The organism is Staphylococcus sp. HMSC061G12 (assembly GCF_001838465.1).
In the GTDB taxonomy this organism is placed as follows: Bacteria; Bacillota; Bacilli; order Staphylococcales; family Staphylococcaceae; genus Staphylococcus; species Staphylococcus simulans.
Window position 1 is genome coordinate 1 of the sequence record NZ_KV837065.1, and the last position, 51,144, is coordinate 51,144.

Annotated in this window: 54 protein-coding genes and 1 pseudogene; 17 read left to right on the forward strand and 38 right to left on the reverse strand. The window is 34.7% G+C overall.

Features of this window, described 5'->3' with window-relative positions; genetic code table 11:
- The first annotated feature begins 279 nt into the window (after positions 1 to 279).
- A pseudogene (locus HMPREF2937_RS13680) lies at positions 280 to 374 on the forward strand.
- Positions 375 to 495: 121 nt separating this feature from the next.
- A complete protein-coding gene (gene lif / locus HMPREF2937_RS06050) occupies positions 496 to 1,737 on the forward strand; it encodes a lysostaphin resistance FemAB family serine transferase Lif (RefSeq protein WP_142351409.1) in 1,242 nt (413 codons plus the stop codon).
- Between the two features lie 107 nt (positions 1,738 to 1,844).
- On the opposite strand, the gene HMPREF2937_RS06055 is transcribed toward lif, so the two are convergent.
- Positions 1,845 to 3,893, reverse strand: a complete 2,049-nt coding sequence (locus tag HMPREF2937_RS06055) for a cation:proton antiporter (RefSeq protein ID WP_070864216.1) — start codon at positions 3,891 to 3,893, stop codon at positions 1,845 to 1,847.
- A gap of 305 nt (positions 3,894 to 4,198) precedes the next feature.
- Here HMPREF2937_RS06055 and HMPREF2937_RS06060 point away from each other — a divergent pair, with 305 nt between their 5' ends.
- Complete coding sequence (locus HMPREF2937_RS06060) at positions 4,199 to 4,402, forward strand: DUF1659 domain-containing protein (RefSeq protein ID WP_002481404.1); 204 nt, start codon at positions 4,199 to 4,201, stop codon at positions 4,400 to 4,402.
- A 15-nt stretch (positions 4,403 to 4,417) separates the two neighbouring features.
- A complete protein-coding gene (locus HMPREF2937_RS06065) occupies positions 4,418 to 4,630 on the forward strand; it encodes a DUF2922 domain-containing protein (RefSeq protein WP_002481403.1) in 213 nt (70 codons plus the stop codon).
- 52 nt (positions 4,631 to 4,682) lie between these two features.
- Here HMPREF2937_RS06065 and HMPREF2937_RS06070 read toward each other — a convergent pair whose 3' ends face one another.
- The gene (locus tag HMPREF2937_RS06070) at positions 4,683 to 4,907 is read right to left on the reverse strand and encodes a hypothetical protein (RefSeq protein ID WP_002481402.1); all 225 of its coding nucleotides are present in this window, start codon (positions 4,905 to 4,907) and stop codon (positions 4,683 to 4,685) included.
- Between the two features lie 320 nt (positions 4,908 to 5,227).
- On the opposite strand from HMPREF2937_RS06070, the gene HMPREF2937_RS06075 reads away from it, so the two are divergent.
- Entirely contained in the window at positions 5,228 to 6,151 is a 924-nt protein-coding gene (locus HMPREF2937_RS06075) for an efflux RND transporter periplasmic adaptor subunit (protein ID WP_070864217.1), read from the forward strand.
- A 326-nt stretch (positions 6,152 to 6,477) separates the two neighbouring features.
- Positions 6,478 to 6,852 carry a global transcriptional regulator SarA gene (gene sarA, locus HMPREF2937_RS06080; protein ID WP_002481400.1) on the forward strand — a complete coding sequence of 125 codons (375 nt, stop codon included), beginning with the start codon at positions 6,478 to 6,480 and terminating at the stop codon, positions 6,850 to 6,852.
- A 138-nt stretch (positions 6,853 to 6,990) separates the two neighbouring features.
- Here the strand turns inward: sarA and HMPREF2937_RS06085 are convergent, their stop codons facing one another.
- The 12 genes from HMPREF2937_RS06085 to HMPREF2937_RS06140 form a co-directional block, all read right to left on the reverse strand.
- A complete protein-coding gene (locus HMPREF2937_RS06085) occupies positions 6,991 to 7,704 on the reverse strand; it encodes a hypothetical protein (RefSeq protein WP_070864218.1) in 714 nt (237 codons plus the stop codon).
- A gap of 116 nt (positions 7,705 to 7,820) precedes the next feature.
- The gene (locus HMPREF2937_RS06090; RefSeq protein WP_002481398.1) at positions 7,821 to 8,327 is read right to left on the reverse strand and encodes an SA0570 family protein; all 507 of its coding nucleotides are present in this window, start codon (positions 8,325 to 8,327) and stop codon (positions 7,821 to 7,823) included.
- Between the two features lie 166 nt (positions 8,328 to 8,493).
- The gene (locus HMPREF2937_RS06095) at positions 8,494 to 9,318 is read right to left on the reverse strand and encodes an alpha/beta fold hydrolase (RefSeq protein ID WP_070864219.1); all 825 of its coding nucleotides are present in this window, start codon (positions 9,316 to 9,318) and stop codon (positions 8,494 to 8,496) included.
- The gene (locus HMPREF2937_RS06100) at positions 9,293 to 10,036 is read right to left on the reverse strand and encodes an HAD family hydrolase (RefSeq protein WP_070864220.1); all 744 of its coding nucleotides are present in this window, start codon (positions 10,034 to 10,036) and stop codon (positions 9,293 to 9,295) included. The genes HMPREF2937_RS06095 and HMPREF2937_RS06100 overlap by 26 nt, the downstream gene beginning before the upstream one ends.
- Before the next feature lie 58 nt (positions 10,037 to 10,094).
- The gene (locus HMPREF2937_RS06105) at positions 10,095 to 11,042 is read right to left on the reverse strand and encodes a FecCD family ABC transporter permease (RefSeq protein WP_070864232.1); all 948 of its coding nucleotides are present in this window, start codon (positions 11,040 to 11,042) and stop codon (positions 10,095 to 10,097) included.
- A 1-nt stretch (position 11,043) separates the two neighbouring features.
- Complete coding sequence (locus tag HMPREF2937_RS06110; RefSeq protein WP_060803726.1) at positions 11,044 to 11,949, reverse strand: ABC transporter substrate-binding protein; 906 nt, start codon at positions 11,947 to 11,949, stop codon at positions 11,044 to 11,046.
- Positions 11,950 to 12,085: 136 nt separating this feature from the next.
- Entirely contained in the window at positions 12,086 to 13,750 is a 1,665-nt protein-coding gene (gene argS / locus HMPREF2937_RS06115) for an arginine--tRNA ligase (protein WP_057510148.1), read from the reverse strand.
- Complete coding sequence (locus HMPREF2937_RS06120; RefSeq protein ID WP_002481392.1) at positions 13,751 to 14,167, reverse strand: YwiB family protein; 417 nt, start codon at positions 14,165 to 14,167, stop codon at positions 13,751 to 13,753. It lies immediately after the preceding gene.
- Between the two features lie 130 nt (positions 14,168 to 14,297).
- Positions 14,298 to 15,482, reverse strand: coding sequence for an amidohydrolase (locus HMPREF2937_RS06125; RefSeq protein WP_070864221.1), 1,185 nt, complete (start codon positions 15,480 to 15,482; stop codon positions 14,298 to 14,300).
- 156 nt (positions 15,483 to 15,638) lie between these two features.
- A complete protein-coding gene (locus tag HMPREF2937_RS06130) occupies positions 15,639 to 16,166 on the reverse strand; it encodes a YwhD family protein (RefSeq protein ID WP_096754501.1) in 528 nt (175 codons plus the stop codon).
- Positions 16,167 to 16,230: 64 nt separating this feature from the next.
- Positions 16,231 to 17,529, reverse strand: coding sequence for an HD domain-containing protein (locus tag HMPREF2937_RS06135; RefSeq protein WP_002481389.1), 1,299 nt, complete (start codon positions 17,527 to 17,529; stop codon positions 16,231 to 16,233).
- A gap of 33 nt (positions 17,530 to 17,562) precedes the next feature.
- Positions 17,563 to 18,039: a GNAT family N-acetyltransferase gene (locus HMPREF2937_RS06140; protein WP_023015467.1), complete on the reverse strand. Its 477-nt coding sequence runs from the start codon at positions 18,037 to 18,039 to the stop codon at positions 17,563 to 17,565.
- A 424-nt stretch (positions 18,040 to 18,463) separates the two neighbouring features.
- Here HMPREF2937_RS06140 and HMPREF2937_RS06145 point away from each other — a divergent pair, with 424 nt between their 5' ends.
- Entirely contained in the window at positions 18,464 to 18,697 is a 234-nt protein-coding gene (locus HMPREF2937_RS06145) for a hypothetical protein (RefSeq protein WP_002481387.1), read from the forward strand.
- A 152-nt stretch (positions 18,698 to 18,849) separates the two neighbouring features.
- Here HMPREF2937_RS06145 and HMPREF2937_RS06150 read toward each other — a convergent pair whose 3' ends face one another.
- The 6 genes from HMPREF2937_RS06150 to pta form a co-directional block, all read right to left on the reverse strand.
- Entirely contained in the window at positions 18,850 to 19,191 is a 342-nt protein-coding gene (locus HMPREF2937_RS06150; RefSeq protein WP_002481386.1) for a YuzB family protein, read from the reverse strand.
- Between the two features lie 162 nt (positions 19,192 to 19,353).
- Positions 19,354 to 20,430 carry a phosphomevalonate kinase gene (locus HMPREF2937_RS06155; RefSeq protein ID WP_070864222.1) on the reverse strand — a complete coding sequence of 359 codons (1,077 nt, stop codon included), beginning with the start codon at positions 20,428 to 20,430 and terminating at the stop codon, positions 19,354 to 19,356.
- Positions 20,427 to 21,422, reverse strand: coding sequence for a diphosphomevalonate decarboxylase (gene mvaD, locus HMPREF2937_RS06160; protein WP_070864223.1), 996 nt, complete (start codon positions 21,420 to 21,422; stop codon positions 20,427 to 20,429). The genes HMPREF2937_RS06155 and mvaD overlap by 4 nt, the downstream gene beginning before the upstream one ends.
- 5 nt (positions 21,423 to 21,427) lie before the next feature.
- Complete coding sequence (mvk, locus tag HMPREF2937_RS06165) at positions 21,428 to 22,351, reverse strand: mevalonate kinase (RefSeq protein WP_002481383.1); 924 nt, start codon at positions 22,349 to 22,351, stop codon at positions 21,428 to 21,430.
- Positions 22,352 to 22,811: 460 nt separating this feature from the next.
- The gene (locus HMPREF2937_RS06170) at positions 22,812 to 23,651 is read right to left on the reverse strand and encodes a lipoate--protein ligase family protein (protein WP_002481382.1); all 840 of its coding nucleotides are present in this window, start codon (positions 23,649 to 23,651) and stop codon (positions 22,812 to 22,814) included.
- Positions 23,651 to 24,640, reverse strand: coding sequence for a phosphate acetyltransferase (pta, locus tag HMPREF2937_RS06175; protein WP_002481381.1), 990 nt, complete (start codon positions 24,638 to 24,640; stop codon positions 23,651 to 23,653). Before pta ends, HMPREF2937_RS06170 begins: the two co-directional genes overlap by 1 nt.
- 168 nt (positions 24,641 to 24,808) lie before the next feature.
- Between pta and hemQ the strand changes: the two genes are divergently transcribed.
- The 3 genes from hemQ to HMPREF2937_RS06190 all read left to right on the forward strand — a co-directional run bounded on the left by hemQ (position 24,809) and on the right by HMPREF2937_RS06190 (position 27,627).
- Positions 24,809 to 25,558 (forward strand): hydrogen peroxide-dependent heme synthase, encoded by a 750-nt coding sequence (gene hemQ / locus HMPREF2937_RS06180; RefSeq protein ID WP_023015472.1) that lies wholly within the window; start codon positions 24,809 to 24,811, stop codon positions 25,556 to 25,558.
- Positions 25,559 to 26,367: 809 nt separating this feature from the next.
- Entirely contained in the window at positions 26,368 to 27,150 is a 783-nt protein-coding gene (locus HMPREF2937_RS06185) for a threonine/serine exporter family protein (protein WP_070848336.1), read from the forward strand.
- A 15-nt stretch (positions 27,151 to 27,165) separates the two neighbouring features.
- Positions 27,166 to 27,627 carry a threonine/serine exporter family protein gene (locus HMPREF2937_RS06190; RefSeq protein WP_070848337.1) on the forward strand — a complete coding sequence of 154 codons (462 nt, stop codon included), beginning with the start codon at positions 27,166 to 27,168 and terminating at the stop codon, positions 27,625 to 27,627.
- A gap of 464 nt (positions 27,628 to 28,091) precedes the next feature.
- On the opposite strand, the gene HMPREF2937_RS13685 is transcribed toward HMPREF2937_RS06190, so the two are convergent.
- From HMPREF2937_RS13685 to HMPREF2937_RS06220, 7 genes are all read right to left on the reverse strand, one after another.
- Positions 28,092 to 28,253 (reverse strand): hypothetical protein, encoded by a 162-nt coding sequence (locus tag HMPREF2937_RS13685; protein ID WP_176746705.1) that lies wholly within the window; start codon positions 28,251 to 28,253, stop codon positions 28,092 to 28,094.
- A gap of 497 nt (positions 28,254 to 28,750) precedes the next feature.
- Complete coding sequence (locus HMPREF2937_RS06195) at positions 28,751 to 29,896, reverse strand: lanthionine synthetase LanC family protein (RefSeq protein ID WP_070864224.1); 1,146 nt, start codon at positions 29,894 to 29,896, stop codon at positions 28,751 to 28,753.
- Positions 29,893 to 32,820, reverse strand: coding sequence for a thiopeptide-type bacteriocin biosynthesis protein (locus HMPREF2937_RS06200; protein WP_180364623.1), 2,928 nt, complete (start codon positions 32,818 to 32,820; stop codon positions 29,893 to 29,895). The genes HMPREF2937_RS06195 and HMPREF2937_RS06200 overlap by 4 nt, the downstream gene beginning before the upstream one ends.
- Before the next feature lie 25 nt (positions 32,821 to 32,845).
- On the reverse strand, positions 32,846 to 34,972 hold the full coding sequence (locus HMPREF2937_RS06205; RefSeq protein ID WP_070864226.1) for a peptidase domain-containing ABC transporter: 2,127 nt from the start codon (positions 34,970 to 34,972) through the stop codon (positions 32,846 to 32,848).
- Positions 34,969 to 35,484 (reverse strand): glycosyltransferase, encoded by a 516-nt coding sequence (locus HMPREF2937_RS06210; protein WP_070864227.1) that lies wholly within the window; start codon positions 35,482 to 35,484, stop codon positions 34,969 to 34,971. The genes HMPREF2937_RS06205 and HMPREF2937_RS06210 overlap by 4 nt, the downstream gene beginning before the upstream one ends.
- Before the next feature lie 13 nt (positions 35,485 to 35,497).
- A complete protein-coding gene (locus tag HMPREF2937_RS06215) occupies positions 35,498 to 36,247 on the reverse strand; it encodes a glycosyltransferase family protein (RefSeq protein ID WP_070864228.1) in 750 nt (249 codons plus the stop codon).
- Positions 36,248 to 36,317: 70 nt separating this feature from the next.
- Positions 36,318 to 36,536 carry a hypothetical protein gene (locus HMPREF2937_RS06220; RefSeq protein ID WP_070848343.1) on the reverse strand — a complete coding sequence of 73 codons (219 nt, stop codon included), beginning with the start codon at positions 36,534 to 36,536 and terminating at the stop codon, positions 36,318 to 36,320.
- Positions 36,537 to 36,706: 170 nt separating this feature from the next.
- Here HMPREF2937_RS06220 and HMPREF2937_RS06225 point away from each other — a divergent pair, with 170 nt between their 5' ends.
- Positions 36,707 to 37,498 carry a DUF2812 domain-containing protein gene (locus HMPREF2937_RS06225; RefSeq protein ID WP_070848344.1) on the forward strand — a complete coding sequence of 264 codons (792 nt, stop codon included), beginning with the start codon at positions 36,707 to 36,709 and terminating at the stop codon, positions 37,496 to 37,498.
- Between the two features lie 162 nt (positions 37,499 to 37,660).
- Here the strand turns inward: HMPREF2937_RS06225 and HMPREF2937_RS06230 are convergent, their stop codons facing one another.
- The 5 genes from HMPREF2937_RS06230 to HMPREF2937_RS06250 form a co-directional block, all read right to left on the reverse strand.
- Complete coding sequence (locus HMPREF2937_RS06230; RefSeq protein ID WP_070848345.1) at positions 37,661 to 38,287, reverse strand: DedA family protein; 627 nt, start codon at positions 38,285 to 38,287, stop codon at positions 37,661 to 37,663.
- Positions 38,288 to 38,482: 195 nt separating this feature from the next.
- Positions 38,483 to 39,985 carry an APC family permease gene (locus HMPREF2937_RS06235; RefSeq protein ID WP_002481373.1) on the reverse strand — a complete coding sequence of 501 codons (1,503 nt, stop codon included), beginning with the start codon at positions 39,983 to 39,985 and terminating at the stop codon, positions 38,483 to 38,485.
- Positions 39,986 to 40,050: 65 nt separating this feature from the next.
- Positions 40,051 to 40,434, reverse strand: coding sequence for a DUF423 domain-containing protein (locus tag HMPREF2937_RS06240; RefSeq protein WP_083326917.1), 384 nt, complete (start codon positions 40,432 to 40,434; stop codon positions 40,051 to 40,053).
- A 20-nt stretch (positions 40,435 to 40,454) separates the two neighbouring features.
- Complete coding sequence (locus HMPREF2937_RS06245; RefSeq protein ID WP_002481371.1) at positions 40,455 to 40,832, reverse strand: DUF5327 family protein; 378 nt, start codon at positions 40,830 to 40,832, stop codon at positions 40,455 to 40,457.
- Positions 40,825 to 41,490, reverse strand: a complete 666-nt coding sequence (locus HMPREF2937_RS06250) for a uracil-DNA glycosylase (protein ID WP_070864229.1) — start codon at positions 41,488 to 41,490, stop codon at positions 40,825 to 40,827. The genes HMPREF2937_RS06245 and HMPREF2937_RS06250 overlap by 8 nt, the downstream gene beginning before the upstream one ends.
- 107 nt (positions 41,491 to 41,597) lie before the next feature.
- On the opposite strand from HMPREF2937_RS06250, the gene thiD reads away from it, so the two are divergent.
- Positions 41,598 to 42,428 carry a bifunctional hydroxymethylpyrimidine kinase/phosphomethylpyrimidine kinase gene (thiD, locus tag HMPREF2937_RS06255; protein WP_023015477.1) on the forward strand — a complete coding sequence of 277 codons (831 nt, stop codon included), beginning with the start codon at positions 41,598 to 41,600 and terminating at the stop codon, positions 42,426 to 42,428.
- A gap of 658 nt (positions 42,429 to 43,086) precedes the next feature.
- On the opposite strand, the gene folE2 is transcribed toward thiD, so the two are convergent.
- From folE2 to HMPREF2937_RS06270, 3 genes are read right to left on the reverse strand one after another with little or no spacing between them, the layout of a single operon-like run.
- On the reverse strand, positions 43,087 to 43,965 hold the full coding sequence (gene folE2, locus HMPREF2937_RS06260; protein ID WP_023015484.1) for a GTP cyclohydrolase FolE2: 879 nt from the start codon (positions 43,963 to 43,965) through the stop codon (positions 43,087 to 43,089).
- A 16-nt stretch (positions 43,966 to 43,981) separates the two neighbouring features.
- Positions 43,982 to 44,647 carry a bacillithiol biosynthesis deacetylase BshB2 gene (gene bshB2, locus HMPREF2937_RS06265; protein ID WP_070864230.1) on the reverse strand — a complete coding sequence of 222 codons (666 nt, stop codon included), beginning with the start codon at positions 44,645 to 44,647 and terminating at the stop codon, positions 43,982 to 43,984.
- 12 nt (positions 44,648 to 44,659) lie between these two features.
- Positions 44,660 to 45,019 carry a YojF family protein gene (locus HMPREF2937_RS06270; RefSeq protein WP_002481360.1) on the reverse strand — a complete coding sequence of 120 codons (360 nt, stop codon included), beginning with the start codon at positions 45,017 to 45,019 and terminating at the stop codon, positions 44,660 to 44,662.
- Positions 45,020 to 45,359: 340 nt separating this feature from the next.
- Here HMPREF2937_RS06270 and nagB point away from each other — a divergent pair, with 340 nt between their 5' ends.
- The 3 genes from nagB to hxlB all read left to right on the forward strand — a co-directional run bounded on the left by nagB (position 45,360) and on the right by hxlB (position 47,361).
- Complete coding sequence (gene nagB / locus HMPREF2937_RS06275; protein WP_070864231.1) at positions 45,360 to 46,088, forward strand: glucosamine-6-phosphate deaminase; 729 nt, start codon at positions 45,360 to 45,362, stop codon at positions 46,086 to 46,088.
- A 91-nt stretch (positions 46,089 to 46,179) separates the two neighbouring features.
- A complete protein-coding gene (hxlA, locus tag HMPREF2937_RS06280; RefSeq protein WP_002481358.1) occupies positions 46,180 to 46,812 on the forward strand; it encodes a 3-hexulose-6-phosphate synthase in 633 nt (210 codons plus the stop codon).
- Positions 46,813 to 46,815: 3 nt separating this feature from the next.
- The gene (gene hxlB / locus HMPREF2937_RS06285; protein WP_002481357.1) at positions 46,816 to 47,361 is read left to right on the forward strand and encodes a 6-phospho-3-hexuloisomerase; all 546 of its coding nucleotides are present in this window, start codon (positions 46,816 to 46,818) and stop codon (positions 47,359 to 47,361) included.
- 215 nt (positions 47,362 to 47,576) lie between these two features.
- On the opposite strand, the gene HMPREF2937_RS06290 is transcribed toward hxlB, so the two are convergent.
- From HMPREF2937_RS06290 to tadA, 3 genes are all read right to left on the reverse strand, one after another.
- The gene (locus HMPREF2937_RS06290; protein WP_002481356.1) at positions 47,577 to 48,143 is read right to left on the reverse strand and encodes an NADPH-dependent FMN reductase; all 567 of its coding nucleotides are present in this window, start codon (positions 48,141 to 48,143) and stop codon (positions 47,577 to 47,579) included.
- 21 nt (positions 48,144 to 48,164) lie between these two features.
- Positions 48,165 to 49,034: a Cof-type HAD-IIB family hydrolase gene (locus HMPREF2937_RS06295; protein ID WP_002481355.1), complete on the reverse strand. Its 870-nt coding sequence runs from the start codon at positions 49,032 to 49,034 to the stop codon at positions 48,165 to 48,167.
- A gap of 237 nt (positions 49,035 to 49,271) precedes the next feature.
- Positions 49,272 to 49,772, reverse strand: a complete 501-nt coding sequence (tadA, locus tag HMPREF2937_RS06300; RefSeq protein WP_002481354.1) for a tRNA adenosine(34) deaminase TadA — start codon at positions 49,770 to 49,772, stop codon at positions 49,272 to 49,274.
- A 64-nt stretch (positions 49,773 to 49,836) separates the two neighbouring features.
- Between tadA and HMPREF2937_RS06305 the strand changes: the two genes are divergently transcribed.
- Both HMPREF2937_RS06305 and HMPREF2937_RS06310 read left to right on the forward strand, forming a co-directional pair.
- Positions 49,837 to 50,454: a deoxynucleoside kinase gene (locus HMPREF2937_RS06305; protein ID WP_023015487.1), complete on the forward strand. Its 618-nt coding sequence runs from the start codon at positions 49,837 to 49,839 to the stop codon at positions 50,452 to 50,454.
- Positions 50,447 to 51,112: a deoxynucleoside kinase gene (locus HMPREF2937_RS06310; RefSeq protein ID WP_002481352.1), complete on the forward strand. Its 666-nt coding sequence runs from the start codon at positions 50,447 to 50,449 to the stop codon at positions 51,110 to 51,112. The genes HMPREF2937_RS06305 and HMPREF2937_RS06310 overlap by 8 nt, the downstream gene beginning before the upstream one ends.
- The last annotated feature ends 32 nt before the right edge of the window (positions 51,113 to 51,144 follow it).

Genomic DNA, 51,144 nt, shown 5'->3' on the forward strand with positions numbered 1-51,144 from the left:
TATCTCATCAACCGAATTTATTATAGAGCCGAAAATCGGTGCTTGCGATGACATCGATTTTCGAAGCGACAGTTCCCCTCAAGAGCTGTCGCTTTTTTTGTGTTTAATTCACTCAATCTTTCATCACAAGATCACATCTTTACCCTTTTAAATATAAACAACAAAAATTTAGTCATTTATTATATTTCTTTAAATATCTTCAATTGTTTATCTACAAAATATTTATAATTTTCCTTTACTTTTAGAAAAACTAAAGTTATGATTAATTTAGTTATTCATGGAGGGATACCCAAGTCTGGTTTAAGGGGGTTAATATTTATTTATTAATTAGGAGCACGTCAGTGCTTGCGTTGGTTCGAATCCTTCTCCCTCCGCTTAGTTTTAAACAATATTGATATCGGTTGATAAGTTAACAATTGCGGTTACTTAATCAATCGATTTTTTTTTGTATATCTAATCAATGTTAAAAAACTCTATATGAAAGTAGGTCTTTTTTTGAATTTTTCTAAGTTAAACATTCAAGAATTTGAAAATTTTGTTAATGAAAACGCATCACATTATACCCAATCATCCTCACATTTCAATTATCAAAATGAGCATCAAAATAATGTACATTTAGTCGGCGTAAAAAATGAAACAGGTGATGTATTAGCTGCTTGTTTACTGACTGAGGCACGTTGTTTAAAGTTCTTTAAATATTTCTATACACATCGCGGTCCAGTCATGAACTTTAAAGACCATGAGTTAGTCAGATTTTTTTATGAAAACTTAACGACATATCTAAAAAAGCATAACTGCTTATATGTTTTAACTGATCCTTACCTGTTAGAAAATATTCGAAGTTGTGACGGAGAAATCCTTGAATCTTATGATAACGAAACTTTTATGAATGTGATGAATTTATTAGGTTACCGTCATCAAGGGTTTACTACAGGTTATTCTCAAACAAGTCAGATCAGATGGTTGTCTGTCTTAAACCTAGAAAACAAAGATGAAAAACAATTGTTAAAAGAAATGGATTATCAAACACGCCGTAATATTAAGAAAACCTATGAAATGCAGGTGAAAGTCCGTGATTTATCAATTGATGAAACAGATCGATTTTTTAAATTATTTAAAATGGCTGAAGAAAAACACGGCTTCAAATTCAGAGATCAAAGTTATTTTGAAAGAATGCAGAAAACATACGTTGATAACAGTATGTTAAAGCTGGCTTACATCGATTTAGAAGAATTATTAGAGGCACAAAATGCGAAAGTCGCTGAGTTAAATACAGATATTGAAAATGTTCAAGCGGCATTAAAAGAAAACCCTAATTCTAAGAAAAACAAAAATAAATATGCGCAATACCAAAAGCAATTAGCAGCACAAGAACGAAAAATTACTGGAACGAAAAAATTGATAGAAACAGATGGACCTGTATTAGACTTAGCTGCAGCTTACTATATCTATAATCCTCATGAAGTTTACTACCTATCCAGCGGTTCAAACCCTAAATACAATGCCTATATGGGTGCGTACAGACTCCAATGGGAAATGATTCAATTTGCGAAAAATAAAGGTATTGATCGCTATAATTTTTACGGTATTACAGGAGATTTCAGTGAAGATGCTGAAGATTTCGGTGTTCAAAAATTCAAAGAAGGCTTTAATGCCCATGTTGAAGAATATGTCGGCGACTTTATTAAACCGATTAAACCTTTCTTTTACAAGATTTATCAATTGTTAAATAGATAAAAGTTAACAATTCTCAACTATCTAACAATTTATAATAGTTCTTTCTTTTATCTTACTATATGAAAAAGCACAGCCTGTTTGTTATGCAGACTGTGCTCTATTTATAATTATGTTAAACGGTCCACTAAGACCATTTCATCATAGTTAATCGCTTCACGTAATTTTAAAGCTGTTTTTTCACTGATTTCTTCATCTTCGACCAATTCATTCAAAATATGTCGTTGTTCACGTAAAGCATTGAGCTTGATTCTAGCTACATTATTACGATGACCCGTTTTATTTGAGAAGATATTAGCCGCTGTCAGATTATCTGAACGCATTAAATAACTATCACAAATTGTGCCGATTTCTAATTTGTTATCAGCATTAGCTTCTTTTGTTAAACGTCTGACCACATTATAGTGGACAATGCGCATGATATTTGAGATTTCTTTTAAGTTCTGTTGCACATCTAATGAGGAAGATGCGTTTGTTTGTACACGCACACGACGTCTTAAAATAGCTACTTTAATGCGCATAATAATTCTGCGAATCAATGAAGCTTGACGATACACTTGTGTACGTTCGGCATAGCGCATATAGTTATCAAAATCACTTTGTGTAATTCTGCCTTCTTTCACGAGCTCGTTTAATGTTTCTGTCTCTGTATCAATCGCAATCCCTTGTAAGCGTTCAAGTTCTCTAGAGTTTTCATCATCATCGTCAATCACTTTCATAAAAGCAATACGATCATGATAAATTTTAATGACATTACCATAATTGAATGAAGTTTCAGGCGTCGCATGTCTTCTTAAGTAGTCAATTGTCTGTTCAAGAATATAGATACGAGCTTCTCTGAAACTCATACCTTCCACTTCGACCTTCTTCATGACTGGTGTAATTAACGGTAATAAAACTTGAGCAATTACCAAACTTAATACCACCATACCTGCAGAAATAAAGAGTAGGTCATTACGATAAACAAATGATGTATGTTCTCCAAGCATATAAGGAAACGTCAAAGCAATGGCTAATGAAATCGTTCCATGTACTCCGCATAAAGTCATAATCATCGCGTATTTACTACGTTTAGGTTTCGTTTCTCCTTGTTCTTTATTCTCACCATCATTCATTGCGCGTTGGAATGGACTGACCGGTAAGTAGAAATACGGATATAAAACATACACCCATAAGAAACGAAATACATATACCGCTAAGGCAATCAAACCTGTAATTCCAAGTAAGAAGACTAGGTTCTGCGGCTCTGTTTTAATAATGTTTTTAACAGTTTCAGGTACAATATAGCCTAAAATTACGAATACAAAGCCATTTAATACATAACTCAATAAGTTCCATGTTTGTGTATAACTCAATTTCAACTGGTTACTGATTTGATTAATCCGATCACGCTCAAAACCATGAACCAGTCCTGAAATCACTGCCGCGATAATACCTGAAGCATGGAAGACTTCTGCCGCAAGATATGACACAAATGGTGTCAATAACTGAATGAATACAAACATATTATTGCTTTCTACACCTTTACGTGCCAATACAATACGTAAACGAACTAAGATAATACCGACAATCAGACCAATAACTAAACCGCCGATTGAAGTAATTAAGAACTGACCAATCGCATCCGTAATAGAAAATGCGCCTGTAATCAGTGCTGCGACAGCAATTTTGAATGAAATGATACCTGCCGCATCATTTAACAATGACTCCCCTTCTAAGATTGTCATAGAACCTTTTGGTAGAATTTTCCCTTTCGTAATTGCCGACACAGCTACCGCATCTGTCGGACATAAAACAGCAGCTAACGCAAAGCCGGCTGGCATGGGTAAGCTTGGCCATACCCAATGAATAAAGAACCCTACCCCTATGACTGTTGTAAATACTAAACCTAACGCCATCATCATTACTGGTTTTATGTAGCGCTTCAAACTCACACGCGATACATTAACACCTTCAATGAATAGTAAAGGTGCGATCAACGCAACCATAAAAACTTCTGTATCAAATCTAAAGTTTACCGGAATTGGTGTTAAAAAGATCAGCGCTCCTAAAATGATTTGGATAAACGCTAGTGGTACTTTAGGGAGAAATAATGAATGGATTAATGAACTTAAAATAATTGCTGCTATAAAGACCAAAAGACCTTCAATAATTTCCACAGCGTCACCTCTTTCTTTGTTGTATATACTTCATATATCTTTCTTCAATATCATTGAAGATTCCGACCATATATCAAGTGTCTATGTTTAATAATACTATAATCAATTGTGTGAAATCTATTCTAAAAACTTCATCATCTTATAGATATTGCGATGATTCATCTACCTTAGAGAAGAAGCTTTATATACCTGTTTAATTACCCCGTCACCCCCTCTTTCAAAAGTTTTTGAAATTAATTTTAAAAAAGGGTGTGCTTTTTTTCTAGAAATTTCGATATATAGAGTGAGCAAGGAGGTGAACAGAAATGAAAACAATCAAAGATCTTGCAGTGACACTTATTCGTGTCGAAGACAAAAAAGAAGCAAAACCAGTTATCAAACGTCGTAGATTTGCCCGTTTAAACCCACAAAGCACTGAAGCACAATTAAACAGCTTCAAATCAGCTATTGAAAAATTAACAGGTGAAACATACGACAACATCGAAGTCACAACAGTAGAAACTTTATAAGAGGAGAATCAGATTATGACAAAATCACTAGAATTGATTTATATCAATGAAGCACACAAACCGGTCAAATTCCAAGTTCCAGATATTAAACAACAAGTATCTGAAGAATCTATCCGTAATGCGATGAGCACTTTGTTAGAAAGCAATGTATTAAATCCTCCATCAGGAAAAATCATTGCGATTAAAGGAGCACAAATCGTAGAAAAAGAAACACATGTTATCTTCTAATTAAATATAGCCGAGTTTGCTCAACATTTGAGTAAACTCGGCTATTTTTTGATTATTGCCTCGGTTGAATTACATCTCCGAAAAACACGCGTTTACTACCTAACTTTCTACATAAAGCATAATCATCATAAACATCCACGACTTGCGCTAAATTTTTATATGAATGCTTAGCGTTCAATACTTCTATAAATTGGTGCTGTTTAATACAAGCACTATGTCCTGCATCTATAAAAAATGTTTCCTCGTCTAACACCCGAATGATAGTCATTTTTGTCATGATGCGCCCCCCTTTTCCCACTTTTCATAAATCGCTTTATGTAAAACATCTCGTTTCAACAAATTATATATTGATATTTCAAAAAAATCTACAACTTTTACAATTTACAAATAAAAAGTGACACAATTTACCTATTACTTAACACAGAGCATAACGAGATTAAGTTGATATTCGTCGTTTTTCAGTGCATTTGTGTTATTTTTCTACTTTTTTATATTTATTAAAAATATGCGACAAGATAATTAATTTAGGCGTTGCACCAACCATTATTTACATTGTATAATAACCAAGAAATTAAATAAGATGAGGTGAGCATAATTTTGTTTAAACACCCCTGGTTGATTGCCTTAATACTCCTTCTCCTTTTAAGCGCAACTGCCGTCGGATTATATGCCGCATTCCGACATTACACACTTCAGGCAACTCAAAACGTTAAAACGTACACCGCAACCTATAACCGACCGATTCAATTTTCTGGTATTCAATCTGCTGAAACAACACAATCCTTTTACTATGATGCTCGTATGGGAAGCATCCATGACTGGTATAGTGCTGAAGGTAAAATGATAAAAAAAGATCAGCCATTGTTCGAATACTACAATAAAACACTTGAACAACAATTAACTGCAGTACGTAAGCATTTGAATACTTTAGATAGTCATCAGCATCGTCAAAACTTCCTAAATATGCATACCTATTTGGAACAAGAATATGATCGTATTCAGCTTGGACTCAGAACACAAGTCTTCAGTATGTCAGAAGGCATTGTCCATATTATTGATAAGCATCCAAGTAAGAAAAATCAATTATTTGCGCAAATTCACAGTTCAAAGCGTATAATTAAAGCTTATATTTCTGAAACTGAACTCAAACAATTGAAACTTAACCAATCTGTTGAAATTAAAACAAAAACAACGGAACAGTTTAAAGGCAAAATTTTGAGTATTAGTCATTATCCTGATGTTACAAAAAGTGAAACAAATAAATCTTATTACGAAGTTCAAATTTCTACTAATGGTGTTATACCTGTAGGAACCCACTTTCAAATTACGATTCCTACGCACTTAATTGTCCTTCCAAAGGACGTACTATATGATAAAAACGCAATATTAATTAAAAGAAATGAACAAATGGTTAAAAGAATTATTAAATACCATGAAAAATCGGGTATGGTTATTATTAGTGAAGGTTTATTACCGGGAGAAAAAGTTATTGCTCAACCCAAAAACTTCACATTAAACTAGAGTTCTTATATAATTAACCCATATCAAAAGGCTAAATAGAAAAAATAGACATTATCTTAATTTATAATGTGTAATTCAAATGATGTTCAATAAATTTTCTGGGTTCATTGGGTAATTTTTTGAAAGTATCATTTGTTTGAAATAGCCATTGTTTTATAATGTTTTTTTGTTTACATTTCATTTTTATTTAGTTATAATTAAATAAATAATAGGGGCAGGAATATTTTGATGCAATAGCATCTAGTCCCAATTATGAAATTAATGTTAATATTAGTCTATTTGCCAATAATACTACGATAATGGGAATGTCAAGGGAGGAAATACAAATGGCAGTATCAAAAATTAAAAATTCATCTGATCTTTTAGCAATGGTGACATATGCTGACAAGATGAAAAGCATTATTAAAAAAGAGTTTACAATCAGCTTCGAAGAGTTTGCAGTGTTAACTTTCCTTAGTCAATCAGATGACGAGGAATATTTCTTAAAAGATATTATTAATCACTTAAACTACAAACAACCACAAGTTGTTAAAGCTGTTAAAAATTTATCACAAGAAGATTACTTCGATAAAAAACGTAACGAACAAGATGAAAGAACTGTTTTAATCTTAGTAAATTCTAAACAACGTGAAAAAATCAATGAATTATTAAATCGTATTAACGAGCGTATCTTAACTGCAAACAAAGAAATCAAAATCTGATCAGCTGACGATAGATTATAAAGGATAATACAAAAAGCGTGATGCTTAGAATGACATACATTCAAAGCACCACGCTTTTTGTTTACAACGAAAATACGTATTTTATTGTCATTTTGTATTTTATTTGGACAACTCTTATTATTTCCCTCGTGTAGATAACTTGATTGAATAAAAGATAATAACCGCCAAGATTAATACCCAAATGATAATCGTACCGATTTGCGCTATATTAGGGTCTAAAATAACTGCGTCAATCGTTTTTTGTGCTAACAATAAACCTACACCTGTAAATTCAAAACGCTTATAATACAGGCCTAAACCAGCCATAATTAAGCCGAAAAAGAACACAAAAATATGCGCATATTTCGTTACGACTATAACACCAAGATCAATATTCAAACCATGCAGTGCCACTAAAATAGCCGCCACAATCACAATGCCTATCCCTATCATCACTTCAGCTTTATTGCTATATAAATAATTCTTTCGCACAATCCTGAAATATACAAAAACAGTAATTGGAAAAATGATTAAACAATAGATGAGTGATAATCCTGTCGCAGCCTGAAATGGCACGAACTGTTTATCGTACAGGTAAGAGATTAATAAGAAATTGATAATGAAAAAGAGAATCGGATTCAGCTGTAAACCAAATAAGTTTCTTTGAATGGTTAAAATAATCTCTGCCGATGCCTTTTTACGATATTCGATATAATCGACGTCATGCGCTTCAGATTTCGGTAAATCTTGACGAAGTTTCTCTTTAATATCGTCAATCATGTTTGGCGCAATCCCTTTATAGTTGAAGTAATCACTGATATTTTCTAATAAAATTTTGTCATTCGGTCGCATGATGTGACTCCTTTAAATTTACTATCCTTACTAATTTATCATGGCACAATTGCTTAGTTCAATCAATATAAAGAAGACAGGAGTGTACAACACCCCTGCCTTTATTTCATGTATACTTATTTACCAATATCAATGCGATAAAGTTTTAAGTTTTTATCTTTTGGTGATTGGCTTGTAAATTGATAAGAAGTATCTTTATCTTTAATGTAACCGAAGTTTCCTGTAACTTCATTATAGTTATATCTCCAAGTGACCGTATTGCCTAACTGTTTACGTACAGTATTAAAGCTTGGGCCATCTGCTTTGTTGTATTTCATTGTAACGTGTGTTACCTTGCCGTGGTCTTTTTGACCATCAGCAGTCACAATCAATAAGCCTTTGTCAGAGTTAAACTCATAATAATGTTTTGTTTTATCAGGTTTATAAGAGTACCCTGTGAGTTTTTGTGATTTCAAAACATCTTGGATGTTTTGACCTAGCTTAACGCCTTCTAGAGAAGTATCTCCGTGGTGGATTTGTTGAACGGTTTGAATCGTATTTCCAGACGCTGCATCTGCTTGAGAGATGCCTAGTCCAGTTACCACTGTTGCAGAAACAATAGCCGCTGAAAGTAATTTTTTCATAAGCAATAACTCCTTTGCTCTCTTTTTGTAAATTTCTTGTAACTTTTTCTGCGCTTATTACACTATACCCCTAATTACCCTTGATGTAATCAGTCTCTAGATGTAATCTTTTGTAATATTGTATAATATATTGGAGTTTAATTGCTAATATTAATGATTAAAAACTTTACTGTTGCGTAGTTACGCGTTTCTGCTCATCTTCTAATACTTCATTCACATTGATAAATGCTGTTACAGTTTCTAAGAAAGCTTTCTTTTCTTCACCCATCGGATACAATCCTGAATGTTCAAACGTTTCAACTTGTGCTTGAGCGATTCCTTTTGTATAAGTATCTAACTCTTGTGGTGTTAAACGTTCATCATATTTTCCGACGATAATTAATGCCGGTACTTTTATTTGATGTAAGTCTAAATCAATTTCAGTTTGTTCAAATGATTTTGTTACCGCTTCTTTTTCAAGTCTTGTCATTAATGTCAACGTATCAGAAAAGTGTTTCAACATTTTTCCTGCTTTTTTCGGTGAACCATACGTATGTTTATCTAAGAATTTTTGTTGTTTGTTTTCTTCTAACGTTCTGATTTGATCTGCATACTTTCTGTATAAACGCGCTTCTGGCAATTCTGCTTGTAATGTTGCTGGGTTGATTAAAATAATACCATCACTATACTCAGCGTATTTAGACGCAAAATCTGCCGCAATCGTCGCACCCAGTTCTTGACCGATAAAGAATGCATGTTTGATATATAAGTAATCTAACAAGTCTTTAATATCTTCTACATAATCTGCAAAATCAATATTTAAAGGTTTATCTGAATAACCATGCCCACGTAAATCTACGCTGACGACTTGGTAATCATATGATAATTGCGTCGCAATATCATCGAAAATCGAATAGTTCTCAAAAGCGGAATGAATCAACACAACAGGTTGTCCGCTTCCCTTTGTTATATAATTTAACGTCGTATTATCCTTCGTCGTAAATAGTTCCATTTGCTTTTTCACTCTCCTTAGAATGTGGGGCTATTTTTGGTAATATCTCTAGCAGTTCTTCCAAAGTTGAAATTTCAAAGTCCATCTCTTCAGGTTCTGGTGCCAATTCTACTTCATCATCTTCATGATTGAACCATACACTGACCATACCCATTGCACGGGCCGGTGCAACATCATTCAAGGCATCATCACCGACGTACATCACTTCTTCAGGCTTAACATCTAATTGATCCATAATATCTTCAAAGATTTTAGGATGCGGCTTTCTAAACCCTACCATTTCAGAAGTAGATAAAAAATGAATATAGGATAAGATACCTAAGTTTTCTAAACGGTATTGTTTAATTTTAGATTTACCATTCGCAATCACACCTGTCAAATAACCTCTTTGGATTAAACGCTCTAGTGTATATTGTGTATCATGGTAAGGGAACACGTAACGATAAAAATGTGTTTCAAAATCGCGGAACAAATCTTTCCATGTTAAACGATCGACATGAAATCGTTTGATAATCGCTTTATACAGTTCAGGCTTATCATGATCTTCGTCATCATCTAATTCAATAAACTGTTTTTTAAAATCACGCGCTTGAACATGAACTAAATAATCATGAAATCGTTCATATTGTTCTTCAATAAACTTCTCTCTTGATTTATTACGATCCAACAGCGTGCCTTCTAAATCGAATACGACTGCCTTAATCCCCTCTAAATTCATAAGCTTCTCTCCTATAAATGCCTATTTGGCATCTGTGATTATTTCTTTATTCATCAGATTATTCATACGAGTGTTTCTGGGTTGCGATTAAATACCCGAGTACAGGTATTCCTAATAAAGCAAGAATGATACTTGCTGGAATTTCAATCGGATTCCATAATTGTGCACCTAACGTGTCCGCAAAGACCATCACTGTACCGCCGACAACGCCGTTCAGCAACATTTGTACACCTAATGTAGTCTGCATCGTTCTTCTAATCAGCTGTGGCACAATCATACCGATAAAACCAATAATGCCGGTATACGAGACAATAATAGCTGTCATGATAGATGATAAAGTTAACACCATAAACATCATTTGTCTGACATTCAAACTTAAAGAACGTGCTTTCAACGTTCCGACTTGCAGTAACTTTACCTTCGGCAGCAGTAAGCCTAGTAGCACGATACATAACATCATAATGGGTGCAATCACGTATACTTCATGCAATTCTGCATTAGAAAAACCGCCGAACATATACATCACAATACTTTTCATTCTGCGTTCATCAAGTAGAATCAATAGATATAAAAACGCATTGAATAATGCACCTATCATGATACCTGATAATATCAACGCGCGCATCATATAACCTTGTGAAATTGCGGCAGTCACCCCTAAAACAATAGCTAAAGTTAACATACTTGCAACAATTGAAGCGAACGGAATCCATAAACTGCTTAAACCGATAAATACAGCTAAACCGCTACCTAAAACAGAACCGCTCGCTAAGCCTAAAGTCAGGCTATCTGCAAGCGGATTATTCAAAACGGTTTGAAACATCTGGCCGGCTATCGATAAACCGATACCAGCCAACAATGCCTCGAACACTCTCGGTAAGCGCACTTCAAACAAAATACTATGATTTAAGGGGTCCGACCAGCTGCCTAAATTCCAAAACAAGCTGATTGCGATACTCGCGATTAACGCGAGACACCATCCTATAATAATAGTGGTTTGTTTCATATTATTTTTCATCGCGGTAAATCGCATCTCTTAATGCTTTAAGGCCTTGGTCGATACGAGGACCTGGTCTTGAAATCGTATCACCATCTACCGCTTCAATTCGGCCTTTCTTCACAGCTTCTAAATTCTCAAAGCCGCCACGTTTACGAATAATTTTCAAGTAATCCGAACGTGTGATACCTTCTGTCGTAATTAAAACATTTGGGTCATGTTTAATAATACTTTCCTTGCTGACTTTCTTCCAGCCTTCTAGATCTGCGAAACTATTTTTCGCATGCAGTTCTTCAATCATATAGTTGAAGAATGTATTTTTTCCGGCTGTATAAATCTCTGGTTCATGTGAGACTTCTAAAAAGACAGTCGGTGCTTTTTCATGCTTCGGCACATCTTTCAACACAGCGTCAACACGATGTTTTGTATCATAAACTAATGTGTCAGCTTGTGATTCACGACCTGTGATTTTACCGATTTGTTTGAACGTACCATAAATTTCGTCAAAGTTATGTGCTTCAGGTATGTAGACGACTTTAATGCCTTTTTTCTCTAAATCGCCTAATACTTTATCACCCATACCTTTTTGTGATTCATGCGCCAAAATCAAATCTGGCTTTGCTTTTAATAACTGCTCTTTATTGAGTTTCATCGCATCAAACTTCTGTTTATGTTTAACACTCTTCGGATAGTCATCCACTGTAGACACTCCTATAACTTCTTTACCTAAACCGAGTTGATAGAGTATTTCAGTGTTACTTGGCATCAACGAGATAATACGATGATATTTTTGCGTTTGTTTTGTCTTTTCTTCTGATTGGTTTTTGTTGTCTGCTTTCTCTTTATTACTCGGTGCAGAACACCCAGCCGCAACTAAGATAATTAAGATTAAAAACACCCATAATTTCTGTTTCATCAATTTCTCCTCATACTTGTATTGTAAATCTCATTTTAGCATATTTACGCGGGCTGAGAAGATGAATCTTACAAAAATTTTACAAGTTTAAAAATAAAAAAAGAAGCACCCGTCAAGAATGCTTCTTTATATAATCTTACATCGTATGAGGAGCAGTTACACCTACTAATGCCAAGGCATTACGTAATGTAATTTGTACTGCCGCAATCATAGAAACGTAAGCTTGTGTTTTAGCTTCATCGTCTGTTAAGACTTTATCAGCGTTATAGAATTTATGGAAAGCTGCTGCTAATTCTTGAATATAGTTGGTTACACGATGTGGTGCACGTTGTTCTGCAGCACTTTCAATCATCGGTTCAAATTCTGCAACTTTCTTCAATAAATCAATCGCTTTATCATTTTTAATAACACTGAAATCTGCATTTTCAGATGGCACTACGCCACGTTCACCCGCTTGTTTTAAGATAGATGAAATACGCGCATGTGCATATTGTGCATAATAAACAGGGTTTTCAGCTGAGTTTTCTTTCGCAAGTTCCATATCAAAATCAAAGTGCGTATCTGGACTACGCATTGTTAAGAAGTAACGTGCCGCGTCAATACCGACTTCATCCATGATTTCACGTAATGTAATCGCGTTACCCGTACGTTTACTCATTTTAACTTCTTCGCCATCTTGCATTAAACGCACCATCTGCATGATTTGAATTTCAAGACGTTCTGCATCAATACCGTATGTTTCAACAGATGCTTTCAGACGGTTAATATAACCATGATGGTCTGCGCCGAATAAGTTGATCAAGATATCTTGGCCGCCGTCACGGTGGAATTTGTCGTAGTGATATGCCACATCTGGTAAGAAGTAAGTGTATGTGCCGTCTTTTTTGATTAATACGCGATCTTTATCATCATTAAAGTCCGTTGTACGTAACCAAGTCGCACCATCCGCTTCATACGTATGACCGTTTTCTTTCATTAACTCTAAGACACGTTTGATTTCGCCTGAATCATATAACGTTGTTTCACTGAACCAATCATCAAAGTGTGTATTGAAATCAGCTAAGTCTTTTTTAAGTTTTTCCATTTCATAATCGACGCCTAATTGTCTGAACACTTTTAAGCGCTCATCATCAGGGAGTTCTTGTAGATCAGGGCGTTTTTCCGCTAAATCTTTACCGATATTCACGATATCTTTACCATGGTAGCCATCTTCAGGTAATTCTGCTTCTTTACCTAAAGCTTGATAGTAACGTGCTTCGATAGAACGTGCTAAATTCGTAATTTGGTTACCGGCATCGTTGATGTAATATTCACGTGTAACATCATAACCAGCCGCATCTAAGATATTACATAACGTATCACCGACTGCCGCATTACGCGCATGTCCGATATGCAAATCACCTGTTGGGTTCGCAGAAACATACTCCACTAAGATTTTTTGGTTCTTTTTCTTTTCAGAGCGACCAAAATCTGTATCTTTTTCTAAAGCTTCAGGGATAATCGCAGTTAAGTATTGGTTATTTAAATAGAAGTTGATAAAACCAGGTCCTGCAATTTCGATGTTCTCAACATTCGCTTTAGATTTATCTAAATTGTCCACGATAGCTTGCGCAATTTCACGTGGATTACGTTTTGCGATTTTTGTTAGCACCATCGCAATGTTTGTAGAGTAATCCCCATTTTTTGGGTCTTTCGGAATTTCCACTTTGACTTCAGGAACTTCTTCTGCAAGTCCAGCGGCTTTAACACTTGCTGTTATTTCTTCAATTAATGTTTGTTTGACTTGATCAATAATATTCACTTACTTCAGCTCCTTATAGGTAATTTGGTAAAGGTATGTGCCCATCTTCTCTTCGTTTTGGAAGAGTTCATAACGAATTTTAAGTTTTGATTGGTCTGGTTGTACGTAATGATGAATGCTTAAAGTACGAATAGTTAAAGGAATTTTGCCTGTCGGTATCTCGTATAAAGATACGGTGTCTTTTCCTTCAACAAAATGCAGGTTCTGTTTAATATTCCCGCTGCGCATTAATCTAACTTCATCTTCTTGAATTTTCAATGTAATATGCACCGTCAAGTCTTCAACTTGTTCATCATAGCGGATAAATTCAGCATTCCGCTTCTCTTGCCAAGTGCCATCTGTTTCAAATTCAAATTCATCAAACTCATCATCGCGTTCAATCGTCTGTAATGTTTGGATACGAATGTTTTGATTCAAAGACGCGCTCACCCTATTCTGAATTATTCATTAATATACCAAATTATAACATAAAGATACAGCACACACAGTGACTAAATTCACACTGTATGCGCTGTACATCATAAAATCAATTAAATTTTTCTGCTTATTAAGATTCATCCTTCAAATAATCTAATACAACCGTACCGACAGCTTCAGCCGCTGTCATCATTGAAGATTCACTGATATTAAATTTAGGATGATGGTGCGGATAAACTTCACCTTCTTCAGGCGCTGCTCCTGCATAAATGAATACACTTGGTACTTCTTTCGCATAGTACGCAAAGTCTTCTGAAGGTGGCCATGGATCACAACGTTCTACTTTTTGAATCGCAGAACGCTCTGCGTTATTTAAGGTCTCAGCTACGTACTCTGTAAAGTCTGGGTCATTGTATACTGCTGGATAATCATCTAGATACTCATAGTCGCAAGTCACACCGAACGTTGTTTCTAAACCATCGACGACACGTTGTAACTCTTGTGCGATTTTATCTTTCGTTTCATCATGCAGGCCACGCACGTCACCTTCGATTTCCACTTTATCTTTAATAATATTAAACTGACCTTTCGCATCGAAAGAACCGATTGAAACGACACCTGTTTCAAATGGGCTGATACGTCTTGAGACTACACTTTGTACCGTTGTCACAAAGTTCGCCCCCGCTACAATCGCATCATTTGCGTCATGTGGAGAAGAACCGTGTCCACCTTTACCGTGAATGACTAATTTAAAGTAACCACGTGCAGTTTGTACGTTGCCTTCACGATAATAAATCGTACCACGTTCACCATTACTCATCACGTGTACACCTAAGACATTGTCTACGCCCTCTAGCACACCATCTTTAATCATACCGATGGCACCACCTGGCGGCATTTCTTCAGCTGGTTGATGAATCACGACCACTTTCCCAGAAAATTGTTCTTTCATTTCAATCAACGTTTCAGCCAAAATCAACATATATGCTGTATGTGCATCATGCCCGCACGCATGCATCACGCCTGGATTCTCTGACGCAAATGGCAGTCCTGTTGCCTCTTCAATCGGTAAAGCATCAAAGTCAGCACGAATCGCAATCGTTTTCCCTGGTTTACCGCTATCTATAGTGACTTTCACCCCATTGTCACCGACGTTTGTTTCTACTAAACAATCCTTATCTTTATAGAAATCCGCAATATACTTTGGCGTTTCTACTTCTTTAAATGATAACTCCGGATGTGCATGTAAATACCGTCTGATTTCGACCATACGTTCTTCTTTCTCTTGTAAACGTTTGATTAATTCTGAACTCATATGCCCTCTCCCCTTTTATTATTTAACTATTGTGATTATTCAAAATATAATACTTACACTCTAACATACTTATCCTTTTTAAGTATAAAAATAACTTAGTATTAAGAAAGAAAAACAGAAACCACATGACGTGATTTCTGCCTTTAATGATTGCTTTTATTTATCGTGTAGTGCTTCTTTTAATTCATCACTTGAGTTATCCCACATGTCTTTATCATGATTTTTTAAGAAATCACGGATAATCTCAATATTTTCATCACCAATATGATCAATGACAATTTTATGTTTCATAGATTTATCCATCATGTTGACATGTTCAGGCATACTCTTATAACCTCTACGGATTTTCTTGTTCACTAATAAATAACAAGCTGTCAATCCAGCATAGTAAGCACCTTGTTCACCACGTTCAGTTGTCACCCAGCATAACCAATAAGCTTTTGCTTCAGGGCCTTCAACAGTTTCTTTATCTGTAATCCATTTAACACCCTTTTCAACATCTGCACGTGCATGCATCGCACCAATATCAATAAATGCTTCTTTCTCTTGTAAATCTATAAATACAGGTGCAACGTTATCCAAACTGATTGCCCCGATATTCGTTCCTTTATGGCCATCTAACGGGTCATTTTTAATAATATTGAATTGAAAACCCTTATTCTCTGCCACAAGCCACACCTCCATTTTTAATTACCTTTATCTATTTTACCGTATCATCTGATACTTTTCGAACACAATCGTTTGACTATCAATTCAATTCGTTCAAAATACTGAGAATACGTTCACGAACTTTGTCATCTTCAATGTGATGCACCAGCTCTTTAGGATAATATAATTTATAATCTTGGCGATTAATACCTGTAATACTTTGAATAATCATAGATTGACTGCTGATTTCTCTAATATTGCCATTACGTTGCAGTAGATGAATCGGTTGGCGATTAGACCCCGGGCGGTCATAATCATAAGGCAAATCAGAGAAAGATTCACTGACGAAGTAATAATCTGGATTAATACCGCCCGCTTCAAACAGCTCTCTTAATTCATTCATCGTAATAATCGAGCCGTCAAACGGCAGATGTTTAAATAAATCACGGTTAATAAAGCGGCGTGCTAAGTCGCTTAGAATCGCATCATCTTCTTTAACCCAAGCTTTCAAGTAATAAAGTACGACCGCTTCATCCAACTCTACATACTGTTCAATCGTCATCGTTCCTTCAAAGAACGGAATAAAGTCTTTAGGGAACAATTTAAATTGATAACCTGATTGATATAATTCCTTCGCACGTTTTAAACAATTGTTTAAAATCACTTCTCCAGCTCGACTTACCGGATGGAAATAAATCTGCCAATACATTTGGTAACGGCTCATAATAAAGTTCTCTACCGCATGCATCCCGCTTTCTTTAATCAACACTTCATCTTTAGTTGGACGCATTAATCTTAAAATACGTTCCATATCAAACATCCCATAAGAGACTCCTGTAAAATAAGCATCGCGTTGTAAATAATCCATACGGTCTGCGTCAATTTGTGATGAAATCATAGAAATCACCAGCTTATTCGGATGTGTTTTATTGATGACATCAGCAACAGCTTTCGGGAAATCCGGTGATACTTTACTTAATACCGCATTAACTTCTGTATCCCCTGTAATAATCGCTTGTGTAAATGCCTCGTGATCGGTATTGAAGATTTTCTCAAAACTATGAGAGAACGGCCCATGGCCTAAATCATGAAGGAGTGCTGCACATAATGCCAACAGACGATCATCATTATTCCATGCTTCACGTCCCGCAAATGATTCATCGATGATGCGACGTACAATTTCATAGACGCCTAATGAATGGCCGAAGCGGCTATGTTCTGCTGTATGGAAAGATAAATACAACGTACCGAGTTGTTTGATACGACGCAAGCGTTGGAACTCTTTTGTTTTCACCAAATCCCAAATCACTTGGTCTTTGACATGAATATAGCGATGAATTGGATCTTTGAATACTTTCTCTTCATATAATTTTTGAGTACCGTAATCTGTCTCAGCCATGAGTATCCCTCCATCGTGTTAGCATTATTTTCATTAAAATGCTTTCTTCATCAAGGCAAGGTCCATTACTTCACCGTATACTTCACGGTTATACGCACGCACCATTTCAAATCCTTGTTGACGGTAGTATTCAACACCCTCTTCGTTTTGGTTATCCACTTCAAGATACACTGCATCATATTGTCCTTTAAAGTGTTCTAACCCTTTCTCAAGCAACGCCGTACCATAACCTTTACGTTGTGCTTTAGGGTGAATATAATGTGCAGATAAGAAAAGTTCGCTGCCGTTAATAAAGTTCGCAAACCCGACAATTTCGCCTTCTTCTTCTGCCACTAAAAATAATTGTTCTTTTAATCGTTTAAGTAAATGCTGCTCGTTATAAGCTGCTGTAAGCAATTCATTCACTGTTGTCGCAGCATAAATATTTAAATACGTGTCATACCATGCTTTTGTTGCCACATCTCTGATGCCGACAACATCTGCTGGTGTTGCTTCTCTCACTGTACGCATCGTTAATCACGTCTCCTTACATAGTTCAACTTTCAAAATGAATAAATTAATTATATCATATAGTTTCTCAAATTGTGGTAAAACGCACTCTCATTTTACCTTGTACTTATCATCTTTACCCTGTTTTTTCATTGTCTTTAACTTTTACGTTTAAAACCCTTTTTTCATACTCTAATTTTTATTATACTTAAAACCTCTTTGCTCGATATTTACGTATTAAGCAAAATTCATGAAGGTGCTCTAACCCATATCGTGTATTAATTCCGCCCTATTTACACTAAAATTGAACAAAAAGTAAAGTTTTTGTAAAAAAGATGAATAACTCATATATAAGCGGGGTATATGAATTTTGCAAGAAGAAACTCAAGGTACCCTATCTAATTATGCTTAAGGGACTAAAAATTCAATAAAAGGTGATTAAAATATGGATGATACGAGCTTTGGTAACATTTATATTGACTCACAACCTGTTACGTTAGATTGGGACACTTTAGTTACAGATGAATCAGAAATGGTGGTAGATGGTATTCCACCTTCACTGATTGATAAATGGGTGAAACGTAAAGAATTAATCCCGTCTTATACTAAAGATAATTTACGTCACTTCTATACTAAAGATGTCTTAAATGCGTGCAGATCTTATGTGGAAGTTTACTAAAAGAATCAAACATCACGAGTGCAGTCACATCATGTTCATTAAACAGTCAATATAGAAACGAATCTCGCGATAGTTATAACGATAAGAAAGTAGGCCCGTTGTCTGGTAGCACACCAGTCATACGGGCCTGTTTTTTTATATACTTTGTATCATTATTTTGCTTGTTTACGTTTGGCTAATTTTTCTTTTAATTTTCGATCTTGTTCTTCTTTTCTGCGTTTACGTTCTTCATTACGTTTACGTAAACGTTCTTCCTCTTCAGGGTCGCGAGGTTTTTGAAGTTGCTTCTCAACTTTTTCCATCAATTCATCTTCCGTCAATGCGGCTAATGGACGGTTATTCACGAAAGCAAATGTCTTTCTGCGACCTGGACCGCAGTATGATTGGCAGCCCACCTCTATTTCAGCATCTGGATCTAGTTTCTTTAATTTTCTTTCTAAGGATTTGCAATTTACGGCTTGGCAATCATCACAAATCAAAAATTTGTTTTTCACTGCTCTGTCCACCTCACTTTATCTCTATAATTTGTTTTAAACTATTTCAACTTTATCTATTTTACTCTTTTTCCGTAATTTTTCAAGCAACGATTTTGTGACCGCTTTAAACATCAAAAAACTGCCGCACCGTAAAGTTGACCGGTGAGACAGCCTGATGTCTTATTGTCCTTGATAAACGTGGAAAGGTAAAGGCTTAATGTGAGAGGCTTTCCAGCTTTCATAAATAGACTGGCGATGTTTTGAGTCGCCGATAATCGCAATACCGCAATCTCCGCCGCCTGCACCTGATGTTTTTGCAGCTGCGCCGTAGGTTTCTGCGATATCACATAGTAATTTTAATTGTGGTGTTTCGATGTCTACAATCGCTTGTTTATCCATCATTTGGATGATTGAACGGTTGCGTCTGATCATCGCTTGCACACCTTTTAGGTTGTTGGTTTTGAATGCGTAGATGAGACGTTCTACACAAGATTGCGATTGTTCCAGGAAGCGGCTGTAGAAATCAGGATCTGATTTGAGACGCTTCACTTCACTGACTAAGTAAGGAGAAGAGGCTGGTGAGCCGGTCCAGCCAATTAAGACTTCCATGTTTTCTGGGGCTTGAAGTGGTTCTGTATAAAGACCTGGCCAGTTTTTCTTCACAACTTCTGCGACAGATGACGTTTCAATCTGCTGCATGACCCAGTCATGATCAAACGTACTATATGCAAGCCAACCTGTGAAAACACTGACTGCGATATCACCGCATGAACTTAAACTTTGTAGTTTCATATTCGCAATGACCGCTAATTTATAAATATTCAGATTAGCTAAGTCTAACTCATAAAATTCATTTAAAGCTTTAACCACTGAAACCAATACTGCAGCACTTGAGCCTAAGCCATATTTATGGCCTGAAGCATCGTCTAAGTTACTATCAATCACTAAATTAAAGTGTCTTAATGTTTTACCACAGCTTTTAGCGTATTGTTCAAACACTTCTACTGCCGTAATGACGTAAGCTAGTTGTTTCGCCGCATCTGCATCAGATACAGAAATCTTATCACCTTCTCTTTGGAAGATGATCGGTTCATGGTGTAATGTTTTAGAATGAATAGAACCACCATTGTCTCCAGAAGCTTCAATGCTGGCAGTAACGAAACGATTTACTGCTATTAACACGGATTTATATCCGGGTTCTGTTACCGCATATTCACCTGCAATATAAAGTTTACCTGGGGCTTTGACTTGAATCATAGCTCATCTTCCTCATTTATAATTTCAACGCCTGTACCGATATCACTTGCGATGATCTGGTCTGAATCAAAATACGTTGTTAATTTATCAATCACAGCTTGTTGATGTTGTTTTTGTACTAACACTTTTACATTAGGTCCTGCATCCATAGTAAAGTATGCGGGCAGACCTGCTTCACGACATTCATGCACTAAAGCCATCGCATCATAACTTTCAGGTACTAAATATGTAAATGGCGGTTGTGCACCTAAATTTGTCGCATGCATACGTAAACCATTTTCTTCAAAGACACGACCTAAGCGATCAAAATCTTTATCGGCAATGGCAGCTTTTGCTTCAGCGATGTCCGCTTCTACATGATCTAACCAATACTGATAGAAACGTGAAGTATTTCTAGTCAACGACATCCCTGCACGACTTTTAACCTTTTTAGATTTTTGATTAATGACTACAAAAATCATCGCTAAGTCATCTTCCCAATGATCTGCATCAATCGCGTGTGCATAAGAGGATTCATCATCATGTCCTTTTTCCCATTCCGCGAATCCGCCAAAGATACTGCGGCTTGCTGAGCCTGAACCACGACGTGCCAAGCGTGATAAGTCTTTATCAGAAAGGTTCATTTCTAACGCTTCATTACATGCAGCAGCTAAAGCCGCAAAAGCACTCGCTGAAGAAGCTAAACCAGCTGCTGTCGGTACAAAGTTTGTACTATCGATACGTGCGTGCAACGCTGTTCCTGCACGTTCTCTGACAAGATCTAAGTATGCTGAAATCTTTTGAGTTTCTTTTTCATCCACTTCTTCACCATTTAAGTAGAAGTAGTCTCGATCTAATTGCGCATCAAATGTTGCGCGTGTCTCTGTATAAAATTTATCTAAAGTTAACGATAGACTGTTATTCATCGGAATAATCAATGCTTCGTCAGCTTTCCCCCAATACTTAATCAGCGCAATATTCGTATGCGCTCTCGCTTTGCCCATCTTCACCAATTGAATTAACCTCCTAAATTCTCAATCCATGTATGTTGCGCGCCTGCTTCTTTAACTGCTTGAGCGACTTTTTTCGCTGTCGCATAATCTTTCACTAAAGTAATCACACTGCCGCCACGTCCGCTTCCTGTCAATTTTCCAGCTACTGCACCTGCTTGTTTCGCCACTTGCAGTAAACGGTCAATCTTCGGATGACTGACAGTCAATGTAGATAAGTATGTTTGACACTCATTAAAAATCTCTGCTAAAGATTCAAAGTTATGTGTATTAATCGCTTGATTTGCTTTATGCACCAAACGTCCAATGCGTTCTATAAACGCCATATTTTCTTGATTGTTTTTCACTAATTCATGCACGTCACTGACAGCTTCTTTGGTATTCCCTTTTATGCCTGTATCTAAAACGACCATATAACCTGCCACATTCAAAGTTTTTAAAGGCGTAAAGACACCTTCTTGGAACCAAGTCGGTTTATTAGAAACAATCGTTTGTGCATCAATGCCGCTTGGTTTACCATGTGCGATCATTTCCGCCCAGTTTACATGTTCAATTAATGTTTCATCAGATAGTGGCTGATCCATAAAATCAAATGCTGCTCTCGTAAAAGCAACCGCTACTGCAGCGCTAGAACCTAAACCTCTTGAAGGCGGTAATTGTGCATCAATTTTTATCATCACAGGTGATTCAATATGATTTTCTTCTTCGAATCTGCTGATTAAAGCATGTAAATGTTCAGGGGCATCTGCAATTTCACCTTCGAATACATCACTGATCATCGTTGACACTGCCAATTCTGGCATTTCTTCAATTGTTACTGTCACTTTTCCAGAAGAAAATGGCATCGCAATTGCAGGTTGACCAAATGTTACCGCATGTTCCCCTACTAATATTATTTTCCCATTAGATTCTCCGTAGCCTGTTCGTGTCATATCGCATCACCTTTAGCACTTTCCTAGTTTGTCATGGTATATCTATATTCCACCCTGTTTCTCTGCATGTTAAAACATCCAGTCACTCTCTTTATCTGGGTTGATAGAAAATGACAGGATTAAAAGATGCTGTCTGCGTCTTTTTGTCATTGATATATCCATAATTTATTTCCGACATTCTAATTTTTATCAATTAGCTTGTTCTCTTTTGATATATTTATTCAAACACCGTTTTATTATACCCTATTTTTTGCATTGTTTTATCATACCTAGGTTGTAAAATTAATACCTGATATTAAACTACTTCCCCATTTTACCGAAAATTGATGATGATTTAAACGATTTGTTCATATATCGGTCATAATTTTCACTTTCATGGGTAAATTACAAGAATATTTTTCAAGGCGCACAATATAAAAGGGATGCACCTAGCTTCTCAGCTATTTACATCCCTTTGTGCTTAATCGTCCATTTTAGCGTTGATTTTAGCATTACGTGCAATCATACGTTCGAAATATTTCTCAAAGCGTTCCCACTCTTCTTCACTGATAGGTTCCATATTCAATGTTCCACCTAAATCTTTGATGGCATAGAGTAGTTTAAACATCACATCTTGAACTGTCAGTTCATGTCCGAACAACGTTTCAAGCGAAGCCATACAAGATGGATCGATATCTGGATATTTAAATTTTGTTTCTTCGCCTTGTAGAGCTTTGTCATAGAACGCCTTCATCATTTCAGCACGTTCTTCACCTGAACCTTCCACACACAAGTATACTTGAACGGCAATCCCGCCTCTGACTCTGCGTTGTGAAATACCCGCGAATTTCTTATCATTGATACTTAAATCAAATTTTCCCGGGCAATAGGAGCGTTCAATTTCTTTCGTTTCAATCGTTACATGTTCATCTTCGAACATTTTATTTACAACTAAATACATTAAATTAAATGCTTCATCAATGGAAATTTCTGTCTTTCCTTTAAAAATCAACGAAAAGTTTAAAATACCTTGATCTAATACAACACCTAATCCACCAGAATTACGGACAATCACATTATAGCCGCGTTCATCGACTAAATAACGAATGCCTTCTTTCAGATGTGGCAGACGTGCATCATGTGTACCTAAAATAACGGTGTGTTGATGAATCCAAGTGCGGACTACACTGCAAGATAAATCCTTGCCCACACTTTCTGAAAATGTGTCATCAAACGCAAAAGATTGCATAGGCGCAAACCCTGTTGAATGGTCTACATAGCGCCAATCTTTACCGTCAAAATAACGTTCAGCTAAATCCATTATTGTAATGTTTGCGCTGCAGTGATGATTGATAAGTTGTATACATCTTCAGTTGAGCAACCACGGCTTAAGTCGTTTACTGGAGAATTTAAACCTTGTAAAACAGGTCCGATTGCTTCATATCCGCCTAAACGTTGCGCAATTTTGTAACCGATGTTACCTGCTTCTAAGCTTGGGAATACGAATACATTTGCGTCACCTTTAATTTGTGCATCTGGTGCTTTTTTAGCCGCCACTTCTGGAACGATTGCTGCGTCGAATTGGAATTCACCATCGATAACAACATCTTTTAAGCCTTCTGATTCAGCTTTTTCTTGTGCAGCTTTTGTTGCTTCCGCTACTTTTTCAACATCGTCTGATTTTGCTGAACCTTTTGTTGAGAAGCTTAATAATGCTACTTTAGGATCCATGCCGAAGCTTTTCGCTGTTTTTGCACTTTCTACCGCAATTTCAGCTAAGTCTGTTGCTTCTAATGTAGGGTTGATTGCACAATCACCGAAAACATATTGTTCTTCGCCTTTAATCATGAAGAACACACCTGATGTTTTCGCAACACCTGGTTTAGTTTTGATGATTTGTAGTGCTGGACGAACTGTATCGCCTGTTGAATGTGCAGCACCGCTGACTAGTCCTTCAGCTTTACCTGCATAAACAAGCATTGTACCGAAGTAGTTTACATTGTTAAGCATATCTTCAGCTTGTTCTTTTGTCGCTTTGCCTTTACGACGTTCTACAAATGCTTCTACTAATTCTGGTTTCAAGTCGCTTGTTGAAGGTGTGATGATTTCAATACCTGAAATATCTAAACCTTTGTCTTTCGCTAATGCTTCAATTTTGTCTTGGTCACCTAATACAACAGGTGTTACGAAATCTGAAGCTTGTAATTTTGTTGCTGCAGTCAATACACGTTCGTCTTCACCTTCAGGTAATACAATACGTACATTCTTTCCTGAAAGTTTGTCTTTCAATACATCTAATAAACTAGGCATAATATCCTCCTTGAAAATCTCGCTTTTTAATATTTTTTCATCCATAATTATACGCCATTTGCGAAGTAATTTCCACGTTCCGACCTTTAATCGATTTGTATGCTTTGTCTCTGTCTTTATGATAAAATTTGAATTGAATTAAAAGATATTTCAAAAGGAGCGATATTAATGAGTCAAGCAGCAGAAACATTAGATGGTTGGTACAGCCTCCATTTATTATATGCAATCGATTGGCCGACATTACGTCTTGTACCTAATGAAGACCGTCAAGAAATTGTCAAAGAATTCCAAGATTTCTTAGAAAAATTAGGTTCAGTACGTGAGCATCATAACGGTGACCATGTACTTTATAACGTAACAGGTCAAAAAGCTGACATTTTACTTTGGGTATTACGTCCTGAAATGCAAGAATTGAATGCAATAGAACTAGCATTGAACAAATTACGTATCGCAGATTACTTAATCCCGACATACTCATATGTTTCTGTCATTGAATTAAGTAACTATCTTGCTGGAAAATCAGACGAAGACCCATATGAGAACCCTCATGTAAAAGCACGTCTTTACCCTGAATTACCAGAAAAAGAATATATTTGCTTCTACCCAATGAATAAACGCCGTAACGAAACATATAACTGGTACATGCTTTCAATGGAAGAACGTCAAAAATTGATGTATGACCACGGTATGATCGGACGCAAATATGCAGGTAAAATCAAACAATTCATCACAGGATCAGTCGGCTTTGATGATTACGAATGGGGCGTTACACTATTCTCTGATGATGTACTGCAATTCAAAAAAATCGTTTATGAAATGCGTTTCGATGAAACAACAGCACGTTATGGAGAATTCGGTAGCTTCTTTATCGGCCATAGATTACCTGAAGACAGTCTAGAAAAATTCTTCAGTATTTAAATAACGCTACACAAAATAATATAACGAAACTGAGGGACTGATATCGATATCAGTCCCTTCTTTCATATATAAATAGCACCTGCTCTAAAATCAAAGAACAGGTGCACTTCTATGTATAAACTCCTCCAAGGGCTACAAGATAACGTACGTTATTAAGATGGAAGAGAACTCTACAACGCCCCTCTCGCTGTAAGTTCTCTTCAAGTAATCTATAGTAATGGTGTTATTCATTAATTAAAGCAGAAGACTAGACCAGCATTAAGAATTGAACGACACCTATGTACCACATGTACGCTGTCGACACAGCCTGTACGTTAGCGGCACGTTCTTCTCGGCATCATCCACTCTTAATGTCGGTAGCTTCTGCCGTCTAAGCGTACACATGTATGGCTTGAAATACAGTGCCGCTCATCCCTCGTGTAGTGTCCTTGGAGAACTCTGCCACTACTTGTTTAGCTGGTTAACTGATAAGCAGCCACTGTCGCTACTCAGTTAACATGCTTTAACAGCTAACCATTATAACTTTAACCGTTTTGAAATATTTGAAACATTAGATATAGTATGCAAGCATATTATGATACCTAATTAGAAATTATACACATAATATTTTACATTTATCATTTATTGTTTGTATATATCATTTTAACCTCTTTCCACTCTCCTATGTCACTGTTCTTGAAAAAAGTTTACATAATCAAAACGAAATCTTAGGTTGTTTCTCTATGTATTTTCCGACATAATAGGTATACTAATTGAATTTTCTAAAAAGTTTAATATTACATATACAACAAAGGAAAATGAGTGATGTTATGGAACTAGATAATAGAATAAGTTATATAGAAGATACCCCGAAAGAACGCCTTGCGAAAGATACTATCATGTTAGCAGGACGTATTTTATTAGAGTCCGGCGCTGAAGGCACACGTGTAGAGGGAACAATGACACGTATTGCCGAAACACTTGGTTTTTACGAAAGCAACAGCTTCGTCACAAATACAGTTATCAATTTTTTATTAGATAATCAAACGACACCACGCATGTATCGTATTGAGTCACGTGATACCAATCTAATCAAAATTTCACAGACAAACTCTGTTTCTCGTAAGCTTTCGGCAAGAAAAATTGACCTAGAAGAAGCCTATGAGACTTTAAAAAGGATTTATGATGCCAAACAAACCCATGATTTAATTTATAAAGGCATCGCAGCCGCAATTATTTCAATCAGCTTCTTATATTTACAGACTGGTAATTTTGTAGATATTGTTGCTACTATTTTTGCTGGAAGCTTGGGTTATTTGTTAGTCGAAATGTTATATCGTGCGAACTTAAAAACTTTATTTATCCCAGAGTTTTTAGGCTCTGTTGTCATTGGAGGCATTGCGATACTCGGTCATAACTTAGTACCAGACGGATCGCTTTCTGCGATTATCATCGCGGCCGTCATGCCGATTGTACCTGGAGTCTTGATTACGAATGCGATTCAAGATTTATTCGGCGGTCATATGATGATGTTTACAACCAAATCTTTAGAAGCATTAGTGACTTCATTCGGCATAGGCGCCGGTGTCGGCACAATGCTTTTACTCTTTTAGGAAGGTGATGACAAGATGCTCTTTTGGGTTTTACATTTTTTCTTTAGTTATATTGCATCACTGTTCTTCTGTGTTATATTTGATGCGCCAAAACGCATGTATTTCTGGGCCGGTTTTGTCGGTGCCTGTGGCTGGATGGTTTATATCTTCTTATCTTCTGGCCTACACATTCATACAATTTACGCTTCATTCTTTTCTAGTCTGACACTAGGTATTATCAGTCATATCATGGCACGTTTTAAAAAAGAACCTGTCATTATCTTTATGGTGCCTGGTATTATCCCTTTAGTGCCTGGAGGTCTCGCTTTTGATACTACAAAAAGCTTAATTATTTTACAGTTCAGTAAAGCAGTTCCTACTATGCTAGAAGTGACTTTAATTGCAGGTGCCATTGCAATGGGCTTGCTCTTTGCTGATCAACTTGCACGCTTAGTCATGACGAGCAAAAGTAAATTCACACCTAAAACAAGATCATAATATTCGTAATATTCCAAGTCATCAAACACACCCTGTAAAGTGTACATGTCAGCTTTACAGGGTGTGTGAGTTGTTATAATAGATCCGCATTCAAAAAAATAATTTCGTTCTGCATAAAAACAATATAAAAGTGCTTGTATAAAATTATCAGAATATTTAAAATGTAACTAAAAGTATACATAACGTAGGAAGAAGGATAACATCATGAATCGAAAAATAGCACGTCCATCATCTTTAGCGACACTTCTCACAATTTTAATATGCGGATGCTACCTGATGATTACTAATTATTTATCAGATAACCCCACACTCATAGACAAAAATAATTGTATTGACTTATTGGAATATGGTGGTATCACTTTCATTTTCTTATATCTCATCCAAATCCTAAAAGTACGAAAACCAAACTAAGATTACAAAATCAATACGCATACTTTCAAAAGTAGAAGGTATGCGTTTTGATTTCATTTGTCTTTCGATTTCAACAATTTCTTAAATAAGTTCACAATAAGTATAGTACTCGCACCAACTAAAAGCGGAACAGGAACAATCAAATCCAACTGATAATTCACCGCAAGTATGATACCAACAATACCAAATAAAACAACTAATTTTGTGGTATTCATGTTGTCACCTTCTTATTCATTTCAGTTGCTTAACTCGAATGTTTTCTTCTACACAAATATAATATATTTCACAATATAAAAATTAGTATTATGGACATATTGATACTATTAAAATCGCCGTTATCCCCTCTTTAAGCACTATATTTTATCAATAATCGAATATTACATTACTTTTCTTTAACTTCATGATAAATTTACCTTATACCAATGTTTCCAGTAATGTAGATATTTATGTCCTACTTCTATTAACCTTTGATTTCACACATGTCCTCTGTCATGTGTTAATAATCTTTATTTTCAAGTCTGTAGAAGACTTTCGCTGCTATATAATTAGCCACGACAAGCATACAACAAAAAACACCTCATGAAATATTTAACCATGAGGCGATGCACTTAATATAAAAAACGGGGTTACAATCAAACCAAAAAAACTGCAATTCATTCTGCAACAAGCACCAAATAAATATTACTCATCATATATTTTTCGTAACAATCAATTACCAATCCGAAAGAAAAATCATTTTATTTAATACATCATCAGGTTCATTCTCTAAAAAAAGGGAACACATCCCTAATATTGAAGAGGTATATCCATTAAGAATATTCCAATGATTTTCTTCGTTTCCAAAGCCATTTATAAATTTATTTGCATGCTCGATTAACTTATAATGTAATTTTTCACAACTCAAACCTAACCTTCTCATAACCAAATAAAGCCCTAAATATCCATGACAAATCGAAAATGAATCAAACAAATAATCATAATCTATGTTCTCAATATTTTTTATAAGTATTTTCTCAGAAAAATCTTTCAACCACTTTTCATTTAGTGCTTCTCCCGCTAAACTTATTGAATAGCATATTCCTGCAACACCATAACACCAACTCATGATATAAACATTGCTCTTATATTTATCATGAACAATAATATCTTTTTTTGCTGGCCATGAAGTTATATTATTAGTATAAATAATTTCATTAACTAGATGATCTATAACTACACTCATTTTATCTTTGTTTATTTTATTATTTCCAATGTCTTTTTTTAAACATTTCGCAAGAAAAATTAATAACGACGAACTACCGTGTGCTAATCCAAACCTGATATGACCATCAGGAAAATCGCGAATATCATTAAGATTAAAAAAGTCTTTTGTACTCCATTTCGGGCATATAATTGCAGAACTATTATTATAGCCTATCAAATGGTAGATTCTTTCGAGTTCTAAAAGGATTAAATTAATAGATTCATCAAAATAATTGTGTGCTAAATAATCTATTAAACCTGAATTACCACTCATCAGTTCTTCATTTTTTAGCGAAATCTTCCGAGTTAAATTTAATTTCACTCTTTTTATACTTTCTATTTTTGTTAACTCTTTTAATTTAGTATAAGTAACATTATCTAATATGTCATTAGATACAGATAATGAGTACCCAAGTAACGGTATACCATTTACATTATCCAGTGTTTTTAACCTAGGTTTAATACTAGCAAGGCATTCTTTAATCTTATCATTATCTAAATAAGATTTGTTTGTCTTTTTTCTAATATAGCTATCTATCAGTAATGAGCAATTAATATTCCGATAGTCATTAACTTGATTTTTCACAAACGAAAGAACTTCATTTCTTAAATTCAATTTTCACTCTCCTCAACAAAAGACAATGTCTTCAAAAACTTTCTTGTAAAATCAAGAATCCTTCTCTCAGAAGTTCTATCAATACCATAGACCCTATTACAGAGCATATGAATCATGCTAAATAAAATGTTTGTCTTTTTATATGAATCTACATTTTTCCCCTTTAATTCTATTGAATATACTTTTAAAGATGTATAATCAAATTTTATACACTCATAGTTCTTATAAAAGGCTAATAAATCTTTACTTATTTTCCTATATAGCGCATCGTTAACAGCGTCTCTCTTTTCTCCTAATATACTTGTCACTAATGTGAAGTCTACATCCATAATTTTCAAAGCATTAATACAATACACAACAACATTAAAATCTATTTGTAATTTTGAAAGCCCAATTAAATTCATTGATAACTTAGATTGGTCAACAAAGTGATTTTCTACTAAACCGAAATCAACACAATTACCATACCTCTCTATTTCGCGTCGATATGGTACAATTTCATAACTATAAATAAACGAATCATTTTTTAACTTACGTAGAAAAATTAAAAAGTCTTCCATTAACTTGAAAGTCAACTTGTTAACTCTAAACCTTATATGATTTCCTTTCTCATCTTTATACTTAATAAAGAAGTAATCACTAACCTTATTTTGTTTAATCCAAACCAATAAATAATTGGTTAGAAAATGATTTTGAATATCCTTATGCATATATATGTTGAATTGCGTCCATTGTTCAAAAGGAAATGACGTTCTATAATTAGTAGCTGGCTCTGAAATTCTTCTTGGAATGTTAATCGTTTTTTTTGATTCATTGATTTCTTCAATAAATAATTGATATACTTTTTCTGAGTAATCGATATCACGTTCATTATTCAACCTTTCCAAAAGGTCCTTTTCAACACCATTCAGAGTTAAACTGCGCATTCGTTTTAATTCTTTTTTTAAAATTTCTCTATCTTCTTCAATATTAGTACAAATAAGTAATCTGTTATCTCCATTTTGTATGTAGAAATAATCAGCTTTAAAATACTCTTTTGCATATTCAATACTATCAAAATTTTTGATTTGATTATCATAATTTATCACTAACTGTTTTGGGAAAACTTGTAACTTGTTATAAAATATAGCTGGCTTTTGATGAAACGGTTCTAAAATGCAAATTAAAATTTTTAAAAATAAATAAGGGTCATTGTATCTTGAAGAAGTAATCAAAAAATCGTAAGCTTCACCAACAATTTTATTATTTAAATTACTAAAATTTGTGAATTCTATTTGTCTATCATCTCCGATTTTCTTGTAGTATATCCGATTACTCTTATTAATTCCGATAAGGATATCATCAAAATTAATATTTTCCACATTATTTTTAGGGACGTACTCATTTATAGTTACCACCTCATCAGTAAAACAATGATTAGGAATTACATCGGGAGCAATGAGACTGTTCGAATCAGGCAATAAATTAACTAATTTTATGTTATTACTATTATAGACGTTATTTAATCGTTTATTATTTTCCACTATAAACTTCTGGTATTTTTCCGGAAATTCATTGTAAAAGCGACTTATTGTGCTTCCAGCTTGTAATGATCCGATTGCTCTAGATAAGTAAAAATACTTATCATCGTCTCCAAATTGAGTTGTAAATAACTCTAAACTTTGACCTATAATTTTCTGTTCATTAAAAACTTCTTCATACAATCCTTTAAAAAAGTTAGAGTCTAAATTGATATGGTTAGATTTATCTATTGAATTATAAATATAATTTCTTATTTTTATATAAGTTCTGCTTTTAGTAAAAATTTCATTTTCGTTATCTTTTAAATACTCATAATATTGATCAAGAGCAGATAACACAGGGACTTCTTCATCATATCCATATTTTTCAAGGAATTTCGACTTAAAATTGAAAAGTCTATATCCCGATAATTCTTCATTAATTTTAAAAGAAATACAATTAGCATAATCAGCAAATTTCTCTATGATTTTAATCCTATCATCTTCTAAACTCATATCGCATTTCAAACCATCTATCATACTACAATCCAAATATCTTTTGGATTTAGTTATTTTTTTTAGTGTATTGGTTAATCTCTCTAAATTCTTTTCGCTTAAATTTTGATTTGTATACTCAAGTAAATGTAATAAATCACTTAACTCAGCTGATGCTTTCTCGTCTATTGATTTCAACTCTTGCATAATTAAAACTAAATGTTCATTACTACTTATGTGGCACCTTAAATTAGTATAAAAAATATTTTTCTTTAATGTTTTTTTCAAAACTTTTAAATAAACCTGTTCATTACACTTGTATTTTTGAGTGAAAAATTTGATTAAATTGCTAACACTCACTTCTTTGTTTCCGATATATTTCAAATGATCAGCTATAAAATCATTTATTATAATTGTATATCTATGGGGATTGTTGGATTGTTTGCTTTTACCAAAAAAATCATTAATTCTATAGTTATCTGAATATAACGATGAATTAACTTTAAGCTTTAATTTTTTCACAATCCTGTCTTTTTCTTCTAACTTCTTAACTAATTCAGAAATCCATTGTTTACTAACTTCTATTACTGTTTTTTGAAAGTTCTTTATTTCACTAGAATCAGTTAAAATCCCACACTTAGAAAAAAGACCAAACGGTGTTGCTCTTGTTGTATATCTTATATAGTACTTTATTATACTATTTAATACTTCTTTTGTGCAGATATCGTTAGTTATAAATGTCTCGTATAAATCTGTACTTGCTATAAATAAAGCTTCTCTAAACTTTTTATCTTGCCTTAAGACATCTATTTTCTCCTCAACGGCTAACTTTTGAAATTCTAGTAAATCATTAAACTTTCCATTAGGAGTTCTTCTAACAATGTATTTTTTAGATACTTTGTATATCGGTTTTCTTACTTTATCTTTCATTAAATCACCCCAAACATTTAAAACTTCAAATCTTTTGATGCTCATAAATACTTCTATAATATTTACTTCTAACTAATAGTTCTTTATGTGTACCATTAAATTTCAATTTTCCATCTTCCAAAATATAAATGTTGTCACAATTCAGCATTGTACTCACCTTATGGGATACAACTATTATGCTCTTATTATATTCTTTTAGTGTTCTCATAATTTTAATTTCGCTAAGTATATCTAGAGAAGCTGTTGCTTCATCTAATATTAATATTTCTGTATCCCTAAGTAATTGCTGGATTATACAAAATTTTTGCAACTGGCCTTTTGAGAATGAACTTCCTCCTTCAGCTACAATCGTATCGTATTTATTTGGTAGTGACAGAACTGTTTTTTCTAGTCCAAATTCCTTAATCAACTTTTTCATTTCATTTTCTTTTTCCTCAGAACAGCCTATCATATTCGATTTGATACTTTCGGAAAATAAATAAGAAGACTGAGCTACATAACCTATTTTTTCTCTAAGTGATTTTAATTTATATGTTGTTATTGGTTTACCATTGATCAATATTAATCCATTCTGCAACTTTAAAAACCCATAAATTAGATTAATAAGTGTCGTTTTACCAGAGCCAGAGTTTCCTATGATTCCAATTATTTCTCCTTTAGAAAATGTTAAGTTTAAATCTTTCAATATATATTTTCCTTCGTAGCTATATGAAATGTCTTTAACTTCTAAAGTGTTGAATTCTTCAAATATTTCTTTGTTATCATATATTTGTTCTTTTCTGCAATCAATTATTTCTAGTGTCCTATTATACGTTATATTCGCAGACAAGAATTGAGGTATTGAATTGACTAAATTTTTTATTGGGTTATTAAAAAATGTAGAGATTGAAATAAATGTGACTAGTTCACCTAAACTAATCTTCCTTTCTAAAACCAAATATGACCCTACACATAATAAAATAATCCTAAATAAATTATCCGATAATTCTGACAAATTTATATTCAAAGTAATAACATTCCCATATTTGACATTAAGGTTTGATATAGCTGAATATTCACTCCATATTTTAGACAACTTTAAATTTTCAGCACTATTTATCTTAACGTGTTGATACCCATTGATTATATCATTAATTATTGCTTCTAGATTTGACGATCTTATTTTTACTTCTTTGTCCAACTCTATTATTTTACTTTTGAAAATTTTAAGGAAAAATATAGAAAAACCTATTTGTATAACAATTAAAACTAATAACTCGTATCTTATTATAGAGAGTGCAGATATTCCAACTATTATTATTAAGCTATCCATAGAAATAGAAGTTAATGTTACAGAAAGTGTATTTTTTAAGCTAAATGCATCATGAATTCTTGCTAATATATCACCTTTCTTTCTTATTTCAAAATACCTTTTCGGTAAATACAGCAACGAATTATAAATGTCGCTCATAATATGGTTTTCTATTTTTTGAGAATAAAGAATTATGGATTTTTGCCTTAAATAATCACAAATAAACTTCAATATATATATTAGTCCGAAGAATGAACATGTTATTATTACTTTACTAATACTCTTTTGAGGGATTATATAATCAAACATAAAGCTATATATAAAACATGATGAAATAGATAATATGGTCAAAAGTATAGAAATGGTAGAAATTTTAAGAACTCTTCTCCTATTTATAATCAGAATATTACGAAAATACTCTTCGAAACTCTTGCTTTCTTCGACATCTTGAAAATGTATATTTGTTTTTAAAAGTATTATTGCATTAATTTCATCAAACATATTATTTGTCTTGTTGATTTTGATTGTTCCTGTAGTTGGGTCTCCTACTATTATATGGTTCTTTTTAATCGAAAATACAACGATATAATGGTTTGAATCATTTATTCTTATTGATAGTATAAACGGAAGCGTTCTAACCTTAAATAAATTCGTTTTTTTAATTTTTCCAAATTTTGTATTAAAACCAAACTTTTCCAAGGCCAACTTCATATCCTTTAAATTTAATGGTTTGTCATTCTTTTCAATACTATCTTTAACCTTTGGAACACTTATATTTTTACCATAATATTTTGCTACTGTCGCTATACATGCTGGTCCGCAATCATTAGTATATTCTTGACATATCGTTTTGTACCTCATGTTAATAAATTATCCTTTATAATATATTTACAAATATAACTATTATCCAACTCCATTCTTAATAACTTTTCTCGGTAATCTAGCATTCTAAATACTTGTTCGGGTTTTAACAATGTATCTATCACTTCTTTTAAACTCTCTTCGTTCATATTACAAAATTCATAAGAATCCATATAAGTTCCTAAGTTCTGTTTCACAACCATATTAGCATTTATAAATTGATCATATCTCATTGGTAGGACTATCATTGGTGTCAAATAATATAAAGATTCTAAGATGCTATTGTAACCTCCATGAGTAATATGTAGTTTTGATATTTCTAGCATTTCTCTTTGAGAATAAAAACTACTATACTCTACATTATCTAATCTATGGCTATTTTTAATCTTTATTAAGTTGGTCAACTTGAAAGAAATTTTAAAATCAAATTTACAAACCCTGCTTATTTTCATAATTTTTTTGTATATTTCTAATGGAAAAGAGGTGATTGTACCAGAGCTAACATATATCAAATCAATTTTATTCCTATTTTTTTGTATGATTTAAATCATAGAATAATGGAGGTTTTAAATAATAATAATTATTATTTTTAATAGTATCATCAAATGGCAAGCCATATGAGAAATTGATTCTTTCGTCAGGATCCATTTGATACAATAATGGCAATTTTCTGTATTTATATTTTTTAGAATAGTGTTTAATATTTTCTATCAAACTTTTTAACAGTTCTTTCAACTCGTCATTGTTTTCCCTAAAAATTTTTACACCATATATATTTTGTAAAGCAAGATCAGGGTTACTAATCACTTCTTTTTCCCTAAAAATCATACTTGTTGCATAGCCAATGCATTTAATTCCTAGTTCATCCGCTATCTTTCTACCGTAAATTGCACATGCATCTCTTATAATGTAGTCTGGATTTATTTTTTTGACTTCGGAAATTATATTTTTGTAGTAATTTTCTGAAGATTCAAAGTTATATTCTAACATTTGCTTATGAACCTCTATTAATTCACTATTCGTCGAATGTTTTATTTTTGATTTTTGCAATTTCATTAAATTAGAATAGTTGTTTTCAAACAGAGTCTTATTTTGGACAGATATTACATCAGGATAAAATTTTAATTTAACACCTGTAGAAAATTTAAATCTTTCGCTTAAGATTTTTCCTATAAATACGGTTACTTCAACATTCGCATTTCTCAACTCTTTGGTTAAATCTAAAATACTTTGCACATGGCTATATTCATCATTAGTAAGTATTACAGCTTTCATGGTTTAACCTCCATATATTGAAGGACAAAGTAGTGTGAATTATCACACAACTTTGCCCTCGAAATTCATACTAACAACATCCTAATTCAGTACATGTATTGGCATAACAACAATCTAAACCTGAAGCAATGCCAGTAGCTGCAAAAGCTAAACTTGCTGACATTTCTAAATAATTGTGAAATCCATATCCTTTTCCTGAGAAAATATTTTCCATCTCATCATCGCTTATCACTTCGAAGTCAAAATCCATTTCTTCAAAAATTAAGTCTTTTTTGCTATTGTCTTCCATAAAAATCACTCCTTCTTTGTTATTTGATATATAATGCATTACTTATCATATATAATTATATTTAAGCGTTTGACATTTGTAAAGAAATATTATAAGATATTAGTTGATAATATAACATCCAAACTTTTATTAGCTATTTTTCACCCGATTATGAAAGAAGGTACATCATCATGAAAAACATCAAATTTTATTGCAAGGGCAGCCCTTCGGAAATTCGTTACTTAGAAAGCCAACAGCAGAAAGGTTATGTATTAAAGGATATACAAAATAACATCTATACTTTTGAAAAAGACCCTGAAGTTCGTAACACAACACTTCATGTAACATTTGCAAAAACAAAAGACTTAGAAGGAAATAGTCAAAATAGAAGTGAAAATCCTTTCCTCTCAGTACTAGCAAAAAAACTTTTTTACTCAAAGTATACTGTGCTTTATAGTTATCTTAAAAATAATGATGATCCTATATACAGTACTATTAGCGATACCAAAAACATTGAACATGAATATCTTAGTTTCTTTAAGCGTATAAACTTTACTTTGGCAATTTTGACAATGATAATTTGTGTTGCCTTATGGTCTTACTACACTGCAATTGGCAAACCATCATCTACTTTAATAATGCCAATTCAAATTATGCTCATTGTTTTTCTAATCACTTTATTTTTTAGTATTTTAATCAATCGAAGAATTCGTAAATCATGCCCTAAACTTCACGATGAATTATATTTAAGTTATTCTGTTTCCATCAAAAATGAATCAGCACTTCCTAACATTGATTCTCTCAAATATCTTGGTGCTTGGCGTTACCAAACAGAGAAAGAAGGCAAACATTACTATAGCCTTTTAAGCAAAGAGCCAAAAGAAACCATTATATCGGCGATTCAAAAAGAATTGAACATTTCAAATGAGCATATTTATGTATATTCACAATGGGACTTATTCCCTATTTATATGCATTTTTAAATATGGGATACCCTTATTCGATTTTATCAAGAAAACAGAAATAAACTAACATAAACACCAATTAAATAGAATTAATGAGTAAAATCAATAGTTCTATTTAAAAATGATTTCAAAAATCGCCGTTATCCCCTTTTTAAACACTAGGGAGATAACGGCGATTAATTATTTATCTGATTTTGAGTTTTTAAAACGTTGCTTCACATAATAAATGATTCCAACAATAAGTAATAAAACTAAAAGAATCAAGACAATGCTTGAAAAAGAATCAAATGCGGCTGAAATTTTTGGCCATGCTTCTCCAGCTTGTTGACCTAAAATGACTAATACTGTATTCCATATCAATGTACCAAGAGTTGTCAGTATAATAAATGATGTTAAAGGCATATGAGTTGTTCCAGCTGGTATAGAGATTAAACTTCTAATAACAGGAATAAAACGTGCAAAGAAAACAATCTTTTTACCATGGTTATCAAACCAATCATCTGCTTTTTCAATATCACTCGCTTTAAAACGCAAGATTTTTCCGGTTTTACCATTCGCTAATTTCTGTAAACGTTCTGTTGATAATAAACGACCCACAAAATAAAGTACAATGGCTCCGAATACAGAACCTAACGTTGCCGCAATAATGACACCTACGACATTCATATCTGAATGTAACGTCAAGAAACCACTGAATGTTAAAATCAGTTCTGATGGGATAGGTGGAAAAATGTTTTCTAATGCGATTAATAAGAATACACCGAGGTAACCAAATTGATCGATAAACTGCTCGACCATCTTTTCCATATCGTTCCTCCTAAGTGGATTTTCAACAAATACCATGGAATCTCCATTTTATTTGTTTTTAATAACTTATATTATTCCTTTAGTTAATGCAAGTAATTATGCGTGATTATAGTACAGTTGTATCTTTTAAAACTTATGATTTCATAAGAAAAGAGCGATGAACCTCTAATTAGATCATCGCTCTTAATATATAATTTATGCTTTTGTTTGAGTAGGTTCAGAGTCTGGTTCATCTAAGATTTCATCTACTTTTTGTTGACTTGTATCTAAGATTAGTCGACTCAGTTCGTCTTTATCCATATTTTTTAATTTTGGATAACGTACAACGAAGAATGCTAAGCCTAGAACTAACCATACAATCAACGCAATATAAGATGGTGTTGATAATGCGGCTGGTGATCCTGGGATTAAGAGTAATCCTAAGAAAATAAACGCAAAGATTGAACCGACAATCGCAAATGTTTTATAAATCGGTGCGTAAGTATTACTTTCTTTATTATAACTGAATAATTTCGTTGCTGATAAACATGTCACAAGATATGCGACAGATACACCTGTTGAAGACATATCTACAATCCATGTCAATGCAGTACGTCCTAACCAAGGTGCAATTAATGTTAAAGCACCTAAGAATAAGATTGCGACATATGGCGTCTTAAATCTTGGGTGGATTTTACTGAATACACCAGGCATAATACCTGAACGTCCCATTGAGAATAACAAACGACTTGAACTCATTAAGAAACCATTAAGTCCTGTGAAAATCCCCATAGTAATTGCTACAGCTAAGACAAATAAACCAATATAGCCAAAGGATTGTTGTGTCACAGCACCTGTTACCCATAAGTCGCTGTTTTCTGCGCCACGGCTGCTTAACCAGCCCGTATATAAAATCATTAAAACGTATGTCCCAGCTGCCGCAAGCAAGCTATAAACAATCAATTTAAATGTTTTATTCGGCGCAAAGTCGAATTCTTCCGCGGTCTGTGGAATATTATCAAATCCGACATACGCCCAAGGTGCGACAGCTACAATCATAATAATTGATGTAAACCATCCTTTTTTCTCCTCAGCTAAAGGTTGTAAGTTGCTCAATGAGAAACCACTACCGAAAAATGATCCGAAAAACATTAATAATACAACAACTACCATTGCGATACAGAAGTAGTACTGCAGACTACCTGAAACTTGTGCACCACGAATGGTAATAAATGTAAAGAGTAAAAGTAAAGCTGTTGCGATAATAATTTCGGTAATGTAAACATCCCATCCAGCGATGGTATATAGCTTACCGTGTTCAAGTACGCCCGGCATCATAAACTTCAAGAGTAAGCTAAACGCGGTGGCATTCAATGCGACCACACAAATATAACCGAATGTCAGGAACCATGATGAGAAGAAGCTGACATACCTCCCGAAGCTTAAATAACTGAACGCAAATGCACCCCCAGATACTGGGAAGTGTTTCACTAATGCGCCATAACTCACGCCAATAATAATCATTAGTAATGCACCAATTGTAATCCCGATTGCTGCTGCGATAGAACCAGATTGACTGATCCAGTCCCCTGGTAAAATAAATGACCCCCAACCTATACATGAACCATAGGCAATGGCCCATACAAATTTCTCAGATAGGTTTTGTTGTAAATCTCCTCGGTCTACTTTTTTATGGTGTCTTTTCTCTATTTTTCCCATAATAAAAATTCACCTCATTCGATACATTATACCCTGTGAGGTGAATTTTTGAACCGTTTATTAGTTTATTTTTTTAATTTTAGTGTTTGTAAGAGTAAAGTTACCCAAGAAGCGATAAATAACACTCCGCCGATTGGTGTAATTGCACCTAACGGTTTAATTTGTGTTAATGATAAAGTGTATAATGAGCCACTGAAGATAACAATACCGCCAAGCATCATCCAACCTGCAGCTTTTAAGTTCAATTTAGTTGTACCGCTTAAGATACCAATGCCGATTAAACCTAAGCTGTGATACATTTCATATGTTGTTGCTTTGTTCCACACATCTAAATAATGCGGTGATAATTTATCTGCTAATGCGTGTGCACCAAACGCACCAGTCGCAACTGAAAGTGCTGCACACCCAGCGCCAATTGCTACGAACGTTTTCATCGTTTTAAAGTTCATATAAAGTCTCTCCTTTGTCATTAAAAGTCAAAAATAGAATCGCCATTTCCTAATTCGTCATCAGTTACCATTTTATTAGAGTTCCCCGGTGGTGTCGATAAATTCGATGAGTTCTGTTGTGATGACACTTTCCCACCCATCGCTTTAATTTCTGCCGCTGATACTTGTGAATGTGAACTTGTCGTATAACTTGGAGACGTCACTGAAGGCGCTTGCTGATACGTCATACTTGTTTGTTTTGATGAACGTGCAGGCACGTCACTTGAATCACTATCTGTATACAGTGAAGTCAGTGTATGAATCGCATACATATGCTTGCTAAATTCCGCTTCACTCGCCGCTTCATCCGCTTGTACTAATTCACGTTCAATTAACGCAATTAACTTCTCTTTATTCATCCATAGCCTCCTCACCACACCAATTTATTGGTGTTTGATGATGTGCTTCTAAATAAGCATTCGCTTGAGAATACGGCTTAGATCCAAAAAAACCGCGATACGCTGATAATGGACTTGGATGTACTGACTTAATCACATCATGTTTAGACGTATCTATTAACTTCTCTTTTTGTTGTGCAGGTTTACCCCACAAAATAAAGACCACATGGTCACGCTGTTCAGAAACGGTTTTAATAATCTCATCCGTAAAGATTTCCCAACCGATACCACGGTGTGAATGAGCTTCACCTTTACGCACAGTTAAGACAGTATTTAATAATAACACGCCTTCTTTCGCCCAATCTTGCAAGTGAGATACTGTTCTCTTGCAGCCGATATCATCTTCTAGTTCTTTATACATATTGCGTAAAGAAGGTGGAAACTTTCCTTCTGGCTGAACAGAGAATGCTAGTCCATGCGCTTGTTTAGGGCCGTGATATGGGTCTTGGCCTAAGATAACGACCTTTACTTTATCAAAAGGCGTTAAATCAAACGCTTGATATATATGTTCTCTATCAGGATAAACTATTTTTGTCGTATATTCTTTTTCTAAAAAATCATGCATTGCTTTGAAATCATGACGACTTGTTATATCATGAAATACTTCAGACCACTCCATGGTATCACCTCAAAACTATGATAACACACGATATATCAAAAAGTTCAATCCACCCTTGTAAACATGTTATTATAGAGTAAAAGAAACGTTAGGGAGTGTATGAACATATGGCATTGAAAAAAGTATTAACAATTGCAGGCTCAGATACAAGTGCAGGAGCTGGCATGCAAGCAGATTTAAAAACATTCCAAGAATTAGACACTTATGGAATGGTTGCTTTAGCAGCAATCGTGACAATGGACAAAGAAACATGGTCACACGATGTAACACCAATTCCTTTCGACGTATTTAACAAACAATTAGAAACAGCAATCTCTATTGGACCAGACGCTGTCAAAACAGGTATGTTAGGTACTGAAGAAGTCATCAAACGTGCAGGAGAAGCATTTGAAGAGTCAGGTGCGAAATACTTCGTTGTTGACCCAGTTATGGTTTGTAAAGGTGAAGATGAAGTACTCAACCCAGGTAATACAGATGCAATGATTAAATATCTATTACCTAAAGCAACAGTTACAACACCTAACCTATTTGAAGCTGGTCAGTTATCTGGATTAGGCACATTAAAATCTATCGATGATATGAAAAAAGCAGCTAAAATCATTTATGATCAAGGTGCACAAAATGTAGTCATCAAAGGTGGTAAAGCATTAGATCAAGAAAAATCTTATGACTTATACTACGACGGCGATAAATTCTATCAATTAACAACAGATATGTTCCAACAAAGTTATAACCATGGTGCTGGTTGTACGTTCGCAGCAGCCACAACTGCTAACCTAGCAAACGGCCAATCACCTAAAGATGCAGTTGTTAACGCAAAAGCATTCGTCGCATCTGCAATTAAAAACGGTTGGAAAATGAACGACTTCGTAGGTCCTGTAGACCACGGTGCTTATAACCGTATCGAAAAAATCGATGTAGACGTTCAAGAAGTTTAATCTATTGATGAATAAGATTGGACAATCGTGAATTCACGGTTGTCCTTTTTAATTTGTTTTACTCACTGATTGAACAACTCAATCTCAAAAATCAATTGTAACGCTCTCGGCAATTAGTCCTAGATAAAGTTGATACCATAGCCTCATGTATTTTATGTAGAGATATCATACAATAATCAATGTAGAGGAAACGCAAGTAATGTATGCATCCTAAATCAATCCTAAAAGCATATTCTATAAATAATCGTTACACCTTTCTACCCACCCAAACAAAAGGACAGACGTTTCCTCTACACCGACATAAACAATGCTTAAAGTCGCAACTAACCTCCTAAATTAATCATAGAACATATCCTAAAATATGCATGCGACGGCATTAACAGTTAATCTAATCATTGAATTTAAAAATCGACAAGTATGTTTCCCCTGACGTAAATTGTCGATCACCCTAAAAAAATAGAGCACTGCTTAGCTTACGAGGCTGTCCCTCCTCACAAGCAACCTGAAGTCCCAACAGGTTAGATGCAGTGCTCTATTTTTATTTGCGATATTTATCATGAATTCAGTGAACTTTTAAACTCACGCCCATTTTCTACATATTAAAAGACCTTCCCAAGCAATGTCATATCATTACTTAAGAAGGCCTTATTTCATTCTATTATTTTCTATATTTCAACTTCGCAAAAGCATCGTGTTGATGAATAGATTCTTCATTACGACATTCAATGTCAAAACCTTCAATCCAATCCACTTCTACTAAGTCTGCAGCGATTAAACGGATTAAATCTTCCACAAAACGAGGGTTTTCATAAGCACGTTCTGTAACGCGTTTTTCATCTGGACGTTTTAAGATTGGGTAAAGAATTGAACTTGCGTTAGCTTCCATCGCATCTAAAATTACTTCTTTATAGTCAGACGGTAGTGTCGCTTCACGATTCAAGTACGTTTTCACAGTAATTACTCCGCGTTGGTTATGCGCAGAATACTCACTGATTTCTTTTGAACATGGACATAAAGTAGTTACTTTCGCTTCCATTGTCAGCTCTTTACGTGTCACTTTATCCCCTTCAACTGCCATGCCATACGTTACATCCGCATTGCCGACAGCTTTTAAGTTCGTAACGGGACTATAGCGATTAAAGAACCACTTACCTGAAACATCTACCCCTGCTGAAGTTTGTTTCATGTGTTTTTGAAGTGTATCTAATACCGTATGCAGATTATCAAATGTTAATGCTACACCGTTATCATAATGTTTCTCAACACTTTCTAAGATACGGCTCATATTAATACCTTTTTCTTCTCTCGTTAAGCTAGTTGAAAATGCGAAAGTACCTGCCGTTTGATATTCATCTATAATCACGGGATATACTAAATTTTTAATCCCGACTTCTTCAATTTCAAATAAAAAATCTTTGTGCGTGCTTTGTAGATCTGTCATTTCTTCTTTTACTGTTGGTTTTGTACCTTTAATAGGATCAACAGAACCGAAGTGTTTCCAACGACCTTCTCGTGTCGATAAATCAAATTCAGTCATCTGTGTGCCCCTCCACTCATGATTCAAAATTGTAAGTCCAATATGTTTCTTGTTCTAAGAAACTTTTGGCTGTATCTGGAACTTGCGGTTCAGCTAACTGATGCAAGAATGGTCCAGATTGAGATGCATGTGCTTTGAATGCATCTAATTTTACTTCTTTATAATCAGTAATATCGTTAATGATATCAGGCATACCTAACTCATCAATCGCATCATTGCTAAAAGCAACTAATTGTAAACGTGGACGTTCTGCTTTAGGCATACGTCCTACTGTTCTAACTACCGCTTCTGCTGTTGCTTCATGATCTGGGTGTACCGCATAACCTGGATAGAATGAAATGATTACTGAAGGATGCAATTCATCAATCAGACTTTTAACCATCTCGTCCATTTTTTCATGTGGTTCGAATTCCACTGTTTTATCACGGTAACCCATCTTTCTTAAATCTTTAATACCAATCGCTTTTGCTGCGTCTTCCAACTCGCGCTCTCTGATTTTCGGCAGAGATTCACGTGTCGCAAATGGCGGATTTCCTAAATTACGTGCCATTTGACCTAAAGTCAAACAAGCATACGTAACTGGAACACCTTCATCAATATAACGTGCTAATGTTCCTGCTGATGAGAACGTCTCATCATCAGGATGCGGAAATATAACTAATACATGACTTTCCTCTGACATGATACGTCCTCCTTATATTTCAAACGGTACAGCACTGATTTCAAGCGCTGCCGCTAATTGCCCTTCATAATTAAAACCAGCGAGCAAGAATTCATTATCCTCGTTCACTTCATAATGTGTCAGTCCTTGTACATAAACCCATCCATTATCTTGTAGTTTCAAACCCACTCTGAATGGTTCTTTGCCACCGCCCTTAAGTTTGGCATGTTCAAAGACTACTTTGATATTTCTTAAAAACGTTCCAGCATTAAAGACACGTTGATCAAAATGGTTCGCATACGCACCATTGGTTGTTTCAACATGCAGGTATACAGGTTGATCTACATAAGATGCCAGTAACGTTTGTACTTTCTCATATTCTATCGGCTCCAAGCTGCTCACTCCCTTACACTAAGCAAAATCAAATGTTGAACCCCATCTATATCGTGTTATTCTTGATTTATTTATCAATCTCTTTATCATTTAATTGTACTAAATCCTCGTCAATAAATATAACCTACTGCTCATTCTTGAATTAACGATAGGTTTTCTCGGTTATCAATTCTTAAATTAGAAACAATATTTACATTATATAACTGTTCCTCCACTTTCTAAAGAGGTTATTGAAATATTCCTATAATTTGAGGGGGATTTACTATCTGTTTAAACTTCACCTCGTTATAATGGACATGTATGTCTTCATATATAGATACAAATAAGGAGGTCACACAACGTGAAAATTATTAATTTAGGGGATAAAGAGAAAGCATCATTCTACACAGCTTACGAGCTGTTCAACCAAATGAACGAGAATCCTGAAAGTAAACTAGGTCTAGCAACAGGAGGTACAATGGTAGATGTTTATTCTGACTTAGTTAAACTGATGGAATTAAATGACTTAGATGTTTCTAATGTAGAAACATTCAACTTAGATGAATATGTTGGTTTATCAGCCGATCATCCAGAAAGCTATCATCATTATATGCATGAAGTGCTATTCGGTCGCTATCCACACTTCAAAGAAGAAAATGTGCATTTACCAATCGGTGATGCGAAAGATTTAGACGCTGAAACTGCAAGATACGAACAACTGGTTAAGGATAAAGGGCCTGCAGATATCCAAATTTTAGGTATCGGGGAAAATGGTCATATCGGTTTCAATGAACCAGGTACAGAAAAAGACAGTATTACACGTGTCGTAGATTTAACTGAAAGTACAATTCAAGCCAATAGCCGTTATTTCGATAACGAAGAAGATGTGCCGAAACAAGCTATTTCAATGGGTCTTTCTACAATTTTATCTGCAAAACGCATTATCTTATTAGCGTTTGGCGAGAAAAAGAAAGATGCGATTACAAAACTTGCGAGCGGCATTCAAGACAAAGATGTCCCAGCAACAGTTTTATACGATCATCCTAATGTAGAGGTTTACGTAGATAACGCAGCTGCACCCGAACAGTAAAATTCACTGTTGTTTGTCAAAAACTAAAAAGGGTAAATAATCTAAGTAAAGCAAAAGTTACAACACATACATTATGAAAGGATGAATCATTTTGGAACTACAATTAGCAATTGATTTATTAAATAAAGAAGACGCTGCAGAGTTAGCTAACAAAGTGAAAGATTATGTCGATATCGTAGAAATCGGTACTCCTATCATATATAACGAAGGTCTGCCTGCCGTTCAATATATGGATGAAAACATCGATGGTGTTAAAGTGCTAGCAGATATGAAAATTATGGACGCTGCAGACTATGAAGTCAGCCAAGCAGTTAAATTCGGTGCTGACGTTGTAACAATCTTAGGTGTTGCTGAAGACGCTTCTATCAAAGCTGCTGTCGAAGAAGCACACAAAAATGACAAACAATTATTAGTAGATATGATTGCTGTTCAAGACATTAAACAACGCGCTAAAGAATTAGATGAAATGGGTGCTGACTATATCGCAGTACACATTGGTTATGACTTACAAGCTGAAGGTAAATCTCCATTAGATGATTTACACACAGTTAAATCTGTTATCAAAAATTCTAAAGTTGCCGTTGCTGGCGGTATCAAACCAGATACAATCAAAGATATCGTAGCTGAAGAACCAGACTTAGTGATTGTTGGTGGCGGTATCGCAAATGCCGACGACCCAGTAGAAGCAGCAAAAGCTTGCCGCGACGCAGTTGAAGGGAAATAAGCTATGGCAAAACTACAATATCAATTGATTTTAGATGAACTGAAAACGACGTTATCTAATGTTAAAGATCAAGATGTTGAAAACTTTGAACAAGCAATCAAAGATGCCAAAAATATTTTCGTAGCAGGTAAAGGTCGTTCTGGATTTGTCGCAAATGGATTTACAATGCGCTTGAATCAGCTTGAACAACCTGCATTTATCATTGGCGGTATTACAACACCTTCTATCCACGAAGGCGACTTGTTTATCGTCATTTCAGGTTCAGGCAGTACAGAACACTTACGCCTATTAGCTGAAAAAGCTAAAGATCAAGGTGCACAAGTGGCGTTAGTCACAACAAAACCTGATTCTAAAATCGGTGAATTGGCAGATGTCACAATCGAATTGCCTGCCGGAACAAAACATGATGCTGAAGGTTCAGCACAACCTTTAGGCAGTTTATTCGAACAAGCTGCACAATTATTCTTAGATGCTGTTGTATTAGATTTCATGAAAGACTTCAATATTGATGAAACTACGATGCAACAAAATCATGCGAATTTAGAATAAATCATATTAAAGGCCTGTAAAGCTTTTGAGTTTATCTCTTTAACTTACAGGCCTTTTCTTTATGCTTTTTAGTAACCATATAACTTAACTATTTTACCTTTTCATAAAAAACCTCTACTTAAATAGTTCACAAAGTAAAATCACCTTGCACCACCACTAAGCAGAGATTATCAAACAGGATATTTTATCAGCTGAACTAACACGCTTGCATCCTTTTATTTTAAATGTTCATAAGGACGGCTTTCTGCGAATGATACAATTTGTTCAACGAATAAACGAGAACGTAATTGGAATTCTTCGTCTTGTAAGAAGAATGTACCATCATCTAATTTGCCGTAATCTGAATCATGTGTCGCAATTTGGGTAGGCACTGCGATACCTAATAAGGTACGTACAATTAAGCGTAAGTGAGAAAGTGGTTCTGCACTTACAATACCGCCGCTGTTCCCCATTAAGCCGACTGGTTTCATTTTGAAGTCATCCATTGTCAGATGATCTAAAGCGTTCTTTAAGATACCAGAATATGAACCATGATAGTTCGGCGTACCTAAAATAATAAAGTCCGCTTCTCTCGCCTTCTCTTGTAAATCTTTCACATTAGCTTGATAATCATCTGGCGGATTACTTGCGCCAGAAACATCTAATGTATGGATTGGACGCTCAGCTAAATCAAAAATTTCCGCTTCAACATCCTTTTCATTGAATTGTCCCTTTAAGTATTGTGCCAGTGCTTTTGTGTGCGAATCAATACGCGCACTGCCTACGATAATGACACCTTTCATTCAATAGTCACCCCAGTTAATTTATTTTGATTGCTCTTCCAGCATTTTGTTGATTGCTTTGCCGACACCACTGTTTTGGTTGTTATCTGTCACATATTTTGCGTATTCTTTCACTTCAGGCATCGCATTTTCCATTGCGACAGGATAACCCGCTTTTTCAAGCATCGATACGTCATTCATGTTATCACCAATTGCCATGACATCTTCCATGTTGATACCGAGTTGGTTTGCGATTTCTTCTAACGCAATCCCTTTTTGCGCATAAGCATTTGTGATTTCGATATTACCTCGTGCTGAGGATGAAATTGCTAAGTTTGTGTGTTTCGCAAGTTCTGCACTGACACGATCAATTTTACCGATATCACTGTCAAACGCTAAAATTTTCATCACAATTTCACCAGGTCTTTCACTGATTTGATCATAATTATCAACTACTTTTAATGTGCCTTGATCAATACGATGTTGAATATGGCGATGTATTTTTTCTACATCTGCTTTTTGACCTGCATGTTCTGCAATATCAATATAAATATCTAAATCTCTTTGAGGATCTTCAGTATAAATACCAAGGTTAGTATAGACTTGGTAATAAATATCCTCTCGATCTAGAACATGTGTAATTTGTTCAATCATTTCATGATTCAAGCTTGATGTATGCATAATATCGAATGATTCATCACGAACCTCTGCACCATTCAAACAAATATATGGGACTTTCAATCCAGTTGGTTCCACAGGCGCATTGGCTTCATAGAAAGCACGACCTGTCGCAATCACGACCGTAATCCCTTGTGCCTGCGCTGCTTTAATCGCTTTAATATTTTCCTCTGAAATTTCATGTGCTGCATTTAATAATGTTCCGTCCATATCTGTCGCAATTAGTTTAATCATGAATTAACCTCGTTTCTTTTGTCTTAGCCGTAGTGTCGTAAAATTACTTTTCACAACAAAGTCTAACCTCATTCTATCAAATTTTGATAACAGACTTCTATCGTCTGTTTGTACGATTTATGAGGGTAGAAACTATCGACATTACTCATTCTTAACTATCTCTTACTTTTTAACGCTTTTCAAACAAAAAGATGTCCACTTCTTAAAAGCAGACATCTTCATTCTTCTAAAGTTGTTTTAACTGTTCAAGTCATTAGCCTCTTGCGATTGCTTAGCTTGTTTCTTCTTGTTTCTTAATTGCTTGAAGAAGTTCCGCAACATATCACCGCATTCTTCTTCTAAAACACCACTCACAACTTCTGCACGATGGTTGAAACGCGATTCTTGAAGTAAATCCATTAAACTGCCGCTACAACCGCCCTTTGGATCAGCAGCGCCATAAACAACGCGTGGAATACGGCTCATAACAATCGCACCAGAACACATCACACAAGGTTCTAAAGTGACATATAAAGTACAATCTTCTAATCGCCAACTCCCTACTGCTTCAGCTGCTTTTTCTATCGCAATATGTTCCGCATGGGCTGTCGGAAGTTGAATCGTTTCTCTTAAATTATGTGCACGTGCTATAATTTCATCGTCTTTAACAATGAGTGCGCCAATCGGTACTTCACCGATAGCTTCAGCTTTTTTGGCTTCATCTAATGCAAGTTTCATATATTTTTCATCTATTGTCATATGTTCAATCCCTTACCATGTGATACAATTACTATTGTCTATTTTAACACTTGGAGTGTTGTTTATGAATCAACCTTATATCGCTATTGAAGGGCCTATAGGAGTAGGCAAATCCTCTTTAGCACATCGCTTAAGTCAATCTCTTGATTATCATGAAGCACAAGAAATCGTGGATGAAAATCCATTTTTATCTGATTTCTATGACGACATTTCAAAATGGAGTTTCCAGACTGAAATGTTCTTTTTATGTAACCGTTACAAACAGGTTCAAGATCTAGAACAACTACATAACGGTATTGTCAGTGACTATCATGTTTATAAAAACAAAATCTTTGCGCGTCAAACACTGACAGATACAGAATACAACAAGTTTGACCGTATTTACGATATTCTGACTGAGGATCTTATGATGCCGGACATCGTAATCTTCCTCGATGCAGATTTAGAAGTATTAAAACAACGTATCGCCAAACGCAATCGCAGCTTCGAAGCACAAATTGAAGATGATTATCTTTTAAATTTAAAAGAAGCTTATCATCACTTCTATGAATCTTTAGAAGCCGAAGGCAAAATGGTGAAACGCATCGATACAACAAACTTGGATTTCGTCAATCACGCTGACGATTACGAGTATCTATTAAACATTGTACAATCAATGATAGGAGGCAACACGCATGAATAATTACGGTATCCCTCAAGATGCGGTGATTACAATCGCAGGTACTGTAGGCGTCGGTAAATCGAGCTTAACACGTGCCTTAGCTAAAAAATTAAACTTCCGCACTTCTTTCGAGAATGTGGACCATAATCCTTATCTAGATAAATTCTATGATAACTTTGAACGTTGGAGTTTCCACCTTCAAATCTATTTCCTTGCGGAACGCTTTAAAGAACAAAAACGCATGTTTGAATATGGCGGGGGCTTTATCCAAGACCGTTCTATTTATGAAGACGTTGATATCTTCGCAAAAATGCACGAAGAACAAGGGACGATGACACCTGAAGACTTCAAAACATACTCAGAATTATTTGAAGCGATGGTCATGACACCTTACTTCCCAAAACCAGACGTTTTAATTTATTTAGAATGTGATTACGATGAAGTGATTGAGCGCATCAAACAACGCGGTCGCCAAATGGAAATTGATACAGATCCAGAATACTGGAAAAAATTATTCCGTCGTTACGAAGAATGGATTTCAAGCTTCAATGCCTGCCCTGTCGTACGCGTGAACATTAATGAATATGATCTGCATGAAAGTTTAGACACGCTAGATCCAGTGTTAGATAAAATTGCGCATGTGATTGATGTCTATCGTAATGTAGATACTAGAAAATAATGGCTCTATAATAAATTCGGTTGATGAGATAA

Bases quoted from the DNA above. Each gene is read 5' to 3' on its own strand.
- HMPREF2937_RS06060 (WP_002481404.1), top strand. From the start codon at position 4,199: ATGAAAACAATCAAAGATCTTGCAGTGACACTTATTCGTGTCGAAGAC.
- HMPREF2937_RS06065 (WP_002481403.1), top strand. From the start codon at position 4,418: ATGACAAAATCACTAGAATTGATTTATATCAATGAAGCACACAAACCG.
- HMPREF2937_RS06070 (WP_002481402.1), bottom strand. From the start codon at position 4,907: ATGACAAAAATGACTATCATTCGGGTGTTAGACGAGGAAACATTTTTT.
- sarA (WP_002481400.1), top strand. From the start codon at position 6,478: ATGGCAGTATCAAAAATTAAAAATTCATCTGATCTTTTAGCAATGGTG.
- HMPREF2937_RS06085 (WP_070864218.1), bottom strand. From the start codon at position 7,704: ATGCGACCGAATGACAAAATTTTATTAGAAAATATCAGTGATTACTTC.
- HMPREF2937_RS06090 (WP_002481398.1), bottom strand. From the start codon at position 8,327: ATGAAAAAATTACTTTCAGCGGCTATTGTTTCTGCAACAGTGGTAACT.
- HMPREF2937_RS06095 (WP_070864219.1), bottom strand. From the start codon at position 9,318: ATGGAACTATTTACGACGAAGGATAATACGACGTTAAATTATATAACA.
- HMPREF2937_RS06100 (WP_070864220.1), bottom strand. From the start codon at position 10,036: ATGAATTTAGAGGGGATTAAGGCAGTCGTATTCGATTTAGAAGGCACG.
- HMPREF2937_RS06105 (WP_070864232.1), bottom strand. From the start codon at position 11,042: ATGAAACAAACCACTATTATTATAGGATGGTGTCTCGCGTTAATCGCG.
- HMPREF2937_RS06110 (WP_060803726.1), bottom strand. From the start codon at position 11,949: ATGAAACAGAAATTATGGGTGTTTTTAATCTTAATTATCTTAGTTGCG.
- HMPREF2937_RS06125 (WP_070864221.1), bottom strand. From the start codon at position 15,482: ATGAGTTCAGAATTAATCAAACGTTTACAAGAGAAAGAAGAACGTATG.
- HMPREF2937_RS06130 (WP_096754501.1), bottom strand. From the start codon at position 16,166: ATGGAGGTGTGGCTTGTGGCAGAGAATAAGGGTTTTCAATTCAATATT.
- HMPREF2937_RS06135 (WP_002481389.1), bottom strand. From the start codon at position 17,529: ATGGCTGAGACAGATTACGGTACTCAAAAATTATATGAAGAGAAAGTA.
- HMPREF2937_RS06140 (WP_023015467.1), bottom strand. From the start codon at position 18,039: ATGCGTACAGTGAGAGAAGCAACACCAGCAGATGTTGTCGGCATCAGA.
- HMPREF2937_RS06145 (WP_002481387.1), top strand. From the start codon at position 18,464: ATGGATGATACGAGCTTTGGTAACATTTATATTGACTCACAACCTGTT.
- HMPREF2937_RS06155 (WP_070864222.1), bottom strand. From the start codon at position 20,430: ATGATTCAAGTCAAAGCCCCAGGTAAACTTTATATTGCAGGTGAATAT.
- mvk (WP_002481383.1), bottom strand. From the start codon at position 22,351: ATGACACGAACAGGCTACGGAGAATCTAATGGGAAAATAATATTAGTA.
- HMPREF2937_RS06170 (WP_002481382.1), bottom strand. From the start codon at position 23,651: ATGGATTTAGCTGAACGTTATTTTGACGGTAAAGATTGGCGCTATGTA.
- pta (WP_002481381.1), bottom strand. From the start codon at position 24,640: ATGCCTAGTTTATTAGATGTATTGAAAGACAAACTTTCAGGAAAGAAT.
- hemQ (WP_023015472.1), top strand. From the start codon at position 24,809: ATGAGTCAAGCAGCAGAAACATTAGATGGTTGGTACAGCCTCCATTTA.
- HMPREF2937_RS06185 (WP_070848336.1), top strand. From the start codon at position 26,368: ATGGAACTAGATAATAGAATAAGTTATATAGAAGATACCCCGAAAGAA.
- HMPREF2937_RS06190 (WP_070848337.1), top strand. From the start codon at position 27,166: ATGCTCTTTTGGGTTTTACATTTTTTCTTTAGTTATATTGCATCACTG.
- HMPREF2937_RS13685 (WP_176746705.1), bottom strand. From the start codon at position 28,253: ATGAATACCACAAAATTAGTTGTTTTATTTGGTATTGTTGGTATCATA.
- HMPREF2937_RS06200 (WP_180364623.1), bottom strand. From the start codon at position 32,820: ATGAAAGATAAAGTAAGAAAACCGATATACAAAGTATCTAAAAAATAC.
- HMPREF2937_RS06205 (WP_070864226.1), bottom strand. From the start codon at position 34,972: ATGAGGTACAAAACGATATGTCAAGAATATACTAATGATTGCGGACCA.
- HMPREF2937_RS06215 (WP_070864228.1), bottom strand. From the start codon at position 36,247: ATGAAAGCTGTAATACTTACTAATGATGAATATAGCCATGTGCAAAGT.
- HMPREF2937_RS06220 (WP_070848343.1), bottom strand. From the start codon at position 36,536: ATGGAAGACAATAGCAAAAAAGACTTAATTTTTGAAGAAATGGATTTT.
- HMPREF2937_RS06225 (WP_070848344.1), top strand. From the start codon at position 36,707: ATGAAAAACATCAAATTTTATTGCAAGGGCAGCCCTTCGGAAATTCGT.
- HMPREF2937_RS06230 (WP_070848345.1), bottom strand. From the start codon at position 38,287: ATGGAAAAGATGGTCGAGCAGTTTATCGATCAATTTGGTTACCTCGGT.
- HMPREF2937_RS06235 (WP_002481373.1), bottom strand. From the start codon at position 39,985: ATGGGAAAAATAGAGAAAAGACACCATAAAAAAGTAGACCGAGGAGAT.
- HMPREF2937_RS06240 (WP_083326917.1), bottom strand. From the start codon at position 40,434: ATGAACTTTAAAACGATGAAAACGTTCGTAGCAATTGGCGCTGGGTGT.
- HMPREF2937_RS06245 (WP_002481371.1), bottom strand. From the start codon at position 40,832: ATGAATAAAGAGAAGTTAATTGCGTTAATTGAACGTGAATTAGTACAA.
- HMPREF2937_RS06250 (WP_070864229.1), bottom strand. From the start codon at position 41,490: ATGGAGTGGTCTGAAGTATTTCATGATATAACAAGTCGTCATGATTTC.
- thiD (WP_023015477.1), top strand. From the start codon at position 41,598: ATGGCATTGAAAAAAGTATTAACAATTGCAGGCTCAGATACAAGTGCA.
- folE2 (WP_023015484.1), bottom strand. From the start codon at position 43,965: ATGACTGAATTTGATTTATCGACACGAGAAGGTCGTTGGAAACACTTC.
- bshB2 (WP_070864230.1), bottom strand. From the start codon at position 44,647: ATGTCAGAGGAAAGTCATGTATTAGTTATATTTCCGCATCCTGATGAT.
- hxlB (WP_002481357.1), top strand. From the start codon at position 46,816: ATGGCAAAACTACAATATCAATTGATTTTAGATGAACTGAAAACGACG.
- HMPREF2937_RS06290 (WP_002481356.1), bottom strand. From the start codon at position 48,143: ATGAAAGGTGTCATTATCGTAGGCAGTGCGCGTATTGATTCGCACACA.
- HMPREF2937_RS06295 (WP_002481355.1), bottom strand. From the start codon at position 49,034: ATGATTAAACTAATTGCGACAGATATGGACGGAACATTATTAAATGCA.
- tadA (WP_002481354.1), bottom strand. From the start codon at position 49,772: ATGACAATAGATGAAAAATATATGAAACTTGCATTAGATGAAGCCAAA.
- HMPREF2937_RS06305 (WP_023015487.1), top strand. From the start codon at position 49,837: ATGAATCAACCTTATATCGCTATTGAAGGGCCTATAGGAGTAGGCAAA.
- HMPREF2937_RS06310 (WP_002481352.1), top strand. From the start codon at position 50,447: ATGAATAATTACGGTATCCCTCAAGATGCGGTGATTACAATCGCAGGT.